Source organism: Pseudotamlana agarivorans, assembly GCF_018860245.1.
GTDB classification, from domain to species: Bacteria; Bacteroidota; Bacteroidia; order Flavobacteriales; family Flavobacteriaceae; genus Pseudotamlana; species Pseudotamlana agarivorans_A.
In genome coordinates this window covers 173,014-230,684 of record NZ_JAHKPD010000013.1, presented here as the reverse complement: position 1 = coordinate 230,684, position 57,671 = coordinate 173,014, and the positions used below count along the sequence as shown (strand labels likewise).

At 35.3% G+C, this 57,671-nt stretch carries 31 protein-coding genes (2 of these 31 only partly in view); 3 read left to right on the top strand and 28 right to left on the bottom strand.

The genetic code is table 11. The annotated features are described in order from the left end of the window. From KO493_RS09585 to KO493_RS09515, 15 genes are all read right to left on the bottom strand, one after another. Positions 1–282, bottom strand: the 5' portion of a protein-coding gene (locus KO493_RS09585) for a glycoside hydrolase family 95 protein (RefSeq protein WP_216067739.1). The gene continues 2,211 nt to the left of window position 1, outside the view; the window shows 282 of its 2,493 coding nt (coding positions 1–282); the start codon lies at positions 280–282; its stop codon lies off the left edge, out of view. 368 nt (positions 283–650) lie between these two features. Further along, on the bottom strand, positions 651–2,153 hold the full coding sequence (locus KO493_RS09580; protein WP_216067738.1) for a sulfatase family protein: 1,503 nt from the start codon (positions 2,151–2,153) through the stop codon (positions 651–653). Positions 2,154–2,419: 266 nt separating this feature from the next. Continuing rightward, positions 2,420–3,229: a T9SS type A sorting domain-containing protein gene (locus KO493_RS09575; protein ID WP_216067737.1), complete on the bottom strand. Its 810-nt coding sequence runs from the start codon at positions 3,227–3,229 to the stop codon at positions 2,420–2,422. Between the two features lie 366 nt (positions 3,230–3,595). Beyond that, positions 3,596–5,095 carry an alkaline phosphatase D family protein gene (locus KO493_RS09570; protein WP_216067736.1) on the bottom strand — a complete coding sequence of 500 codons (1,500 nt, stop codon included), beginning with the start codon at positions 5,093–5,095 and terminating at the stop codon, positions 3,596–3,598. Positions 5,096–5,103: 8 nt separating this feature from the next. Next, on the bottom strand, positions 5,104–6,552 hold the full coding sequence (locus KO493_RS09565; RefSeq protein WP_216067735.1) for a glycoside hydrolase family 28 protein: 1,449 nt from the start codon (positions 6,550–6,552) through the stop codon (positions 5,104–5,106). 242 nt (positions 6,553–6,794) lie between these two features. Then, complete coding sequence (locus KO493_RS09560) at positions 6,795–8,585, bottom strand: alpha-L-fucosidase (RefSeq protein ID WP_216067734.1); 1,791 nt, start codon at positions 8,583–8,585, stop codon at positions 6,795–6,797. A 582-nt stretch (positions 8,586–9,167) separates the two neighbouring features. Next, positions 9,168–10,775, bottom strand: coding sequence for a T9SS type A sorting domain-containing protein (locus tag KO493_RS09555; protein WP_216067733.1), 1,608 nt, complete (start codon positions 10,773–10,775; stop codon positions 9,168–9,170). A gap of 303 nt (positions 10,776–11,078) precedes the next feature. Continuing rightward, on the bottom strand, positions 11,079–13,175 hold the full coding sequence (locus KO493_RS09550) for a heparinase II/III domain-containing protein (RefSeq protein WP_216067732.1): 2,097 nt from the start codon (positions 13,173–13,175) through the stop codon (positions 11,079–11,081). A gap of 321 nt (positions 13,176–13,496) precedes the next feature. Then, a complete protein-coding gene (locus KO493_RS09545; RefSeq protein ID WP_216067731.1) occupies positions 13,497–14,957 on the bottom strand; it encodes a glycoside hydrolase family 28 protein in 1,461 nt (486 codons plus the stop codon). Between the two features lie 26 nt (positions 14,958–14,983). Beyond that, on the bottom strand, positions 14,984–16,324 hold the full coding sequence (locus KO493_RS09540; protein WP_216067730.1) for an alpha-L-fucosidase: 1,341 nt from the start codon (positions 16,322–16,324) through the stop codon (positions 14,984–14,986). Between the two features lie 6 nt (positions 16,325–16,330). After that, positions 16,331–17,788, bottom strand: a complete 1,458-nt coding sequence (locus tag KO493_RS09535) for a glycoside hydrolase family 28 protein (protein WP_216067729.1) — start codon at positions 17,786–17,788, stop codon at positions 16,331–16,333. Positions 17,789–17,832: 44 nt separating this feature from the next. Beyond that, positions 17,833–18,960 (bottom strand): putative glycoside hydrolase, encoded by a 1,128-nt coding sequence (locus tag KO493_RS09530; RefSeq protein WP_216067728.1) that lies wholly within the window; start codon positions 18,958–18,960, stop codon positions 17,833–17,835. A gap of 127 nt (positions 18,961–19,087) precedes the next feature. Continuing rightward, positions 19,088–20,737, bottom strand: coding sequence for a RagB/SusD family nutrient uptake outer membrane protein (locus KO493_RS09525; protein ID WP_216067727.1), 1,650 nt, complete (start codon positions 20,735–20,737; stop codon positions 19,088–19,090). Between the two features lie 24 nt (positions 20,738–20,761). Further along, positions 20,762–23,911: a SusC/RagA family TonB-linked outer membrane protein gene (locus KO493_RS09520; protein WP_216067726.1), complete on the bottom strand. Its 3,150-nt coding sequence runs from the start codon at positions 23,909–23,911 to the stop codon at positions 20,762–20,764. A 659-nt stretch (positions 23,912–24,570) separates the two neighbouring features. Beyond that, positions 24,571–28,722: a hybrid sensor histidine kinase/response regulator transcription factor gene (locus KO493_RS09515; protein ID WP_216067725.1), complete on the bottom strand. Its 4,152-nt coding sequence runs from the start codon at positions 28,720–28,722 to the stop codon at positions 24,571–24,573. Between the two features lie 224 nt (positions 28,723–28,946). Here KO493_RS09515 and KO493_RS09510 point away from each other — a divergent pair, with 224 nt between their 5' ends. The 3 genes from KO493_RS09510 (at position 28,947) to KO493_RS09500 (ending at position 34,118) form a co-directional block, all read left to right on the top strand. Continuing rightward, positions 28,947–31,406 (top strand): TonB-dependent receptor, encoded by a 2,460-nt coding sequence (locus KO493_RS09510; protein WP_216067724.1) that lies wholly within the window; start codon positions 28,947–28,949, stop codon positions 31,404–31,406. 358 nt (positions 31,407–31,764) lie between these two features. Beyond that, positions 31,765–32,514: a M15 family metallopeptidase gene (locus tag KO493_RS09505; protein WP_252723202.1), complete on the top strand. Its 750-nt coding sequence runs from the start codon at positions 31,765–31,767 to the stop codon at positions 32,512–32,514. Between the two features lie 281 nt (positions 32,515–32,795). Beyond that, a complete protein-coding gene (locus KO493_RS09500) occupies positions 32,796–34,118 on the top strand; it encodes a sulfatase-like hydrolase/transferase (RefSeq protein WP_216067722.1) in 1,323 nt (440 codons plus the stop codon). 355 nt (positions 34,119–34,473) lie between these two features. Here KO493_RS09500 and KO493_RS09495 read toward each other — a convergent pair whose 3' ends face one another. The 13 genes from KO493_RS09495 to KO493_RS09435 all read right to left on the bottom strand — a co-directional run. Next, on the bottom strand, positions 34,474–36,966 hold the full coding sequence (locus KO493_RS09495; protein WP_216067721.1) for a TonB-dependent receptor domain-containing protein: 2,493 nt from the start codon (positions 36,964–36,966) through the stop codon (positions 34,474–34,476). Between the two features lie 272 nt (positions 36,967–37,238). After that, a complete protein-coding gene (locus KO493_RS09490) occupies positions 37,239–38,714 on the bottom strand; it encodes an arylsulfatase (RefSeq protein ID WP_216067720.1) in 1,476 nt (491 codons plus the stop codon). Positions 38,715–38,743: 29 nt separating this feature from the next. Beyond that, positions 38,744–40,603: an alpha-L-fucosidase gene (locus tag KO493_RS09485; protein WP_216067719.1), complete on the bottom strand. Its 1,860-nt coding sequence runs from the start codon at positions 40,601–40,603 to the stop codon at positions 38,744–38,746. A gap of 16 nt (positions 40,604–40,619) precedes the next feature. Then, entirely contained in the window at positions 40,620–41,666 is a 1,047-nt protein-coding gene (locus tag KO493_RS09480; protein ID WP_216067718.1) for a glycoside hydrolase family protein, read from the bottom strand. Between the two features lie 284 nt (positions 41,667–41,950). Next, positions 41,951–43,558, bottom strand: coding sequence for a glycoside hydrolase family 172 protein (locus KO493_RS09475; RefSeq protein ID WP_216067717.1), 1,608 nt, complete (start codon positions 43,556–43,558; stop codon positions 41,951–41,953). Positions 43,559–43,608: 50 nt separating this feature from the next. Continuing rightward, positions 43,609–45,396: an arylsulfatase gene (locus KO493_RS09470; RefSeq protein ID WP_216067716.1), complete on the bottom strand. Its 1,788-nt coding sequence runs from the start codon at positions 45,394–45,396 to the stop codon at positions 43,609–43,611. 225 nt (positions 45,397–45,621) lie between these two features. Next, positions 45,622–49,026 carry a T9SS type A sorting domain-containing protein gene (locus KO493_RS09465; RefSeq protein WP_216067715.1) on the bottom strand — a complete coding sequence of 1,135 codons (3,405 nt, stop codon included), beginning with the start codon at positions 49,024–49,026 and terminating at the stop codon, positions 45,622–45,624. A gap of 37 nt (positions 49,027–49,063) precedes the next feature. Beyond that, entirely contained in the window at positions 49,064–52,438 is a 3,375-nt protein-coding gene (locus tag KO493_RS09460) for a T9SS type A sorting domain-containing protein (protein ID WP_216067714.1), read from the bottom strand. A 258-nt stretch (positions 52,439–52,696) separates the two neighbouring features. Beyond that, positions 52,697–52,861: a T9SS type A sorting domain-containing protein gene (locus KO493_RS16040; RefSeq protein WP_354667430.1), complete on the bottom strand. Its 165-nt coding sequence runs from the start codon at positions 52,859–52,861 to the stop codon at positions 52,697–52,699. A 213-nt stretch (positions 52,862–53,074) separates the two neighbouring features. Continuing rightward, complete coding sequence (locus KO493_RS09450; RefSeq protein ID WP_216067712.1) at positions 53,075–53,854, bottom strand: DUF4998 domain-containing protein; 780 nt, start codon at positions 53,852–53,854, stop codon at positions 53,075–53,077. Positions 53,855–53,871: 17 nt separating this feature from the next. Beyond that, complete coding sequence (locus tag KO493_RS09445; protein ID WP_216067711.1) at positions 53,872–55,104, bottom strand: DUF5000 domain-containing lipoprotein; 1,233 nt, start codon at positions 55,102–55,104, stop codon at positions 53,872–53,874. A gap of 30 nt (positions 55,105–55,134) precedes the next feature. After that, positions 55,135–57,066 (bottom strand): RagB/SusD family nutrient uptake outer membrane protein, encoded by a 1,932-nt coding sequence (locus KO493_RS09440; protein WP_216067710.1) that lies wholly within the window; start codon positions 57,064–57,066, stop codon positions 55,135–55,137. A gap of 18 nt (positions 57,067–57,084) precedes the next feature. Continuing rightward, positions 57,085–57,671 carry the final stretch of a SusC/RagA family TonB-linked outer membrane protein gene (locus KO493_RS09435; protein WP_216067709.1) on the bottom strand. The gene runs 2,638 nt beyond the window's last position, so only the last 587 of its 3,225 coding nucleotides appear in the window; its start codon lies beyond the right edge, outside the window; its stop codon occupies positions 57,085–57,087.

Below are 57,671 nucleotides of genomic sequence, written 5' to 3'. Positions count from 1 at the left end.
CACAGGAAGTTCTGCAGATAAATCGGGTAAATCATCAGTTTTACCTCCATACCAAAGTTTGTTGTGATTAAATAGTACACGTTCTTGATAAATTGCCCCATAAACCAAAGCCCCAACTGTTCCATTTCCAGAAGGCAAACCCTCTCTCCATTGGCTAGCAGGTGTGATCATAGTCATACTATGACTAGTCTCTTTAGGCGGTTCTGGATTTGTAACACTTGAACAATTTAAGAGTAATATTAAGGTAAGGAATCCTAATATTCTATAACTTACTATTTTCATTCTGACAATTTTATCCAGACAATAATATAGAATATGGCTATAAACGAACCTCTCAATTCAGTCAATACTTGCTCATTTCAACTATGCGCTATAATATTGCGCTATACGTCATTTATTTGAGGCTTAGACACCCTGTTTTTTGCGTTTTTTTGATGAAAACTGTAACCTTTAGCACGTGCTATTTACCAAAAACAAACCCTTCCAAAAACCGCTGTTAAACCAAATTTCGGGCTAATTTTTTTGTAAATAACACCAAGCGATTTTCTTAATCGTCATGCATAAAAAAATCCTCAAAATAAACTTGAGGATTCTTGTAGCCAAATATCTAAATGTCCAATTTCACTTTTTAATCTTATAACCTAAATATATTAATCCAAAGTCATCCATGTTAACTGCTTCCAGTTTTCTTTAACAAATGGCTGTGGCTCGCCTTTTGTAGACCGACCATTTTTTATAATTTGAGTCATTTTATCAGTGAGTCTCTTCACGACTTCTGGGTGCTCAAAATATAAGTTTTTAGTTTCTCCAGGGTCATTATCTAAATCATACAATTCGTAAAGGGCTTCACCTACTTTTGGTTTAATTATTACTGGTTTCAACGAACCTCCTGAACCTCTTAACATATTCAATTTCCATTTCCCTTCTCGAATAGCAAAATGCCCAGTAAATGAGTGATTTACCAAAGGTTTATCCGTTATCACAGTTTTTGGGTTTTTCATCATTTCGTACAAACTGTAGCTATCTTCGGCAGCATCATCGGGTAATTTAGCGCCAATAATATCTGCAACCGTGGCCAAGTAATCGGTTTGGCAAACCGGCGTATTCACCTTAATTCCTGCCTTTATTTCTTTAGGCCAACGCATTAAAAAAGGAACACGATGACCACCTTCATAAATATCACGTTTTCCTCCTTTAAAATGCAACGAACTATAATGCTGGTAGGTATCTCTTTGGTATTTATAATTACTCTCTGCACCATTATCTGAACTGAAAATAACCAAAGTATTGTCCTCAATGCCATTTGCTTTTAAAGCATCTAAAACTTGCCCCACACGATAGTCTGTTTCTTGCATAAAGTCACCATAATTACCGCAGTCACTTTTACCCTGAAAATCAGGATGTGTACAATGCGGTAAGTGCGGACTCGTTAAAGGCAGGTATAAAAAGAATGGGGTGCCTTTTTTTGCATCCTTAGTCGCATTCCTTATATATTCTACAGCTTTATTGGTAAGAGTTTCTAATACTAACTCATCTATAAATGAAGGAGCAACCTCAATGAGCTTTTCTTTATATGCCTTGTCATAAGGTGGCGCTATTCTATAAGTTCGAGGTGTAACACCTACCTTTCTTTTAGTATATAATGTTGGTGGCTCAAGGACACGATCGTTCTCCAAATAAGTTAAAATGCCATAATTCATAGAGGCAGGAATGCCATAAAAATAATCAAATCCTTTCTCAATAGGACCATCAGTGAATGGTTTCGACCAATCGCGACCACCATTTACTTCGCCTACAAATTCCATTTGCAAGTGCCATTTCCCAATCATGGCCGTGTTATAGCCCGCATCACGTAATAAAGAAGCCATGGTTACACGGCCATCTTCAATCAAACAAGGGCCATCGGCAGCCAGTACATTTTTCTTAAGGGATGTACGCCAACTATAGCGACCGGTTAACAAGCTATACCTTGATGGGGTACATACAGCATCGCTACTATGGCCATCTGTAAAAGTGACACCTTCATCCACCAACCGATCCATGTTTGGTGTTTTAAATTTTGCTTCTGGATTTAATGCTCCAACATCGCCATACCCTTGATCGTCGGTATAAATAATAATGATATTGGGATTGTTTTTTTGTGCGGAACACATGGGTGCGCAAAACATTAGCAATAAAGCACTTAACACTTTAATTTTTACATTTTTTATAAACATAGCATTCTATAATAAGTTCTTTCTTTATTAGGGTTGAAGGCCATTTCCTTGGGAACACTTTAGTCGACAACAATATTACGTTTTAATACAACAGGCTAAAAAATTCTTTCCTATAAATAAAACTATTATTAACTAATTATTATAAACTACAAAACAACCCCCAAGATAACCTGAGGATTGTTTTTATTCAATAAGTTTATATCTTAATTTTTAAGCAGCTTAATTGTATCATAACCATTATCGGTCGATATTTTAATAACATAAGCGCCACTTGCAAGGCTACTTGTGTCGTATTTATAAGAAGGTGCAAAAGATTTTACTAATTGACCAACCATATTGTAAACAGCTACATTTTTTACGTTTTGATTCGCTTTTGCGTTTAACTGAAAACTATCTTTTGTAGGATTAGGGAACAAGGTGAATTTGTTTTCGTTTGCTATAACACCTTCTGTAGCCAGAGTCCCATTGCTCTTATCTACGTTAACACTATATATCCTTACTCCTGGCAAAGTAGTATTGTTAACATCAGGGCTTTTATCTAAATCAATAATGTCAAATTTAACATGAATAGGTGTTGTCGAAAAGGTTATATCGCCATTGTACTCGACAGGAAATAACTCGTAGGTTGTTAGATTAGTTTCTCCCTTATTTCCTGTAAACGTAAAAGTTTGTGTCGCTTGTGTACCTACAGTAACTTCTATTTGCACTTCAGTATCTACAACTTTACCAAAATCAAATGAAAGTTTGCCATCTACAGTACCCGATGCTGTTTGAAGATCAAATTCCAGTGTAGCCGCGAGATCCATATTAGTATTTGAAGTACCTCTCAATTGATGACCCGCTCCTATAACGCTTGCTCTACCGGAAGTTGCCGCCCAGGTATGAACAGGTAACGTTGTATTCGTTCCCATTGCAAAAGCCTGATTATCCATTGTTGTCGTAACGATATTTTGAGCCGTCATTGTTAATGACCCAAATAAAACTGCCATTGATAATAGTAATTGTTTTTTCATAATAAAAAAGTTTTGGTTTAAGGATTCTTGTTTTAACACTTACAATATTATCAAACAACACCTCTCATTAGCCTCGATAACAGCTCATTGCTTGCTCATTTCACTCATAAGAGGTGAATTTTAGTATTATCACAAGTAATCAAACCATACAAAAGTCAATAAGTACAAAATGCCTCGAGGTAAACAACGTTCATTTGTAAAAATCCAACTCACAAAAAAATCCTCAAGACAGTTTTGAGGATTTAAATTGATGCTTTAATTTAATTTTACTCAAAAATTAATGTTCTATTTCATGAATTTTCTACCAACTGATACATTACACATTAAATAAGGTTACCTCAGGAAGATTATTATCCAAACTAAAGCTTATTGTTTGGGTGTCAATTGGTTTAACGACAACTCATTTTCTTCCATAATTTCCCCTAATTCATTGATTAAACGGAAGGTTACTTGGCTTTTGACCCCGTCAAGATTAAAGGTAAATTCACCAAAAGCAAATAACCCTGAACCTTTATAACCAAATAATTGGTGTGAGGCATCTTCTGCTATCGCTGGTGGTCCGGGCACACCTCCTAGCGACCCAGGTTCAAACTCATAAAATTGATATCCAGAAGTTCTAGGAATAGTAAATCCTCGGGCACCATGCCTGTCCCCGCTTATTAATAAAACACCTGGTATTTTATTGGTTTCAATACACTGTAAAATTTCCTCACGGCCTTTGATATCCCAAACTCCCCATGAATCCTTACCATTGGTTACATAATCACTCCACATAGTTCCGCTAGAAATTATTTTAAAAGTAGCAGTTGATTTTTTGAGAACATCACTTAACCATTTTTGTTGTGCTTTTCCCAAGTACGATCCATAATCTCCTTGATTTTCATTGGTTCGATATGATCTCGTATCAAGCATAATCAATTCTATTGAACCAATACGCGTATTAAAATAAAGTCCATTGACAGTATTTGGAGGGTTATTCCAGTTTTGTTTCCATAGCTTTCGAAGGTGTGCCCTATCATCTTTGGTAAAATTTTTAGGTACCCCACCACTATCGTTACCAAAATAATCATGATCATCCCAAATGGCGTATAAAGGTACATTTGCAGAAAGCTTTTGCCAAGGTTCTGAGAGATCTCTTAGCAAATAATCGGATTGAAGTAAGCCCAAATTATTTTTCCGACCATCGGAGGCTATATCCCCTAATAGCATCATTGCCATTGGTTTTCTTTCTAAAATAGCATGAATTAGATTAGGATTATGAAGACCTATTTTGTGAAAACCTGATCCAAAAGCCAATCTAACCTCCTCATTCCCCCTATTTTTTGCTGTCGTTTTAAAAGATCCTTTAGCAATTTGCAGCCCTTGTACACTCATAAAATAATGATATTGCGTTGATGGTTGCAAATCGTCTATAACGATACGATGATCTGCACCTGCGGCAATAGGTTGTAACGAGTAATTGGTTTCTTGATTACCATTTTTTGAACGCACTTTTATTTGAACGGCCAAAATATTTGAAGGTCTAAACCAAATGCTTACCCCATGCTCTTTGAGATCGCCTAACATGGGCCCACCCATTAATTTTATATCATTTTGTTGTGCGGACTTAATTACTTTTCTGTCTGTGAAATTATCTTGATCTCGAGCAAAAACACGCCTAGCATCTAAATAAAACTTGTTAATATTTGATGGCATGACCTGATAACTATTCAGCAACATGGTGTCAATGGATAAACTACCTTGATGTGCTTCTTTTAAAGTAATCTGGTGCCTTATTGGTACCATGCTAACTTGACTAAAAGCAGTATAACGCGTTAAAATTAAAACGAAAAGGCTTAAATAAAAAAGTTGCTTATCGATCTTCATACCCTCAATTAATTATTTACAAATTTGATAACATCATCTGTAATAATTTCATCGCGAGCATCAGCTTCACGGGTTTGCATTTTCACATTTTTAAAGGTGATGTTTTTTGCATGACGAATATAAGCGCCCCATGAAGGTAGAATACCAAAAAAGAACTGTTCTGGATAGCGGGCAATATCCTCAGCCACTTTGTTCTTTTTATGCTTTTTTGTTCCTAACCCTGGAAAAGAAATATCGATATTCTCAAGGGTAACATTCTCAATATAATGATCTGGAATCCCAGTAATCATAATAGGACCGGCCTGCGCCATCATTTGGTCTGGAAATTCTTTAATAAATGTTGGCGGATGGTAAATCCCTGGAGTTCTTTCATTAAGATCCTCAATGGTTACCTCTGCAACAATATCACTTATTCGTACGTTTTTAATCGATCCAATGGGAGCGCCTTCGGGCTTAGCGTCTGCGTTTTGTATTTGCGCCTTAAAATTTTTATACACCCGTCCTCTATTTCCCAGTCGAATAAAAACTGGACTACCTACATTTTTCATGGTAATTCTTGAGATATCAATATTTTCCAATCTTCCGCCATCTACCAACTCTATTTTAAGTGCTCCCATCGGACAATCATAAAAATAGCAATTCGACACATTCACATCCATAAATCCACCTCTTGAAGAAGTCCCTATTTTAAATGGTGCTGTACCACTACTCACCACACAATTACGAACGATTACATTTCGACAAGGGTTTAAAGAACTTTTTAAACAAATGCCATCGTCGCCTGAAATGATATCACAATTTTCAATCAATACATTTTGACAACCATCGATATCAATACCATCATTATTAACGTTGTTATTACGAAATCGAATGGTAATATTATTAATATGAATGTTGGTACAATCTATTAAATGTAACCCCCAAAATGCTGGGCGTTTAAGGGTCACGCCTTGCAAGCTAATTTGGTTGCAATTTTCCATTCTAATTAACCGCGGACGCGCATTTTTGTTAAATTTATCTGCTGGAAATGCTTTATTTGTTCCTCGACCATCGATAACACCTAATCCCTCAATAGTAATGTTAGTAGCATCCTCAGCATAAATTAAACACTGACTATTAGATTCTTCACGAGGCACTCTAAGCGTCGCATCGTAATCATTTATATTTTGACTTCCCAACAAATAAGCACCATAATCTAAAGAGAGGGTGACATTATTCTTTAATATAATAGTACCTACCTGAAATTTACCGGCTGGAACCCTTACTGTACCACCCCCTTTGGCTGTACAGGCATCAATAGCTTTTTGAATCGCTTTTGTATCTAGTGTCACACTATCTCCAATAGCTCCAAAATCCTTTATATTGAAAACAGTTATTTTATGGTTGTTCTGGTTGAATTGTGCATGCCCATAGCCAAAACAAACGAGTAGAAAAAGTGATAAAATTAAATTTTTCATGTGTTTATAATTATTGTTTTTCAACAGTTAGATTAAAATACTGTACAGTCAATGCTTGAATTATTGAAGGCTAGTTATGCCAGTTTTAATAGATTAATTAAACGTTGCATCTACATTTTTGACCTCTTTTTTGAATAAGACTCAGGGCTTTTTTTTTGAATAGACCCAGCACCTAAAAAATATTAATATGCTGCTATTTTAATAAATACTGAGGTTTTCAAATTATTTTATAAGCGAACAGCCTATTTAATTGGCGTAATTTTAGCAGCCTCAAGGCTGGAGGTTTCAGGATCTCCTTCAACTAAAGACACTGAAATCTTATGCATTCCTGCAGTTTTAAACTCTAAAATACCCATGTTATAATACACGAATTTTTCGGTAGCCGCTTGTTGATTTTGTACCAAAACACCTTCATCTGTAATGGTTTTCCAAACTAATCGTCCACTGCCCTTATATTTTAAATCTAAGTAATAATAACCTGGTTTAAGCACATTCACGGTCCATTCTGCTTTACTATCTTTTTTCCATTTACTAATTTGCTTCACATGTATCCATTCTCCAAATTTCTCCATCCATTTAATTTCCTTCTTTTCTGCGTTTGTTACCTCAGCGAATTCAGCCAATAAGTGATTTTCAATATTTGGATAAACCCCATAATTTGAATCTACAGAAACCTCCTCTACCTTAGTATCTAATTTTAATTCAATAACAGAAATCAAATCATTTATAGGTTGATAAGGCACATTTAAAACCGTCCAATCTTTTTGCTGATCGAAAGTAATTTTCTCTGCAGCTGTACCTCCCACCGCATTTACAGATAGAATTTTTGTTTTCAATCCTGGCAAGTACAATTTTTTATCTTGTGGCCAATCGTAAACCGATAGAAATAAAGAATTCCCTTTAGTGGTGACATCACCCCAGGCTAAAGCATGTTTCCAAGGAGAACTTCCTGCACCATAAACAACTTGCGGGTGTTTTTTAATCCATTTACCAGCTTCTCGTAAAAATTTTTGCCCAATTTCGGGAATCGTTCCTGTACCATCTGGCCCTACATTAAATAAATAAGTGCCTCCACGACCGATCGTAGCGATAAGACGTTCTAAAATAAGTTTAGGACTTTTAAAATTATTATCGTACCACGCATAAGACCACGAGTCGTTGTTGGTATCGCAAGTTTCCCATAAGCCTTCAATATTTCGATTTGGTACTTCCATATCGCCTTCACTCGCATAATCTCCTAACCCATATCCAATACGACTTCCTAGCATCGCATTAGGTTGTAATTTACGTACCATCTTTTCCAATTCAAGCACATATTCCTTAGGCATTTTCCCTGGCGTATCGAACCAAACAAAATCGATTTCGCCATAATTAGTACAGATTTCTTTTACTTGAGGTTTACATTTATTATAGAAATAATCTTTAAAAGTTGCTGGTTTTCCGTTTTCATCAACCTTTGGACCTTTATGTCCTCCTGGGGCTGTCCAGTCTTGATTATGAGAATAATAAAACCCAAAACCTAGTCCAATTTCTCGACAAGCCGCCGATAATTCTTTCATAGGATCACGACCATAAGGTGAGGCTTTAACAATATTAAAATCATTTACTTTTGAATCGAACATCGCAAAACCTTCATGATGTTTACTAGTGATGACAATGTATTTCATACCTGCATCTTTAGCCAATTTTGCAATGGCTTTAGGATCGAATTTTGTAGGATTAAATTCTTTGGCCACAGCCATATACTCATCATCTGGAATACTGGCTACATTTTTAGATTTTATCCATTCTCCAATACCATAATAGGTTTTACCATTCCATACACCACCTAAGTGGGAATATAAGCCCCAATGAATAAACATGCCAAAATTACTTTCATCAAAAAGTTTTGCTTTTCCAGATTTAAGTGCATCAGAGGAAACACCTGTTTCACCCCATAACTTATCCATGCTTTCATTACTTTTTCCTTTTTTTTGTGCATGTACTAAACTTATCGTGGCTAGCAAACACAAGGCAATTAATTTTCTCTTCATTCTTTTATTTTTTATTCTATTCTAAATTTTAATTATCACAAAAAATCTAAAAAGCTTAGATTTCATTATCTCCCTTTCACCCGTCGTTGCCGTCTTCTAATCAAAATGTATTCAAATGCCTATTGACATTAAAACGGACTGCGTTTTAAGCAAATCTAGCACACAAAAAAGTACATCCTTAACTCGTTTCTTGCTAACTTTTGCTTATTCTCGACATCTCTCACAACAAGCTAATAAACAACGATCTAGATGAATTATGTAATGGTTTTTATCGTAAAAGCCACTTCTAATCAACATTAACGCTTAATATCGATACATTTTGTAGTATATAATTGGACTTGATGGCTTTATTTTTTAATAAAGAAATGCTTCAAATTAGGACGATCTACATATTGGTTAAATCGAGACTGTAAAAAACCTCTATAGCCATAAACCAAGTGGTCCTTTCAGCTTAGCACAAAAAATAAAACCTCCTTTAATGCTGCTTAAACGAGGTTTATTCCAATTACTTTTTAAATATCACTTTAATAGTGAGTTACTCAAAAATCACTATTGATTACAACGGTAATAAGTTGTCTGAAACTATTTTTTAATTATTTTATGAATAGACGTACCGCTTTCTGTTTTAATTTTCAACACATAGAACCCTTCTTTCAATTCACTAGTATTCAAAACCATAGGAAATGATTTCAATGGCATATTGTTCACTAACTTACCTTGTAAATTAATTATTTCTACTGTACCATCACTGGAACCATTTTGATTCGATCTTATATGAATTTTATCACTTGTTGGATTCGGGTAAATAGTAAATTCCTTTACTTCTTTTTGATTATTTGTTGAAAGTGTGCTACTCGTTAGCTTAATAACTGAATCTACCGTGTCCCAAGAATCACTCCCGTCTAAGGTTACTGTTAATTGGTTTGCTGTTTGTGTTAGGCTACAAGTTTTTCCTGTTCGCAAGTTAACAGCTGTATCGTACTGTCTGCCATCGGCAGGTGCGTCGATACTTAGAGTATTTCCAGACGGGGCTTTCAATACGTGAAGGTATTCAAAGTTACCAGCGGCCGATCTTGTCGCAACTCCCCAAGTTAAATCGTTGATGGTTGTGCCTTCAGGTGTTGGCCAAGAATCACTAGGTATGGTACTTTTAATAGACTCTGCTACGGCATCAATTAAAGTGCCTAATCCTGTCATGCCAGCTACGATACCCGAATTCCAAGATATGGTTGTAGTTGGATATGGGCCTATAGCCCAAGCTACTCCACCACCTTCTTCATTTACACCAGCTTCTAGAACGGTATATTTATACATTTGCTCACTTGAGTAGCGAATACTTCCAGGTTCAGCAGCCCAACTTCTGTCAGACACAAAAGAAATAGATCGCTCGTAGGCCGGCCAAGTATTCTCATCATTATTATTAATACCAGTATACCCATCTCTTTCGAAAGTAACTTTTGGATTCTTTGTTTCAACCGCTCCAAAATCTGCACTCACATTAGAATGACCATTACCAATTAAAACTGCATCAGGCATAATCGCTCTAACTGTATTTCCTATACGTTCTGTATTAGTACAACGGTAGTTTAAACCTTTATCGAACCAGTAGCCTTTAAATTGTGACTTATAACGTTCGGTAAGTTCGGCAATAACTTCATTGATAAAGTCGTTGTATTTAACTTCTGGCTTGTTTTGATTAATATAGCCAACTTTTGCCTGTTCTTCAGGAGAGAAATCATGTGCTTCTGAAGGTTGAATATAAAAATAAACATCAATACCTCTTGCGTCACAGGCATCTAACAATTCTTGAACAACATCACGCTGAGAACTGTGTCCTGGACCTAGCCATTCTTCCATTTTAGCACTCGGGTATAGTGGATTCATCCCACAATGCCACACCGTAAATATTAAGTATTCAGGACTCATAGCAGCGATATCATCTACAAAACCATCCAGGTCAAAATTATTAGCTGTTTCATCCACACTTTTTGGATATGTAGAACCGTCTGGATTGGGTGTGATCTGACAACCATATAGCGCATTTTCATCGCCACCCCAACCATAATGTACAAATATGCCATAGCTTTTCTGGTCATAATTATTAGGACTGTTTGGGTCTGCTTGTGCTTTTACCCCAATAGATAATAAGGTTAAACAGGCTGTAAAAAGTAGTAGGAAAGTTTTTCTCATGGTATGTAATATTAAAATTGATAAGACACCTCTAAAATTTCGGTTTGTAGCAAAAATAATATCCTAACAGAAGTACCCTTAACTCATTTCTTGCTAACTTTTGCTTATTCTCGACACCCTAACCAAACAACTGTAAATCAACACGATAAACAAACAAATCCATCTAAAACCTATTGATTAGGACCATAAATAAATTATAAACACTATAAAAAAGACTGTTTTTAACCAGATTATTTCAAGAAAAATGAGTTACAAGTCGTTATTAGAATATGCGATTTTATAAAAAGAAAATGAACTACATTCTTAATTTGTATTTAATACCAGACCAAGGGAGGTGCTTTTAAAATGATAATTATGATTTTTGTTTTTGACCAAAAAAGAAAAATTTAAAGCGCCATCTTTACCAATTTTTCGCGTCACAGATTGCGAAATGGCTTTAGCTTCTAGTGGAGTTTCAACTGGAACAACGATTGTAAGCATCGTCGTTTTTTCTCCTGAGGTAATTAATTCGGCATCCACATAAGGGATCTTGTTTAACTTTGCCGATTTCTGAAGTGGTAAATAAGCATGGTTGCCCTGTACATAATTAAAAGTGTCGTTTGTAATTATAATTAGTGCCATCATGCCTTTCTCTCCTTTAAGTAATAGGAAGTCATGATCATCGGATATTTCTATAGCTCCAATGGGGTGAATTCGGTTCTCTATCAATGCCCCTTTAGCACATTCAATTTCATCAAGCACAACACTTACCAAAGGTTTATCGAGAATTAAATGCCTGCGCCATAATTTAAGCTCTTTCTTGGGGTAGGCATTGGTACCATCCATCAACACATATTCGCGAGTATCACTGTAATTATATTCTAGCACATCACCACCTATGCCTTCATCCATGGGTTCCCCCCTCCATTTGCCTGGAATTTGTTCCTCTCCGTTAACGAAAATCACATTCTGGCCTTGGCTTCCTGCCTGTGGGTAGGTCCACCTTGCATCATCAAATGACTTTTCATCATACGGGATATTCCCTATGCCTCTAATATAACTTTCTCCTCTCCAATGTACACCCCAATCGCCGCAGTCTAAATGCCCGTGATGCGGATCGGTATGTCGTCCAGCCTTGGTAACTAGAGTCACCGTCTCTAAATCGGTAAAACTGGACCTCATAACTACATAATCAATACTTCGAAAATGTCTTGACTTTATTACAGGTTGAACAGGTTTAACAGTAGTTTCTGGAAAAATAATGTCCCAGAAATTATGTTTAGAAAGATTGTTTATTTTATTAGCGTACCAAGCAGCTTCTGGTGATTTCGTTTGGTCGGCCAATGCATTAAATATGGCACTATTGCGCGTGATCCGGTTACTGGTATCCCCAAAGTTAACTTTTTGATCTGGTGGTAATAAGCTCCAAAGAAAAAAACTTACTCCTTCCTTTTGAATACGGGGGTGATCCAGTAAAGAATATTTATTATTGGTTAGCCGTTTAAGCGGTTCCCCGTACAATATCGCCCATTCAATATTATTAAAAGCATAGCCTGTGCCTTCCTGCCAGCCACCGTCTTGCCCAATATTGTCATAGGCCCTCCAAATGCGGTTGTAGGATTCTGAAATCACATCTGTGAGTTGTGGGTCTTCTGTAAGTAATGCTAATGAAGCCATTCCAACACCACTGGCACAATGTGTAAGCCAGTTACACCGTTCTGCCGATGCCCACCAAAGGAAATCCCAATTACCACGAACGCGAAGAATGGCTTTTTCTAGTAAAGCCCCTCGAATACGATCGCGTTGCCGCACATTCATCCAGTTATAAATCCAATCATAAACCATGGCTAATCCGTGAGCCGTATGTGCAGCATAAAGGTCGAAATTAAAAACAACTTGATCATCTGGTACATTCCAAGGCATCACTCGACTATAAATAGTTGGAAACATATGGGCTCGATCTTCCCAATTTGGAACATCACAAACAACTTCTGCAAATTCGAAAGCCTTTTCAGCATATTTTGCTTCCCCTGTCATTTGATAAAGGAAAGCTAACTTTACAGCGCGCTTGCGGTTGTTATCAATGTATTTATGATAATCCCAGTTGCCGGTATAACGCGGATTCTTATCTGGAATCGGTGCGTTTTTTTCAACTGGCATGTGTAAATAAAAATTAGTTTCGGCTAGAAGTTCATCATAGACTGTGCTATATTTTGGGTTATTTGTAACACGATCTTGCAGTATGGAAACCGATTTCGAGGAGAAATACAAGTAAGGGTGTTTAAGGTTTTCACCTAGTGCTTGTCCAATTTCCGTTGGAGAAATCTGATGATTCATTTGCCCCCAACAGCATCCAGTAAAAAGAAGCCAAATGGTAACTAGCTCGAACGACAAACTCGAAAATTTATTCCTTTTATTCATGACATGATTATAGATTTATATAAGGTTAATAATTCCAACAGGCCATTAATCATTCATGTTATGGCGTGAGGTTGATAAACGTTTCAAAAATCTATAGTATACTTTAATGGTTTTAACAACCTAAAAAAAAACACTGCCAAGGAGGTAAGACCTTGACAGTGTTCCAGACTAAACTAACTAAAAATTTTTATAAAAGATTCATTAAGAAATCTATATTTATTAATTATACTGAACATATTCACCTTCAAAAGCAACCTGTTAATTCTTGTTATTCATCGCATTCGCTCATCTTACTGTGATGGTGTTACTGCCAATTTTATATTATTGATTAATAAAATTGTCTACATCATCTACTATAATCATTTCTCTTTTATCAGCTTCACGCGTGGTCATTTTCACATTTTTGAATGTCACATTTTTTGCATGTCGAATATAAGCGCCCCAAGATGGAAGTATTCCAAAAAAATATTGTTCTGGATAACGTGCTACATCTTCAGCCACAACTCTTTTCGCATCCTCCTTGGTGCCTAAACCTGGATATGAAATCTCGATATTTTCCAGAACCACATTTTCAATGTAATGACCAGGAATCCCGGCTATCATTATAGGTCCTGCCTGTGCCCGCTGTCTATCTGTATATCCATTGGGGTTGCTTGAATGCCCTGCTTGAACCGGAGGAATCACTACCTCTGCTACCAAATCGGTTATTCTAATATTTTTAACAGAACCTATTGGTGCGCCCTCTGGCTTCGCATCGGCATCTTGAATTTGCTCGGTGAAATTTTCATAAATTCTACCTCTATTTCCCAATCGTATGAATAGTGGACTACCCACATTTTTCATGGTGATTCTTGAAATATTAATATTTTCCATTTTACCGCCATCTACTAATTCTAGTTTGATGCCTCCCATTGGGCAATCATAAAAATAATTATTAGAAACATCGATATCTATAAAACCACCAGCTGAAGACGTACCAAACTTAAGTGGAGAAGTATGACTTTTTACAATATTGTTTCGAATAACATAATTACGACAAGGATTTAGAGAGCTTTTTAGGCAAATACCATCATCTCCAGACTCTATGTCGCAGTTTTCAATACGTACGTTTTGACAGCCATCGATGTCTAATCCATCATTATTAACGTTATTTCCCGCAAAACGTATGGTAATACCATCAATATGAATATTTGTACCGTCAACAATATGAACGCCCCAAAATGCTGGACGTTTAAAAGTAACCCCAGACAATTTCACCTGATTACAATTTTCAAACCGTACCAATCTTGGTCTTGGCAAACGCTTTCTACTTTTCCCTTTACCTTCTCCCCATTTGGGGAATGCTTCTGGAGTGCCTCTTCCGTCAATAACACCAAGTCCTTCAATAGTAATATTGGAAGCATCTTCGGCATAAATTAAACACATTGAATTGGCCTCTTCTCTTGCAACTTTAAGGTCATGGCGGTAATCATCGAAATTCTGACTACCTAATAAATGCGCACCAAAGTCTAATGATAAAGTGACATTGTTTTTTAAAATAATGGTGCCGATATGGTATTTCCCAGCAGGAACCCGAACAACACCACCTCCAGAATTCGTACAAGCATCTATGGCCTTTTGAAAGGCTTTAGTATCTAAAGTGATGCTATCACCTACTGCACCCTTGCTTCTAACATCGATCACATTATCATTAAAATTGATATTCGTGGCATAGAAAGGCATTTGCGCGAAACTGATACTACTAAAAAATAGACCAAAAATTGCAACTAATATGTTTTTCATATATGTCAAATTTATTTTAAAACCGTTTACGATTTATTTACAAACTCTACATGGTCCAACTTCACAACGACTGTATTAGGCCATTTTCTGTCGTTGTATAATCGTTGTGCACGCATTACAGAAAGGAACAAGCCTTCTGTTTTTTGCTTAAATGTAGGCTCTGGATTTACGTCTTTTTGGTATTCAAGTACTTTACCATTATGACCTAAAACCGAAATTACTGTTTGCTTCGTTGCTCTCAATTCATTTAAAACAATCTCTTTACGTTCGCCATATTTCCAACGGTTTTTTCCCGAAAATTCTGTAAAAAAAACATATACAGACTTAGCGTCTTTGGATTGTGTGTAGTAAACTCCTTTTTCACCAATAATTGGGCAAGGACGAATATCATGGATGGATTCATCATTAACAAACATCCATAATCCAAGTTCACGAAAAACACGTTCTTGTTCAAAAGGAATCACTCCAGTTGGATCTGGCCCTACATTAATTAATAAGTTACCTCCCTTGGCACGGGTTTCTATTAACATGTTTATTAATGTTGTGCCTGATTTATAATCTTCATTAGTAGGTTTATATTGCCACTGCGTGCCTAAAGTAAAACAAGACTCCCACGGTCCAGGAATTGGTTCTTTTGGCAACCTTTGCTCTGGTGTAGCCATTTCCCCTCGGGTTACTAAGCAATTTGGTTGTAATGTGTGCACATATTGAGTTAGTTTTTCCTTTTCTCCTCCATCAAAAAACACCACATCAATGTCGCCATAATTACTAAAAAGTTCATCTAACTGCTTTTTGTTATAAGCCATCAGACTCGCCTTTTCTTTTCCTGAAGTCCCGACACGACGAACAGTTTCTCCAAAATTATGAAGGAATATAAAATCTTCTGGAGAAAAGTAGAACCCTACCTTAATGTCGTATTTTCTACAAGCCTCCACATACTCCTTTACGATATCTTTTCCGTAAGGCGTGTTCATTATATTGAAGTTGGTAGTCTTCGTATCCCACATGCTAAATCCGCTATGGTGTTTCGTTGTAAATACCATGTATTTTACTCCCGCTAATTTTGCGATTTCCATCCACTTATTTGGATCGTATTGTTCTGGATTAAACGTTTTAGGGACTTCATTAATATAACGTTGTAAATAGGTATCTGAAGCCCCCACCATAGAATGACTAATTACAGAACCAAGCTGTGAATCTAGAGACCAGTGTACAAACATACCCAAGCCCCAGTCCATAAATTCTATATCGCGTTCTGGATTGTTTACCAACTTCCCTTTAGTTGCCTCCTGATGCCCTTGAGAGAAGGACTTAAAACAAAGTACAAATGAAAAACAAAGCAGTATAGCAATTCTTAATTTACTCATATATTTCTATTGATTAACAAAACCTTCCACATCATCAAGAATAATCATCTCACGTTTATCCTCTGATCTGGTAGTCAATTTTACATTTTTAAATTCTATATTTTTCGCATGACGTACATATGCGCCCCATGCTGGTAGGACACCAAAGTAAAACTGCTCTGGGTATCTTTTTTCGTCTTCGGAAACTTGGTTGGCACGATCCTGCTCTGTTCCACCACCAGGGAATGAAATTTCTATATTTTCTAAAGTGACATTCTCAATATGATGTCCAGGAATTCCTGTAATCATTATTGGTCCTGTTCTTGTTTTTTGTTTTTTAGCTAACTCGTCTGGGTTTTGATTTTGTTTGGTTAAATCTCTTTTTTTATAAACGGCTTTTGCCTCATCCTCAGGAGACTCAGCAGTAACTTTAGCAACTACATCACTTATGTGAACATTTTTAAGCGTACCTACCGTAGCGATTTCATTATTACCATCCTTGTTAAAACGATGTGCTCTATTTCCTAAGCGCAAGAAAATGGGGTTTCCAACATCTTCCATAACAATTCTTGAAATCGTGATATTTTCCAATTGTCCCCCATCGACCAACTGAAGTTTAATACCACCCATTGGACAATTGTAGAAATAACAATTACGCATATTGATGTCTATAAAACCACCTTGAGATGACGATCCAAATTTAAGTGCCGCTGTGTTACTTGACACGCGACAATTTTGAATCGTAAAATTTCTACACGGATTTAGGGAGCTTTTCAAACAAATGCCGTCATCTCCAGCATCAATATCACAGTTTTCTATACGTACATTTTGACAACCATCAAGATCAAGGCCATCATTATTATAATTATTATTTCTAAACTGCACCGTTATACCATTGAAATGCACATTCTTACAATCAATAAGATGAATTCCCCAGAATGCAGGCCTTCGAAATGTGACCCCAACGAAATTCAATTGATTGCAATTTTCCATACGAATAAGGCGTGGGCGTGGGTTTCTTTTCCCCCTAGCAGGTCCACGAGGAAACGCTATGTGTGTGCCTCTTCCATCAATAACACCTAAGCCTTCTATAGTTATGTTTGTAGCATTTTCAGCAAATATCAAACACTCTACATTGCCTTCTCTTGGTTTGGTGATATTGGTAGCGTAATCTTTAATATTTTGGCTGCCCAAAAGTGAGGCGCCATAATCAAGAGAAAGGGTTACATTACTTTTTAATTGTATGGTTCCAATAATGAAATTTCCAGCCGGTACCCAAACAGTCCCACCACCACTACTCGAACAAGCATCAATTGCAGCTTGAACTGGTTTAGTATTCATGGCTAAACTGTCTCCAATAGCACCAAAGTCTTTTACATTAAATAGCCTATTGGTAATATCTAGGGGTGTTTTTGGCGTTATTGCATGTAAACAACTGCCTGAAATTACAACACAATAAACAAAAGTAAACAACCATTTTTTCATCAATATATTTTTTTTTCGTAAAATTCAAATGAATTTTAATATCCTTATTTCCAATTAATTTTAGCTTCTTTTGTTTCTAGGTTTACCCAAACCGAAGCATATTCATAATTTCTTGTGAGTTCCCAACCATTAATTTTCATAGCGTTTAATGGCTTCCCTAAAGGTTTTTCAAACTCTGGATACCAATCAAGGCAGCCCATTTCCATTCTATACCCCCAATTATATATGAAATAACAATTGTTTTGGGCGCCTACTAAAAAAGACGCTAAAGGGAACGTGATATTTTCACGTGCTATTTTTTGCTTTACTTTTAAGGGCTTTGCCATGATTTCTTTATCTAACCAATCGAAACCTGGCCAACCTTTAAAAACAACGATACTACCTGCTTTACCTGATTTTACCATTTCCTGGATATCCTTTAACATGCTCTCTTTTGTAGTGCTGTTAAAATGCCCGAAATGCTCAATCATAACTGCATCTGTTTCATTTTGATAGGCATTACCTAATTGGTATTGAGGTGTCGATCGAATACCATTATACACTATTAGCTTATCTGCCCCTAGTTTTTCTCTGGTTTCTATGATAATATCATGAAGCCCTTGTTGAACGGCATTGTATTTATCAATACCCCATATTTTTTTATTCCTTGCTGCTTTAACTTGTGCGAAGGCATCCATAAATACACCGTCACAGCTACCATTAACAACAGCTTTTTTTGCAACTTCGGTCCACCAATCCCTTACTTCAGGATTTGATAAATCGTATCTTTTAATATTTGCGTTTTTTAAATCCAACGCACCTGTCGTGGTTTTCAACCACCATTCTGGATGTTTTTGATACTCATCATGTGCTTTAAACATGGGATAGTCTAAAAAGGTGTTCCAATAAAAAATAACTTTCATATTGGGATTATACTTTTTTAGCTGTTTAGCCTCATGTTCTATGGCATCTTCTGTATGTTGAAATTGAACATTAGCATGCGCTTTTTCAAGGCATATGAAATTTGATTTTGAAGCAACAAATTTCGCCTCCTTTTTGGTAAGTAAACGTCCTCGTTTTCCAAAATGAAAAGCAACTGGGACTTTATCCCAACTAAAATCTGGATAATTATTATGCTGAGAAAAAGCTATCGAACATATAAAAAAACATAAGAAAGCAAATAACATTTTCATTATCTCAAGCTTTTGTTTTAAAAATTTATTGGAATCATACCCGCTAGCGTTTGGTATACGACAAAAAACTAAACAAAAAATAAGTTAAAAGGGCACCCCTTTCGATGCCCTTTATAGTATTCAAGTTCTACTTATAACCAGCGTTTTGGTACCAGTTATTCTCTGAATTTAATTGCATTTCAGATTCTGGAATAGGCCATATCCATTCATGATCAGGATAAGGATAACGGTTAGCATAATATAATGCACCTACTCTTCTATAATCACCTGCGGCTCCTTGGGCTGGACTCCAATCCAGATTTATATTGGCAGTTGCAGAAGCCAATCTATTTGTTCTTCTTAAATCACTTTTACGTTTAAACTCGGCATTAAGCTCTACCCTTCTTTCTTGTAATACAGCATCTCTAAAATCGGACTGTGCTAAACCAGGTGTTAAGTTCGCTAAACCTGCTCTGTTTCTAATCTCATTAATAGCATTATAAGCATCTCCATTTGGACTACCATCTGCTTCATTTTGAGCTTCAGCATATATTAAAAGAGCATCTGCATAACGATAAAGAATAATGTTTGAGTTCGTATACTGAAAGCTTGTTCCTTCCTCACCAACATAGTAAGAAATATCGATATACTTTCTAAAAGTAGGCTGACATAAATAAGTACCGCCATCATTAGTATCGAAACGTGTCAAGATACTATAATCGCGTCTTTCATCTCCAGGCTCGAAAGCATCATAAAAATCTGGAGTTGGAATATATCGCCCCACACCAGGAGGATTTCCTGGGAAATCCATTTGTCTTACAGTTTGAGTAATACCCTCAGAAATTAATGGTGTATCATTAGCACCACCCCAGTATCCTACCCCAAAAGCATGAGGATTACTTTCACGACTCATCCAATTCCCTAATCCCAGTACCGGGTAATAAGAAATTTCTAACATAGACTCTGGCGTAAACGGATTATCAAGATCCCATGACATGCCATATGCAGGCGTAACAATTTTACCATCAACTTTTCCTACTGTATTTAATGCGTGTGGTGAATTATCAATAATATCCTTAGCTTTTTCTTTTGCTAATTCCCAATTAACTGGATCTCCTTGTACCTTATCACCTTTCGAGGTCATTCTCCAACCCGCTCTGGTTAAGTAAACATCTGCTAAAATAATTTTTGCAGACCACTTTGTGATATGCCCATCATGCAATTGGTCTTTACAAAATTCTTCGGCAAATTTTAAATCTGGTATGATAATATCATCGTAAATAATATCTGTATCTACCCTTTGTTTTTTAAAATCGGCTTCAACTTTTACAGCCGAATCCATAAGCGGTTGATCTCCCCAATTCTTCACTAGGTGAAAATAATAAAGGGCTCTTAAAGCTCTTGCCTCCCCTAATATGGCATTTTTCTCATCATTATCCATATCTATAGAAGGGACATTCTCAATGACATTATTGGCTCTACCAATACCTCTCCACCAGTCTCTATAAATATCAAAACGTTCCCACATATCGGTTGTAGAGGACACCGTGTGGCTACCAAAATCGTCATCAGACCGATTTACTTGATCATCAGTATATGCATCTACACAAGCCCACCATCTATTATGTTGTGAGTGTAGTTGCTCATAAGCCCCGTCAACAGCAGTTCTAGCATCTCCTTCAGTTTGCCAATAATTACTCGCAGAAATAAAAATTGGTGGTTCTTCAACAAGATAATCTTCACAGGAAGACATCATTCCTATAATCGCTAATACGCCTATTTTAAATTTTATATTCATTTTAATGTTTTTTTAGTTAGTTGTTTAGAATTTTATATTAGCACCCAAAGTAATTACTCTTCCTACAGGATAAGCCGCATTGTCATGCCCCATAGATGTTGCATTGGACCCCGCTAAAGACACATCTGGACCTAGCCCAGTATATTTAGTCCACACTGCTAAATTAGATCCTGACACATACACTCTGAAACCCTTGAATTTTATCTTTTCAAGCACCGTATTAGGTAAACTATAACCTATTGTTAGGTTTTGAATACGAACAAATGAACCATCTTCAATAACCATATCACTAAAAGGAGCTCTTCTATCATTGGATGCATCCATTCTTGGCCATTCATTATTTTGGTTTTCTGGTGTCCATCTGCCAATAGCATCGGTAATTGACTGACTTCCATTAAACGATAATAGCTCTAGATTAGGAATATTTGCAACATCTTTATTTAATTGAGAATCGATAAAAATACTAATGTCTATGTTTCCAATTGTAAATGAATTATTTATACCAAACATATAATCTGGTTGTGCCTGACCAATAATTTGTCTATCATCTTCTGAAAGTTCCCCATCATCATTTATATCCTCATAAAGTTGTTCTCCTGGACGATTCTGAGTACCATTTTCAGGAACTCCTCCTTTAAATCCATTAACAAAAGTATAGGTTGCAGCAGGATTGGCTTTATATTTATTAACACGTTCTTCTTCAGTAAGTCCTTGAAATTCAACAAAATCATCAAACTGAGCAATATTTTGTGTTTTATACCCCCAAAATGTTCCTACTTCTTCTCCAATTATTAAGCGTTGTGAACCTCCAGAAATATACCCCGGATCCCATCCGCTAAACACATAATTAGATGCCATGTCTTGAATTGTTGTTTTACCCGTACTAAAATTAGCATTTAGTGTCCATGAAAAATCTTCAGTAGCAACAATATTAGCCGTTATACTTGCTTCAAAACCTTTGGTTAATAAGGTTCCGAAGTTTTTAGTGTAATTTTCAAAACCTGATTGAACTGGTATTCTATTTCCAGAAAATAATAAATCATCAGTTAATTTTTCGTAATATTCAAAACTTCCCGAAATTTTATTATGTAACAACCCATAATCTAAACCTACATCAAATTGTGTTGTCGTTTCCCAAGTTAAATCCGGGTTAGGCAATTGCTGTTGGTAGTATACGGCTGTTGGTTGTTCTCCAAAAGGAAGTATCCCGCTACCATATTGATCTAATGATTGATAAGGTTGAATAGCTTGGTTACCAGAAGTACCGTAACTAACACGTAGCTTCATATTAGATATGACATTGGAATCTTTCATGAAATTTTCCTCAGAAAGTTTATACCCAAAAGCAGCTGCTGGGAAAAATGCCCATTTTTTATTTGATGCAAATTTTGAAGCGCCATCGTAACGACCAGTAACAGTAAATAAATACTTTCTATTAAGTGTATAATTAACCCTTCCAAAGAAAGAGGCTAACTTATTATTCGTATACTGTACGATATCTGGATCATAAAATGTTGCAAGCCCTGGTGTATAATAGGTAAGTAAATCATTGGCAAACCCGTAATTAGATACACGTACCGTTTCTGACTCATAAGACTCTAACGATTGACCTAAAACTGCATTAAAGGCATGTAGTTTACCATATTTTTTGTTAAAATTTAATGTATTTGTCATTGACGTTGATAGGTGTCGGCCGTCTCCTGTTCTTGCGGTTCCGCCTTCAAGGCCAAAACCTAAAGTATTTAGCTGATAGTATCGCTGTGTCGTATTTCTATTCTGATAGCCCAATTGCGTTCTAAATTTCAACCCATCTATAATATCATATTCTAAATACACATTTCCCTGTATCTGCGTTAACACATTCTCATAATTATTAGCCTCTAAAGCAGTTAATGGTGTAAATGTATTAGGGTCTAAATCTTCATCATCGGCATCCAATCCATTAGTAGGAGCAGCCCTAAGGGCTCTACGAATAGCGTTTGACGCCCCTTTAAGTTCATTAACACCTGTATTGACAGCTCTTTGATCGGAAGTTATATGTGCATAATTTACATTAACACCAACCTTCAATTTTTCTTTAACTTTAGCATTAAGATTGATCCTAGTTGAAACACGATTAAAATTAGTTTCAGGAATAACACCTTCAGAATCAAATAAATTAGATGAAATAAGGTAATTCATAGCTTCAGTACCACCACTAAAACTTAAATTAGTATTAGACCTTGTTCCTAAACCTAAAACACTTTCCTGCCACTTTGTTGTTGGTAACAATCCTGCCCTTGCTGAATCTAGTTGTGTAATATTTTCAGGCTCAAGAGTACCACCTCCATTTACCTTGGCTTCCATTTGTAACCTAACAAAGTTGTTAGAATCTAAAACATCAATATAGCTAGGCACCTCAGTAAGCCCATAATCGGTTTGGATGGTTATTACACCTTTTCCTATTTTCCCTTGTTTTGTTGTAATTAAAACAACACCATTAGCACCACGAGAACCATAAATGGCTGTTGAGGAAGCATCTTTAAGAATTTCTATAGATTCAATATCTTCAGGATTAATCATTGACAAAGGGCTTAATGATGCACTTGCCTGATCTTGATCACCCAACCCTGATGATGAGTTATTCTCCAATGGTACACCGTCAATTACATATAAAGGATCACTTCCACTTAATGAACTAATCCCTCTAATTCTAACATTCGCGCCACCACCTGGTTGTCCAGAGCTTTGTTGTACAACTACACCTGCAGCTCGCCCAGCCAAGGCTTGATCGAAACTAATAGCGCCAATTTTTGTTAATTCCTCTCCTTTAACTTGAGACACCGACCCTGTTAAATCACTTTTCTTAACAGTCCCATAACCCACAACAACAATTTCTTCTAATTCTTCATTAGAATCATTTAAAGCAACATTTATAACAGAAGCGGCACCCACCGTTACTTCTTTATCTTCCATTCCAATGTAGGAGTACGAAAGCACCTCTCCAGTTTGGGCCGATATGGAATATTCTCCATCAAAATCGGTCATCGCACCTCTTTTACTTCCTTTTACAATTACTGAAGCTCCTGGCATAGGAACCCCGTCTTTATTAGTTACTTTACCCGTAACCTCCTTCTGTTGTGCAAAAAGAGATAGTGATGCCATAACTAAAAAAATGCTTAAAATTTTTTTCATGGTATTATCGTTTAGTTTGTGGTTAGTTATTTTTTTTGTTAAATATTTACAGATAATAAAACTGCTCGCCTACGTTGATAAAACATTAACAGATTCTTAGTAAGAATTTATATCCGAAAACAAACTTATTTATTTATTTCAAAATCCAACCATTTATAATTATCTATCTTTTGCTCAATCCACGCACATGATTAAAGACAGGGTAACATGTTGATTATAAGATATTTAAAAATGTGTATTTATATTTTTTTTATCAAAACGCATAATCTAAAAACCTGTTTATCAACAATAAAGCCCTATTTATTATTCAAACAATCTTAAGAAGGCTATTGAAACCATGATTAATTATTTGAGTCTTATGTATAATTGGATTTAAACTACTTTTTTTTTTAATTTTTTTTCTTCAAAAACCTATAAGCCACACACAATCAATGTCATGCTGTATTTTCACTAAAAAGAAGATTCTAAAAATTATCATTACGTAATTGGTCAACTCAGGTATTAAATCAATTATAACGTGTAAGTAAATCGTGAAATTAAATTGGTATTACCTGTCTTGCCATTTGATAAAGGACAAAAAAAAAGGGCTCGACAAAGTGTCAAACCCTTTTATATTTAAACGTTAAGGCGGTCGTAACAGCCAAACTCAATGAGGTTAATTATTGCTTCATAAACTCTGAAGGCAACATGCCGTGTGTTTTTTTAAATGCTGATGAAAAGTAGGAATTCGACTCGATCCCAACGCTATACATTACCTGACTAACATTCATCCCTTTACCATTTTGTAGCAATTCTGCCGCTCGTTGTAAACGGTAATTTCTTAAATAAGCATTAGGAGCTTGTCCGGTAAGTTGTTTTAGTCTTCTATAAAACTGAGACGTACTTAAACCTATTTGATTTGCTAAATCTTCGACACCAAACTTAGAATCGGAAATATTTTTTTCAATTTTACTAGTAATTTGATCCAAAAACAATCGATCTCTACTTGAAATCTCAATATCATTATTCTTATCAGGAACCGAGCTGTTTTTTTCAAAATATGATTTTAACTTAATGCTATTAGATATAAGTTTTTCTATACGTAACTCTAAATGCTTCAATGTAAATGGCTTACTAATGTAGGCATCTGCTCCAAATTCAAGTCCTTTAATTAGATCTTGATCATTACCCAATGCCGTTAACATAAGTACAGGTATTTGACAAATTTCTGTATCAGATTTTACTCTTTCACAAAACTCAAAGCCATCCATTTCAGGCATCATCACATCACTAATAATTAAATCTGGTTCAGACTTCTTTAATAGCTCTAAACCCTCTACCCCATTATTCGCCAAAATAATATTATAGGTATCTGAAAGCGAAACCGTTAAAAACGTTTGAACATCAGTTTCATTTTCTACTACCAAAATAGTACGTTTGTCTGCATCCTTTATAGCGACATTATTCTTTTTAACATTATTACTTTCAGAAATAACAGGTAAAAAATCTTTTACAAATGATTGGGCGTTATCAATTAATATTTCTGGATCCAAATCTTTTGAATCCGTTAAAGGAATCAATACTGAAAAACAGGTTTCCACATTTGGCGTACTCTTAACATGAATAGTCCCCTCTAACAAATCAACTAAAGTTTTGCAAAAAGCCAATCCAATACCGCCTCCACTAACTTTATTGTTTTCATTTCCTAATTGATAAAACCTTTCAAAAATATTATCCAATTTTTCAGGAGCAATACCTTTTCCATTATCAATAACATTAATACTCATCCATTTTTTCTCATTAACAAGCACTGTTTTTAATTCAACACTTATCGTCCCATCTTCGGGGGTGTTTTTAAACGAATTTGAAAGTAAATTAAAAATGATTCGTTCTTTTTTCTCAATATCGACAATGACTTCCTCACTAGCATTACTTTCTATTTTTGCTACAAAATTTATATCCTTTTCTATGGCATAAGTTTCAAATGCTTCTTTAATAGGATCCATAAATGCTTCTAAAGTCGTCTTAGATAATTTTAATTTTACAACCCCATTTTCGGCCTGACGAAACGTAATTAACTGATCAACCAGACTTAACAAACGGTTGGTGTTTTTCTTCATGATTTCAAAATACTTAGCGCTGGAAGCATCTTTGTTTTGTTCAATAAGGCGCTCCAGGGGAGCTACGATTAAAGTTAGTGGTGTTCTAAATTCATGAGATAAATTAGTAAAGTATTTAAACTTTCCATCGTTAACGGTTTCCATCCTTTCTTTATCTATCTTCTCATAATTTAAACGTTGTTTTAATAATTCTAACTTTACAAAATAAACAATAACACCAATAAGAACAGAAGCTACTAATGCCGTAAAAAGAAGATAACTCCACCATGTTTTATACCAAGGTGGTAAAACAATAAGCTTTAAGGCCTTTGTTTCACTACTCCAAATTCCGTCTCCATTGGCTGCTTTAACTTTAAAGACATAATCTCCCGGCGATAAATTTGTATAGGTTACAAATGCTTTACCCATATTTCTTTCCAGCCATAAATCATTAAATCCTTCTAATTTATATGCCAATTTATTTTTGGAAGGTGTTGCGGTGTGTTCTACAGCCAAATTAAAAGTTAAATTATTATGGTTTTTACTTAACTTGATTTCTTTGGTTTCAGAAATTGATTTCTCCAAAACCACTTCTCCATTTAACTCTTCCTTTATTTTCACCGACTTATTATTAATTAATAAATCTGTAATTAAAACTTTAGGTGGTTTCTTATTTAACTGAATTGTAGATGGTTTAAATACTGTTAAACCATTAAGTCCTCCGTAATAAAAAAAACCGCTTTTGCCTTTAAAATATGCGCCTAGTCTAAAATTATTATGATTCAACCCATCACGAACATCAAACACGTGCACTTTATTACTGCCATGATTTAGCTTCATTAGTCCTGAATCTGTACTAAACCAAAGGTTTTTATCTTGCTCTAGGATACTGTAAATGGCTTCATCAGCTAAGAGTTTGTTGTTTACAGAATAGTCCACATTAATAGGCATTCCTTTTGCATCTAGTGTAATTTTATTTAACCCAGCACCATAAGTTCCTATCCACAATACCCCATTGGCATCTTGGTTAATGGACAATACATTCGTACTATTCAAATGTATTTTATCGTTTTCATCGTCTGTATATTGATTTTGAATTTCCACTTTATCTCCGTCAAACTTACCTTTAAAAAGCCCTTTTGTTGTACCAAACCATAGGGATTTTAAATGATCACGAAACACAGTGAAAATTTGAAACGTATTTAGTTTAACAGTTTGTTTAACGTTAACCTTTACGATCTTGTCGCTAAAATTTTGCCAAGGATTTTCTAAAACAATGACCTCACCGCCAATTAACATCATTGTATTATCATCAAGCTGATAAAAATCACGAATAGTCCTATTGGAAAGCACTTCTCCATTATATTCAAAATTCACTTTAGCAAAACTCTTATCTGAAGGGTTATAAACTATCGTTGAAGAGTAACCTCCTATCCAAATAAACCCCTTTTTATCTTCATAAATACACCTTATGATTTCATTTTCTGGCAAGGGAATTTTATGTGACAAATTTTCAAACTTAAGGTTTGAAACAGTTGTTTCGCTCACTTTTTGAGTACTCTTACTTAATCTCTCATTGTACCCAGTAACCCATAAATAGCCTGATTTATCTTCTAATATTGAAGTGATTAAGTTATCAGGGAGCGAATTTGACTCGTATGGGTTATGTGAATAATTAATGAATTTTTTTTGATTATAATCCATTTTATTAATACCTCCCTGAGCAGTTCCTATCCATAAAACATCATATTCATCTAGATATAATGATTTGACATAATTACTACTTAATCCTTGAATATTTTTCCTATTATAATTGTAGTTTAAAAAAGAGCCATCGTTAGAATTATATTTAAAAACACCATTATTTTGTGTACCAACCCATAAATCTCCAAATTTATCCTTGTATAGTTCTGTAATTGCTCGGTTGGGTAAAACTTTATCTTTATCGTGCGCTCCTAAAACATGCAGCTGAGTCCCTTCAAACGTAGCCTTAACCAAACCTGTTTTTGTGCCCAGCCAATACACGTTGTTCACCTTAAGTATACTTGAAACATATTGATTATCGAACTCTGGATATTGAATTATTGTTTTTAAAAGCGGACAACTATTTTTACTTTCTTCTTCTTTGAAAGTAACCATTTTCAACCCTTTTGTAGTAGACATAAGGATGGATCCATTTTCTTTTACATAAAATTGATTGATAGTTTCATTATAAAAATCTGATTTTAGATAATTTTCCGATACAATAAACGCTTCTCTTTCAACATCTAGCCTGCAACAATATAATTCATGATTTCCAGAAAACCATATGTTATTATTAGGCCCTTCATATATACTCGTTATTTTAGTTTTAATATCTAAAGGAACTTTTAGAAATTTTTCCAACCAGGGTATATACACATTTAGTCCTTTATTAGTGCCTATCCATAATATACCATTCGAGTCATTAAATAGAGAGGAAATTTTATTACTAATTAGACGACCATTTGTGTTAGCATGTACTGTAAAAGGTTTAAAGGCGTAACCGTCATATTTAAATAAGCCATTAGGTGTTCCAAACCAAATAAAACCATAACGGTCACCTTCAATGGCATTAATTGTATTTTGATTAAACCCCTCCTTATTGGAAAAATATTCGATTTTTTGAGCAAAAACAAGCGTACTTAAAAGTAAAAAAGTAGTAAAAAATATTTTCTTGGGGTTTATCATATAATTTAAATGGAATTCTTTCATATTCAAAAACAAATGCTAAATCTTAAAAATAACACGACATAAACAAACATACTATTTTTCAGGTTTAATTGATCCAACTGAAATCAATCATTATTAACTCATTTCATTCAAAAAAACATGATATATATATTCCAAACCTATTTTAATTTAACTTGTCCAAGTTTACGTACATTTTGTTCTAACTCCTATTATAATTCTAATTTTTCCAAATGCCCATTTATGACATGCTTAAAAAAGTTGCCCTTTTCGCTGCCGGAATTTCACTTTTATCATTTTGTATTATAAATAATTTTAGTCAATTAGTAATTGAAAAACTAGAGACCTATTCCAAAGATTACCCTGAAAAAATTTATGTAAAAACAGACAAACCTTATTATATTATTGGTGAGGACATCTGGTATTCGGCATACTTGGTTAATGGGATCAATCATAAAGCTTCTAATAAAAGCAATGTGATTTATGTAGAATTAGTGAACGACCAAGACTCCATTGTATCTCGAAAAAAACTCTATACTAATGATATTAGTGCTGCCGGGGATTTTAAAATAAATAACAAATGGAAAGCTGGCACGTATATATTAAGAGCCTACACAAACTATATGCGTAATAGAAGTTCTGATTTTTTCTTTAAAAAAGAAATTCCTATTTGGGGTTTAAAAGAATTTACTCAGCAAACCGCCATAGATTCTATACCAAAAACAGCACCAATTAAAAAGGAATCTATGGCAAAACGACCAGATCTTAAGTTCTACCCTGAAGGCGGCTATTTAGTTAATGGTCTTCAATCTAAAGTTGGAATAAAAATAAAAGACAAAAAAAATAGAACCAGAAAAATTGAAGGCGTTATAAAAGACCAAGGGAATAATACCATTACCACTTTTAAAAACTTTGAGTTTGGTTTGGGACTATTTATGTTCACTCCCGAACCAAACAACAGCTATTATGCAAGTATTCAAATTAATGGCAAGGAAGAAAAATACGAACTTCCTAAACCGCTACCTCTGGGGTTTAATTTGAATTTATTAAACAATGGATCTGAAGTTATAATAAAGGTAAGCTCTAATAAAAACATTGGTCTGAAGCATTCCTTTCTTGTTGCTCACCAACGTGGAAAAATTATTTATCAAAAATTTGAAACTACTGCAACCAATTCTTATGCTATAAAATTGAATACTTCAGAATTAAATTCGGGTGTTATGAGCGTGTCACTGTTTAATAACGAAGGTAAACCGGAGTGCGAACGCCTAGTTTTTATTGATAACCCAAATAAAAACATCAATATCAACTTAGATACAACAGCTAAAACTCCTAATACAAAAGAAAAAATAACACTTTTATTAGATTTAAAAGATAAAAATGGCAATCCTGTTTCTGGAAATTTATCATTAACGGTCAATGATTTAGACCTAGTTGACAAGCATAGCAGCAATGAAAATATAAAAACATATTTATTATTAAATTCAGATTTAAGGGGTCATATAGAAAACCCTGGTTATTTCTTTGAAAAGGAAAATGACCCAAAGCGGCGGTTTTTACTTGATTTAGTCATGTTTACACATGGTTGGAGCAGGTTTACTTGGAATGAGCTTTTATATCAGCCCAAACCTAAACAAAATTACGCTATCGAAAATGGCATTATTATTTCTGGACAAACTTTTGCCCTAAAACAAAAAGGAAAACGTATTTCGGCTGCAACTAAACTCACCTTAATGGGATCTATACCTCATCAAGAAACAGCGCAATCTAATGCAAATGGGCAATTTAATTTTGGGCCCTTTGTTTTTTATGATTCCATTTCAACACTTGTGGAAGCCCGAGTAAAAGCATTTAAAAGCCCCTACAATAAAAATAGAGATGTTGAAATTTTTTTAAACAATGCCATTTATCCTAGCCCTCAAGTTACAGGCAGTAATATAATAAAGCCAAATAGTTTCAATAATTCTATAGTCACAAATTTTGTAGAACAATCGAAAAAAATATCGAATTATAACCTTCAGTTTTTAAATGAAACACAACGCCTTGAGGAAGTTACCATCATTGCGAAGAAACGATCTGAAGCCGAAAAACGAGAGGAAGCACTTAACGAGCGCGCCGATAATAATTCCCCAACCCACCGTATGGACATGAATGATGTACTTAATAGTGAGGCTTTTACTATTTTTAATCTACTAAATCGGCTACCTGGTGTAAGGGCCTTTAATGATTCAATATCCATAAGAAATGGTGGTCAGCCAAAAATATTATTAGATGGTATGGAAGTAGAAGTTAGTGACATCACTTTCTTAAGAGGATCTGAAGTTGAGTTCATTGATATTTTAACCGGTACATCGGCCGCGATGGTTAGCAATAGTGGCAACGGAGTTGTTGCCATCTACACAAAGCTAGGTAATGGAAATTTATTAAATGTAAAACGTAAACCAGACATTATCGATTTTTACTATCCTGGTTTTTATACTGCTAGAGAATTTTATTCACCAAATCATGCAGATAGTTTTAATGACTTTTCAAAACAAGATACTAGAACCACTTTATTTTGGCAACCAAAAATAGTAATCACTAAAAATTCTAAAGCTGAAGTTTCTTTTTTTACAAGTGAAGTAAAAACTAAGTACGCTATAGAAATTGAAGGCCTTACAACCGAAGGTGTTCCCGTTTACAATTTTTCGACTTTTGAGGTTGATTAAAAAAATTATAAAACGCATATTAATGCAAAATTTCGTGTTTATGTAAAACTTATCCCCGGCTCGCCATTAAACAAATTTTTATAATATTATTAATTATACAGCGCTAAATGAGGTGTTTCTTTCCCTAATTTTATAACTCCTAAAAATAACAGCCATTCTATAAATCATTTTTTACTTTTGAATAAAGGAGCATTATATAAAACCATATATTTAGACTAAAATAGCATTGGATAACAAGCAAGCAACCATCAAAGTATAGAAGGCCATGCACAAGAATAATCCATATTATTTGAAATTAAATCCCAGAAATAATAGCATGATCCAACACATAAAAACCTTAGAAATAATAGCAATTTTTATGCTAATACTATTTTCTAGTTCTTGCAAAAAGGCCCCCCATAAAGAAGTCACCATACTAAAAGCGGAGGTACCCAAGGAGGAGGTTATAGTTGAACCAACTTATAATTATGATAAAGATTTTATTTTAGGCAAGTTTGACTATAAAAAAGATAGCACTTTTATTAAAATCGATGCCCTCCATTCTTCTAAAACAATATATCTAAATAAGGAAGTTTATCTAGCCTTTAAGGAAATGTACCATGCAGCAAAAAAGGAAGACATAAACTTAGTTGTTATTTCGGGTACAAGAAATTTTAACGAGCAAAAAGCTATTTGGGAAAGAAAATGGAAAAAGTATGAAAACCTACCACCTCTAGATAGAGTGAAAAAAATTTTAGAATATAGCTCTATGCCAACTACGTCTAGGCATCATTGGGGAACGGATATGGATTTAATTCAATTAAAAAACTCATATTTTGAAAATGGAAAAGGTAAAAAAGCATACGATTGGCTCACTAAAAATGCTAATAACTATGGGTTTTATCAAGTTTATACTAATAAGGAAAACGGACGAACTGGTTATCATTTAGAAAAATGGCATTGGTCCTATTTACCACTGGCCAGCAAATACTTAAAATGCTACAATGAAAATGTGACCTATGACGATATTAATAACTTTAATGGTTCCGAATGGGCCGAAAAAGCTCAAATGATAAGCGAATATGTGAACGGCATTTCTATTAAAGCGAAAGATTTTTCAATGGATTAAATAATCCGAAAAATATTTTAAATTCACTCAATTTATTTTATAAAAAAGCATCTACATAAAAACACTTCACAAAACACTGATTTCCAGAAACTAAAACCAACACATTCTAATATTAAAAAAAACATTAAACCAATTTGCATTTTTCTAGTCTAAGCATCAAACTAAAGAATAAGGCCAACTTGAAGTAGGCTCGCGTGCTTCTATTAATAAGTCATAATATTTCATTCCGCAAAGATCATAGCGAAACGATTCTAGAAACAAAGCCCATTACAAAATAGATTATGAAAAACATTAAATATTTTTTTATCCTACTTAGTACAGCTATTATGATTACATCCTGTTCTAAAGATGAGCATAATAAGAGTGACGACACTAATGCTAGCACTTCAAAACCCAATATATTACTCATTATTGCTGATGATTTTGGTTTAGATGCCAGCCCTAATTATAATGTTGGTACGACAAAACCTAATATGCCTCATTTACAAGAATTATCAAATAACGGGATAACCTTCGATAATTGCTGGGCATTCCCTATGTGTTCTGCTACTAGAGCATCAATTCTTACGGGAAAATACGGTGTAAAAACGGGCGTGCTAAACGCTACCGATGCTTCGACAATAAACGCAAACGAAAAAACATTGCAGGCTTACTTAGATGATCAATTGGGTAAAACCTACAGCCATTCGATTATAGGTAAATGGCATTTATCTAATGGAGAGCCCAATCGCCCAACAGAAATGGGTATTGACTATTTCGCTGGATTATTAACTGGGGGTACAAAAAGCTATAACAGTTGGAATTTGGTTGAAAATGGAATAAGTAATCCCTCAACAGAATACATCACCACAAAAACAACCAATTTAGCTATCGATTGGATTAAAAATCAAGATAAGAATTGGTTTTGTTGGCTGGCATACACTGTACCACACACGCCTTTTCACTTACCTCCTAACCACATGCATTCACAAGGCAACCTACCTACAGACCAAGGCAGTATAGATGCTAACCCTCTACCTTATTTTATGGCCATGGCAGAAAGCATGGATTATGAAATTGGCCGTTTATTAGATAATATACCTCAAGATGAAAGAGAGAATACAATCATTATTTTTATTGGAGATAATGGCACTGCAGGTCAGGTTATTCAAAACCCTTATGTAAGCAATCGCAGTAAAGGAAGTGTTTATCAAGGCGGTATAGCCGTTCCACTAATTATTTCTGGAAAAGGGGTATCAAGATTTGGTGTACGAGATAATAACCTTATTTCTTCAACCGATTTATTTGCGACCATAGCAAATATAGCTGGAGTAAATGTAACCGATTATGAAAATAGCAAAAGTTTCTATGGTCTGCTTAATGACGATACAACCACTAAGAGAACTTATAATTATTCTGAAGTTTTAAATGATGTTCCTGCTAAATCTGGGTATACCATTAGAAACGATATTTATAAACTCATATGTTTAGACAATGACGCTAAAAGGTTTTATAATTTAATAGCAGATCCTTTTGAAACAAACAACCTTTTAACTAATCTTTCTACGGAAGAAGAAGCGGTTTACAACACGTTACTTCAAGAAGCAAATCGAATTAGAAATTAACACTTTAAACGAGATTGCAAGATGAAAAGCAATCACTTTTAGGATATATATATTTCCACTGTAGAAACACAGGAAACGGTAATGATTACCTTCAATATCCGGAGTAACTATTGCAAAACTATTGCTCCCCGAACGTGTTTATACTTGAATTACGAGCTTTAAAACAGCTGTTTATAAATAAATTCAGTCCCTGTTATATCTTTAATTACATTCTAAGTTATAGAATCAAAAAAAACGGTAACATGGACTGAAGTATTAAATTCATTTTCCGCCTTTACTTATGCTAAAAAAGGGGATGCTTACCAAACAAAAAAAAAACTAAAACACTGTATTTAAAGTGTTTAGTCATAAAACATTAAAACTCACGTTTACCAAATTCACTTTCTATAAATTTCGATTCATTCTTTCTTTTGTTAAAAGAATAAGTCAAATTAAGAAACACCATATCCACTTCATACACGTAGTTCGTTGTGGTATAAAAGGAACCTTCCTGCCAGGTGGTTATCCGTTGTTCATTGGTATCTAAAAGCCCCATATCTATATTTTGCCATTGCAGAGTAGCGACAAGTTGATTATTTAAAAAGGACTTTTTAAATGATAAATTAGGTGAATAAAACTGTGAATCTTCACCCTGTGCGGTTACACGATCGGAAAGATAATTAAAGTTGAATTGTAACGAAGCTGTTTCCGAAAAGCTATATGTAGAATTAATATTTAAAGAATACACAAAACTACTGGTATCTATAGGGTTTCCGTTATATGCGCCATCAATTGCAAAATTATACAAGTTTGCACCCACAAAATTATTCCATGATTCGGTGATTTTAAATTCTGAGCCCAGTTCCAGTCCTAAAGATTTTCCCTTCCCTACATTTGAATAGATTCTATTCAATATGGTGTCGTTATAAACGGTGTTTACACGGTTTACTAAATTTTTAACATCACGGTAATAAGCTGTTCCATACAGCGATGTTCCATTTTCAAAATCTTTAACCACGCCCACTTCTACCAAATCTATAAATTCTGGTTTCAATGTCGGGTCTCCCTGCTCTAAAGTTTCAGAGTGTTCACGCTCTGGAAAAGGATTCATTTTAAAAGAGGTGGTACGCTCAACACGGCGGCTATAAGCTGCCTTTAGCTTAAGATCATCATTTATTTTATATTGAACAGATGCCGATGGATATAATTTTACAAAATCGTAAGTGTATGTCGTATCTACAACACCAACCTTATCCTTTAAATACAAATCTCTATTCATGCCTTCCAAACGAAGTCCCACACTATAGTCAAACTTCTCTGTAGATTTATCCAATTGCACATAGCCAGAATTAATTACACGGGTTAAATCTACAGTACTAGAAAACTCTGGCACCAAAATAAAATCGCCAGTATTCAAATCTTTTCGCTCATAAATAAAATCACCTTTATGATCTAAATTACGGTATTGGTAACCAGCACTAATCTGACCTATATCCAAGGGTTTAAAGGTGTAATCTGCTTGAAAACGCACTCCGTTTAATGGATTATCATTGGTATTGAATTCTTCCTGAAAAATGATAGACCGGTCTGGATAGCCCAAGTTTTCGTTAGTAGTTGGGCCTCCTAAAAAGGTATATTCATATAACAAGGACGTTGATAATTGAGAGTCGTTTAAAAACGTATGGCTATAATCAAAGCTTGCAACTACAAAATCACTTTTACGAATTCGTAAATTATCATTCCAATACTGAAAGGTATATACACGATCTTGTTCTCCACCATCTGCTGGGGTTATCGCATGGTTGTCATAATACAAGATGTTTGCACGTCTGTCTTTAGATCGTTTTCCGGCATAAACCCCTAGTGAAAAACTATCATAATCATTAGGCGTGTAATCTAAATTTAAGCGTCCTGAATAATTTATTTCATCGAAACTACGCTCCCCGTCTGAAGGAAAACGTGTAAGCGTATCGTTAATAATGGTAGAAACATCACCTTCTCTTCGCCCAGATTTATCGTTACGTTGATAGCTCGCCCCTAAGGAAATATTCCATTTATCTTTTCTTAAATTATAAATAAAATCACCACCATAACGACCAGCAGGATCTTCATTATCATAATCTTCTATACTTGGTAATCCTAATTTTAAATTGATTTGTGTAAAAGCTCCATTTGCCGCACCTTTTTTGGTGATGATGTTTAAAATACCAGATTTACCTTCAGGATCGTACTTTGCTGAAGGTGCAGTAATAACCTCTACACGTTCAATCGCATTGGCTGGCAATTGTCCTAAAATTTGTGTGGCACTACTTTGTATGGGTTTTCCGTTTAATAGCAAGGTAAAACTTGTACTTCCGCGTAAAGCGATAGAACCATCGCCATTAATATTCACCGAAGGGACATTTCGTAAAATATCGACCCCATTTCCACCTTCTGCATTTTGAAAGTTTTTAGTTGAAAACACTTGTCGATCCACTTTATTGATAACCGCACTGGTGGTACCCTGAATGACAACTTCATTTAGCAGCTCTAAACTTGGATTTAACAATAGCGTACCTAATTCTACTAACTCACCATTTTTTAAAACTTTAAATACCGGAGTTAGTAATTTTTCATAACCAATAAAAGAAGCCTCGAGATAGTAATTACCTTTTTTAATGTTGTCGATATGAAAACGCCCTTCGGCATCTGTAATAACGCCTGTTACTAGAGTGCTATCCTTAACTTTATATAATGCAGCTGTACCATATTCTATGGCATTTTGCGCTTTGGAGTCTATAATTTTTCCTGTAACTTGAGCCGACACCAGGTTTGTTATTAATAAAAACAGCAGCAAAAAACCTGTTTTTAATTGAAATTTATCTGTCATTTATTATTACTTTTTTTATTCAGAATTCTACTAATTTTTTATTCACATGAATATGAAAAAAGTGTGCAAAATACAAATATTCACCGTCCCCTGAAATGTAAACATGCTGTTTATTTTTGTTTTATTTGCCTCGATTTTCATGTTTAGTTTTAACAGCTACGCAGGCTTTTAAACGTGGAATACTTAAGGATAATTCTAAAAAACCCTATAAGCTTGCGATTATAGGGTTTTGTTTTTATATGGTGTGTAAAAGCACTAAACGTTCGGTTTTCTTATTCCGTTTTTTCTGGTGCCCATTCTGGAATACCCGATGCCTTTAACTGCTTGTAATAACGTTTGGCTAGCGGCTGATCTTTTGGTTCAACTTTTGGTAAACCTTCATTCACCATTAATGGCTTAACACCTTCCCACCAAGCATCATAGGCTGTTCTTAACTGTGCAATAACCTCAGGATGCTGGGCAGATACATCACGCTTTTCCGATGGATCGTTAGGGATATTAAACAATTGATTATTATTATCGAAACGCCATACTTCAGTTCGAATAGCCGCTTTTTGGAATTTTGCTTCTTCGCGTTTCCCTGCTGCCCATCGACCGCAGTGCACAAACAATTCTCTATCCTCCCATTTGGCTTTAGGATTTTCCAAAAGTGGTACTAAAGAACGTCCACTTAAATCTTGCATCTTTTTAGGTAATTTTACGCCTGCCATTTCACAAAAAGTTTGATACATATCAATATGCGATGTTAAAGCATTAATATCAACCCCTGTTCCTAATTTCCCTTTCCAATACCAAAATGCAGGTACATGTGTTCCACCTTCAAAAGGCGAGTTTTTACTTCCTCTTAAATTAGCATTAAAATGTGTTATTTTTTCACCATTTAAAGATCCTTTTAAGTGTGTTGCGCCATTGTCGGTCATAAAAATAACAAGTGTATTATCCAAAGCTCCCCAAGCTTCTAGCTTTTTCATCATCTCACCAAAATTATCGTCAATATTCTCGATCATACCATAGCGCCCTGCGGTACCCTTATCATAACCTAAATCTAAAAAGCGCTTTTTGTATTTTTCTGGAGCTACTAATGGGGCATGTGGTGCATTTAAAGCGACATAGGCGAAATATGGTTGCTCAGAGTCTTCTTGTTTTTTGATCCAAGCTTCTGCAGCATCAAAAAACACATCGGTACAAAAACCTTTTGTTTGTACGATTTTATCATTATGAAGCAAGATATTATCAAAATATAAATTCTCTTCATTAGGAGGGAAATCACCATATCGGGTTTGACCTATTCCCCCAGCACCATGCATAAGTACCTCATCGAAACCACGACTGGTTGGTAAATATTCTTCTTCATCACCTAAGTGCCACTTACCAAAGAGCCCTGTTTTATAACCTGCCGATTGCAAAGCTTGGGGCATCGTAAAAACATCTAAAGCCATACGTTCGCGTTGCAGGATCGTGTGCGTTACACCGACTTCAAAAGGGCGGCGACCACTCATTAAAGCGGCACGAGTTGGCGCACATGTTGGACTTACCTGAAAATCTGTAAAACGCATAGAATCATTATAAAAAGCATCAATATGTGGTGTTTTTAAAACTTTGTTTCCCATACAGGCCAAATCGCCCATCCCTTGGTCGTCTGTCATGACCAATATAATATTAGGACGTGAATTTTTTAATGATTTCGATTGTGCCAAACCATTAAAACAGCAGACACTTAGCAGTACTAAAGTGATTATTTTTTTCATTATTTTCATATTAAGCATTTTTTATTCTTTTAATTTTTAACGGGTATAAGTTCTAAGCCTTTAAATTTATAACTTCCTTTTGTAGCTTTTGAAGCCGGTACTTTTGGGTAAACCGTGAATTTATGAACGCCAGGCTCATCAATCGTAATATGACCTTCCTGTTCCTTCTTAGTTAATTTTCCTATCGTACCTTTTGCATTAAGCATTAAAGTGTCTTTAGAATTACTCAAGTTATAAATAAGGCCATCATTTCCAGAATCCTCACTAATCACTTTAAAGCTTCCTGGTTGTTTCACGTTTACTGTCCATATCAACCCTTGTTTTGTGTTTTCACCCCAACGGTGTGTTACTTTTTTATCATAATCATAGCTTATGCGTCTTATAGAAAATTCACATTTCGAAACTGGTAAATGTATACTTCCATCTGTTTTTTGCTGAATGGTTTCATCGATAACTTTAGCTTGCTCATCTTCAATTTCTAATACCACCACAGTTACTCGCGGTTGTACTAAATCATTAGGCACTGTAACACTAAGATGTGCTTTTTCTTGATTAAAGACCAAAGCTTGTTTTGAGGTATCAGCTAAAATATAGGCCTTAGTTACTTTCGATAAAAGCCCATCTAACGCTACCTGATTCTTATCAAAATCTTGAACATGTAAATATACTTTACCTGGTTTACTTGTAATAGCATACGGTGGGAATTTTAGCGGACTAGGATCGGCGCCATAAATGGCTTCACCATTCACTTTTAGCCAATCTCCAATCGCGGTTAGACTATTTACCTGCGTTTCTGGAATAGTTCCATCAGGTCGCGGACCTACATTTAAAAGGTAAACGCCTCCATTTCCTATAATTCTACAAAGGCTATAAATGAAATCTGAGTAATCTTCAGAGCGGTCTAATTCTGCACCACGTTTGGTGTAGCCCCAACCATTTTTTGTAACCGACTCATGGGTTTGCCATGGCACTTTTAAATCGGATAACCATGTGGCCTTGCTCACACTAGGCGTCGTACCATTATCAATCGATACATCAAAATGCCCGTAACCATTTCCTAGTCGTGCATTCACCAAGGCGCCCGGTTGATTTTCCTTAACGGCATCCATCATCATTTGGCTTTGCTCATCTGTAATTTGGAAGGGTGTATCGAACCAAACCATGAAAATATCGCCATATTCTGAAGTTAACTCTTTAATTTGCATCACAGCTTTTTCTCTGAAATAAGCATCAAATTCGGCTTCAGGCTTGATCACACTGCCAAAATCCCAATCGTTGCCTGCCCCGCCTTTTTCATGCCAATCTTGATCTTGAGAATAGTAAAAACCCAATTTCATGCCTCGTTTTTTACATTCTTCGGCTAATTCCCTTAAAATATCACGATTAAAACCTGAGAAATCAAACAGGTTATAAGGATGCTTAGATTTATACATGGCGAAACCATCATGATGTTTTGCTGTAAGAACAATAAATTTCATACCTGCATTTTCAGCAATATCAACCCACTCTTTAGCATTGAATTTTTCTGGTTTAAATTTTCCAGCGGCTTCTTTTTCATACTCGGCAACGGGTATAAAACTACGTCTCATGATCCACTCGGCAGCCCCTGGTTCTCCCTGCCATTCTCCTCCAAGTTGGGCATAGGGTCCAAAATGAACAAATAATCCAAATTTATCATGGTACAATGCCTTCATATTCTCCCTAATTTCAGGGGTATAATCAGACATTTTAGTTTTTCCGAAATCAACATCTCCTACGGTTTCAGTAACATAGTCAATTGCTGCATTATCGGTTGCTATGCTGGTTTCGTTTTTACAGCCTATACACAACACTCCAAGTGCGCTAGCCACCATTAATCCCCGCTTAAAACCCTTTATATTTTTATTCATATTTTTATTATTTTTATTAGTTATTCCAACCTTCAATCTTTAAAAAATATCCCGCTGTAGGATCTTTATCATGGCAAGCTAAAAAAAGATATTCCGGCTTACCATCTTTCCATAATATACTTGGTCGTTCACTACGCGCTAATGCTCTATTAAAGTAATGTGTATTGGTGTTGTACCCTATTTCTGGTCTCCCCCAATTTATCCCGTCCTTAGACTTATAAATTAAACCAGGTCTGTTGCCTCCCATTTTTAATTTATTAATCGGTGTTGGGTTTCCTTCAAGCAATCCTTTAATATCCATACGATCTTCAACAATCATATAATACATGCCTTTATAATAAAACGCATAAGGGTCTTCAATATCACGGCCTTGATCGGCATAACTTATTAAAGGATTGGCTTCGTAGTTTTGATAAGGACCTTCAATGGCATCACTCATGGCTAGAGACATTTCTCTAAATTGTTTAGGCTTTTGTTTATCTGTAACCGATTTGTAATATATTCTGTATTTACCATCTTCATCAACTAAAAACGTAGGATTTGAAGCGTGAATGATATTAGCGCCATCCATTTTTCCTGAAGCTTTAATAATAGGATTGTACGGACTTTCAACCCACGGTTCATCTAATGATTTTGTTGTAGCAATGCCTATTTGTTGCGCAATTCGAGGTGTTCCCTTTTCTTTTACAAGGTAAACTAGTACATAAGTATCTCCTACTTTTGAAACTTGCGGATTATGATAACTTGCTGTATTTCTAGAAAATGTGGTATCTACAAAAGTATAAGGTCCCTCCGGGCGATCTGCTGTAAAATGCACAATTTTACTATCTGTAACCCAACGTCCTTTATAAGGGATAGTCGACATAAATACATGCAACTTTCCTTTTTTATCGTAAATAGGTGCCATACCCCAATTCCACCAGCCATCTTCAGCTTCAAGAATAAATTTCCCTGGAACCAATGATTTTGAAAAAGACGATTCTTTAATGGTCTTATCGCCCTTTGCCGCTATAAACAGCAGAGTAACTAAGCATATACAAATGAGTTTTACGTATGGTTTCATATGTTTAAATATTTATCGATTAAAGCTTACAATTACTCTGTAAACCTAGATTCACTAATTCAACTTTAAAGTATTGGCTTACTATTCTATCACCGCATCTAGTAGATCATTTTTTCCAGCATTTTCGTTTTCCTTAATATCGGTATGTCTCAACTCACGTGTTGTGTACCAATGATATTTACCTTTAGCTTTAGGATCTTACCTTATGGATTTATCGTATGCTTATCATCATGTTTGCAGGTTATTTTAATAAACACCTAACATACCTTTCACAATTACCTTAACTAAAAATTAGTCATTACTCCCTCTGGATCTGGCGTTCTATTTGACTTGGTTGTCGCATCACCATACCAATACACCCCAACACCATAAGACATCTCACAGTCTGTACCGCTCCAAACTTCCATATCTAACTGAAGTGAACTTTCAAATGGCATACCATCTAAAGCCCGGGTTCGTGTTTCAGTACTATAACCTTTTGTATTTCGTTCTCCAATTTTAGTTTTTCTGTTTAACTTATTGTACTTGTGGCTACGAGGTTGCGCATGAAACGGGTGCTCATAAAAATCGGTGCTCATACCACCCCACGAATACCCATAATAATCCTCTGTTCCTGTTCCAAAAATAGATGGAAAATCTTCTCCATCTACCCAGATTCTTTCATCACCTTCTCCCCACCATTTTTCAACAGGATTCATGATAGTGAGTGCATCTCCAACATAAACTCCACGGCCTTTTATAGTGACATAATTCCAATCTGAAAAAGGACGTGTTGGCACCGGATTTTGGCCCCGCCATGCCGCATTAAAATACATACTATTTTCATCCCACTTCCAATCGCCTACACGCGCTTCTAAATTAAAATGCACGGGTTGATCTCCTAGATTAAGTATCGATATTTTTGCCGATTCTTGGTAGGGCATGACCCAACGACTAGACATGGTGCCATCTTCTGCTACGGTACGATACCAGCCTTGAAAAGGGTGTAAACCAATTCCTGAGCCAAAAAAATCGCCAATTGGGCACCAAACTGTTTGCTGCCCATCAAATTCCATTTTAAGAACTACAGAACGCGTAACTGTCGTGTCTGTATAACTGTCTAGTTTTAACGAAAGGTTTTGAATTGATGAAGTACCTTGAGGTAATACAACAGCCGTTTCCCTTCCTGCTTCCAAGGTTTCATTTAGTTTTACGAGGTCGCCTTCTGTTTTATTTTTTGGGGATTGTAAGGTTTCACAAACCTGTTTAATTTGATCTTCTGCCTTATAAAAATCTTCAATAGTGAATGTTTTTATAGCCGTTCCTTCATCATATTCTCTGTAAGTAAACTGATAAAAAAACGGACGTTCGGTGACAGTTACCTTACAACTTTTCGCATAAGGTATTGGAAAAAATGACACTGCCGAACGCAACGATTTATGTGCTAAAGGAAAAGGAAAAAGCCCTGTTCCATTTAAAAGATTAAGCATATTCCCTTCTAAAGTAGGCGATGTGGCTCCATCCAAATAAATTTTAATGATACTGTTCGTCTCAGGTCTTTTTGTACTTCGAAATGGCATCCAGGTACGAACAATTGCTCCCGCTCCTTCATGATCCATCAAAACCCATTCTTTTACGCCTTCATTTTCTTCAATTCGTATAAAATTATGATGGTCATCTTTGGTGTTAAAATCCTTATTAGTAAACCAACCTATCGTATCTTTCGGACTTGTAGAAGCCCTATTATAGCTACTCTCCTGTTTTAATCGAAAATCGTTTTTTGGAAAACGTGCTATTGCTTCACGATCAATCATTTCATTTAAAAGTGATTCAATGGTTATGGGCTTTTTCGGGGTTTCTTTAGAAGCACATGATGTTAAAACTGTAAATGCCGTTAAAAATAAACTGAGCATTAAAAAAAGTTTTGAACGTTTTGGTATCATTTTATTATTCATAAATATTATTATAATTTCTCTATATAGACATAATAGGCAGGATGCACACGCCCGTCTTTATCGACTAATTGCGCTTCCATATCGTACTTTCCTGCAGGTATGTTGCCTTTAAAAGTCACCTCAGCTTGCCCTGGTTTAATTTTTAACTCCTTCTCAATATTCGCCACATACAAATAGGCATTATCAAAATCGGCTTTCTCACTACCTACAAGAACTTTATGCATTTCTACCCTTTTTTCTTGCCCTGGAAAAGTGGCATTTATAGCCAAACCGCTTTCTCTAGGGAATCGGCGCAATGAAATGGTATATTCACCATCTTCTACGAATTCTATTTTCCAACGCCCACTGGCCTGAACGCCTTTTGAAGCACCATCTTGGTGCCATGCCCCATTATGTTTTCCTGTAAACATATCGTGTGCTGATATTCGACTCGGATTCTCCTTAGGTGAACCTACTTTTATATAACCATACCTTTCGTTTGGCCCTTCAGACCTAATAGATTGCCACCACACTTCATAACCTTCAGATAATCGCTGGGCCACTTCTGGGTTTTTATCAAACACATTATTTGTTTGCCCTAGATCTGTTGTGATATTGTACAATTCATTGCCATTAACCAAGCGCCAGTTATCATCCATAACCGTATAGGTTCTGTATTTTAAAAGATTTTGTTTACGTTGGGTATCCATATACAGTATGCGGTTTTCCCATTGCGGATTGGCTTCATTAAGCAGGGGTTTTAAACTTTTCCCGTCTAATGATTTTTCTGGATTAAAATCTAATCCGAATAAATCTACAAAAGTGGGAAGCAAATCGTAATGTGCCACTAGGGCATCAATATCTTTACCACCCGTAAGTTTTCCGTTGGGCCAACGAATAAAAAGTGGCACACGATGCCCGCCGTCATACACACTTCCTTTTCCACCTTTTAAACCTGCGTTGTAAACTTGACGCCCCCACGCAGAACCATTATCGGTAGTAAAAATTAAAATGGTATTGTCGGTTAGATTTAAATCGTCTAATTTCTTTTGAAGCAATTTAAAATTGTCATCAATATTAGTGATCATCCCATAAAAACGCTGCGCATTTTCATTTATAGCATCGATTCCCTTATAAATATCAAAATATTCTTGAGGCAGATTAAGTGGAGCATGAGGGGCGTTCGTAGATATGTAACAGAAAAAAGGATTATCCTTATTAGCTTCGATAAAATGCATCGCTTCAGAAAAGAAAACATCGGTACAGTAACCTTTGTAGGCTTCTGTTTTTCCGTTATGCCAAAACGTATCATCAAAATAATCATTCCACCAGAAATCTGGCCCTTGCGTAATACCCCCACCTCCATGGCGAACGACTTCATGAAAACCTCGATCTTCAGGACGAAACGGGTAATTATCTCCCAAATGCCATTTTCCAAACATGCCATTTGTGTAACCATTTTGAGCTAATACCTGCGGAAGGATCACTTCATCTTCAAAAAGTAACGAACGCCCCGTTATGGTATGAAACACATTAACACGATTGGAATGTCTTCCAGACATTAAGGCCCCACGACTAGGCGCACATGTTGTTGACACGTGGTAATTAGTGAATCGTACCGCATTTTGGTAAAACTTATCAAGTGTTGGAGTTTTAATATATGGGTTCCCCATACAAGACAAATCGCCCATACCTTGATCGTCGGTGATGACAATAACAACGTTGGGTTTATTTTTTTTAAATGATTCACCTTGTGCCATTATTCCATTATTAAAATGAAACAATAGTAAGATGCAAAACCAAATTTTTCTTTTCATCACTAACGTTTTAATATTTGTTCAGTTTTCAAATTTTCTCTTTTAAATGAGCTTATTACATACAACAAACGCATCTTAAAGTATACACTAGGCAATTAACACTACGTACATCTTCTTATAATCCTTATAAATCCAAAGCCCATTTAATAGGATTAAATAGGCTTATAGTTTCATGAATTTAATGTATAGATTAAAAAAATCAGCTCAGTTAACCCAATAATAAGGCTAACGCTTTATTATTTTGCGAACAGCGATATCATCTCCATTAATCACTTTAACGAGATACATTCCCGAAACTAAGCTTTGCACATTTATTGCATGATTATTAATTAATACATCTTCTTGATGTTGTAAAACACCTAATAAGTTGTAAATCTCTATTTTTGAACCTTGTTGATTTCTAATCTGAAAAGTTGTTGATACAGGATTAGGGTAAATATCTAAGCTTGTTGCTTCAGATAAATCGTCTGTTCCTAAAGTACCATCATCTAAACACGTATTTAAAGAAACACTGTGAATGGTTTTTCCTCCACCATCATCATCTTGTCCATAAACAACAACATGATATTTTTTTGTAAGATCAAAGCCTCCGGAAATGACACCTGAAGCTTCTTCTATACCGGCAATGGAATAACTCCACTCACCGTTTTCCCCTATTTTAAGAATCACTTCTGTAGGGACATTGCCATCAACAAATTGCACATTAGTTCCTGAAACATCTAGGTTAGTTACTGTGCTTTCATTTGTAAAATTAAGTCCTTGAAAAGTAGCGCCTAAACTTAAAGTTAAATTTACTCCAAAACTATACACGCTTGTATCATTACCAAATGGATTTAGAGTCACATTACCTGCTCCCGATTGATAATTCTCCATATCTGTATCTGCGCTTATTAGTCCGAATGACAAGTTATGAGCACCACTTTGAGTTAGAATACCTGTATCATAATTTACTTTTAGCTCAAAACCATCATCTGATTGAAATGATTCGTTAGAATAAAGTATTGCTCTACGCCAAAATTGCCTATTACCACTATTAAAAGTGTACATTGTTGAACCTTGACCATCATCTGAATAATCCCAAACTGATCCAACAATAGAGTTCATACTCATATTAGGAAATTGAGGCTCTACAACATTTATAGCCACTGTGGTATAGGTCGTATTAGTACCATCGCTTAACGCCAATTCTATTTCATATAAACCAAGACATTCTGGAGTCCCGCCTAAATTCCAAACATTTGGAGATAATGCTTCTATTGTTACCCATGTTGCATCACCTACGATCTCAACAGTAAGGTTGTCTCCATCGAAATCTTCAAAAACTAATCCGCGATTTAACCTGTAATCTAATTCTTCAAATTTAAAAATATCGATTGCTATTAAATCTGAGATCCACACTGGCGTACCATCACCTGGGTCTGTCAAGGCGCTATTAACTTTATTAACTTGTAATTCAACAGCACGAACACCGCTAAAATTATTAGCATCAACGGCTTCTAGTTCAAAATTATGCAAAGTCTCTGAAGACTCATCAGGTATACCACTCAAAATCCAATGACCAGGATTTGCAGAATCTTCTGTAATCGTTAACCACGATGGTGCATTTGAAATAGGCAATATGGCACTAATATCATCCCCTTCTGGATCCCAAAAATCTACTTCCTCTATAAGCTTATGGTAGTATGATTGCCCAATATATGCAGGTGGCAATACTGTATATGCTTTTGCCCAGTTTGGATTGTTTGGGTATTGATGCGCCGCTAAATAGTCATCTATGGCTTTTAATTGTTCCCATGCCCAGTCTCTGTACATGATATTATCTCCTTCTACAGCATTAAATGAACCTGACCAAACCATAGAACCTCCGGCGTTAAGTGCTTCTGAAGTCCACTGTATTAAATCATCTGTTTCCCAAGCGGGGTTTGGTCCAGTTCCCCATGCTGTTGTGGATAATTTAGAATGAAAATTACCTACAATTTTATCATCCCAAGTCCAAGCACCACCTTCATGTACATAACCATTGGTATCCATCATACGAAGAATATGGTTGTAATTTCTATCAAATGCACCATTTGCCTTATTACCATGATCTGTATTTCCGCCGTAGGCATGTCCAAAGGTATAATCTTCAAACCTTACGGCTGGAGCAAAAGGAAAACTATTAAAATTCACAGAACCTCGACCAATATTGTAACAAACGGCAAGGTCTGGATTTCCTGCTCGTGCTGCATTCGAAAAAGCTTGATAAATTCTTTGTTCTTCTATCAGTCCACTTGTAGCATTATCACCTCCAATTGAGGCTACTGTTGATGCTGCATCAAACTGATAAGAGCTCATGTGTTTGTTATATCTAATTGAAAAGTCCTTTATAACAAATTCTGCATAACAAAACATATACTTCCTCTCTGGAAATGTAGCTGTTGCATCTTCATACTGCTGGGTCGTTCTATTCCAAATTCCTGTATGATAAGGTTGACTATTAATAAATGCTTGTGCTTCAGGATCGTTATCACACCATGCTTTCCAACGACTTACTATCTCGTCATAGTCTGCCCCACTAACCCCCATCATATTTTTACAATTGGTATACCCTAAAACCTTATAACCTTTAGCTTTAATTGCCATAATATCATCAAGGTAAAAGTTGTTATCTGGTGTATCAGAATTAAAATCCCCCCAAGGCGGTGTAATTAAATCAATTGGGGCGGCATTTCCATCTGCGCCTTCTAGGGCTAATTTTTCAAGTAACTTATGTTGAACATAATGAAGTGGAGATTGTGTAGCTCCAGAATTATATCCAGTTGGGCCCGATAAATCCACAGTTCTAAGCACTTTGTCTGGGTCTGAAACATACGATACATTCGCAGACCAATTACCACGCTTATCAGCAGCACGTTCTCCTGGTGCATATTGTTTCTCTAATTTTATTGATTGAATTGACTTTCCAAGCCCATTATCATCTTGACCATACACAACTACATGATAGCTTTTACTTAAATCAATACCTTCGGCTAAAGCTCCTGATGCTTCATAAACATCATTAATGTAATAAGACCAAAAACCACCTTCACCAATCTCAATAAAAACCTTAGTTGTTTCTCCTGCACCAAATTGTGTTCTAGTTCCTGATTGATCTAATGTAATACGTTGGGTAGCATTAGTAAAATTGAGTCCTCTGGCTGTTGCATCTCCATCTGTGGTCAAATTAACTCCAACACTGTAAACCGACGTATCCGTTTTAAATGGGTTAAAACCTGAATAGTTAGATAAATCTGTTTCATCACTAATTAGTCCGAAGGAAAAATTATGTGATTCATCATCACCTATAGCACCTGAAGTATATTCTATGGTTAATTTAAAACCATCCGCAGATTGATATGCATTTTGCGAGTAAAGTAACGCTCTTTGCGTTGCGGCAGCTCCATTATTATCATATACAAAATCCCCATTCCCACTTTGAGTCCAAGTTGCACTCCCTTCTATAGCATTAATTATATGCGCATCTGTATCGGTGTAAAACACCTGAGCTTGCGTCAAGTTATGGATTAAAGCCATAAATAAAAAGGCGCCTAATTTTGATGTATAAGCCCAATGCCATGTCTTAGTTTTGATCCTGTTAATTATTTTCATTATTATAAAAGTTTAGCTCAGTTTATCAATAATAAGGTTAACGCTTTATTATTTTACGCACGGCGGTATCATCTCCATTAATCACCTTAACGAGATACATTCCTGAAACTAAGCTTTGCGCATTTATAGTATGATTATTACTTAATACAACTTCTTGATGTTGTAAAACACCTAATAAATTGTAGATCTCTATTTTTGAACCTTGTTGATTTCTAATCTGAAAAGTTGTTGATACAGGATTAGGGTAAATATCTAAGCTTGTTGCTTCAGATAAATCGTCTGTTCCTAAAGTACCATCATCTAAACATGTATTTAAAGAAACACTGTGAATGGTTTTTCCTCCGCCATTATCATCTTGTCCGAAAATAACAACGTGATAGCTTTTTGTTAAATCAAAACCTCCGGAAATAACACCTGAAGCCTCCTCTATACCAGCAATGGAATAACTCCACTCACCATTTTTACCAATCTTAATAGCCACTTCTGTAGGGACATTAGCATCTACAAATTGCACATTCGTTCCAGAAACATCTAGATTACCAACTGCAGTTCCATCTGTAAAGTTCAGACCCTGAAAACCAGCACCTAGATTTAAAGTTAAATTCACGCCAAGGCTATAAACACTTGTATCATTAGCAAAAGGATTTAAACCAGTATACCCTACTGGATCTAAACCTTGATAATTCGCTAAATCTGTATCTGCACTAACAAGGCCGAATGAAAAATTATGGGCACCGCTATTAGTTAAAATTCCTGTATCATAATTTACTTTTAACTCAAAACCTTCATCAGATTGAAAAGCATCAGTAGAATACAATACTGCTCTACGGTAATATTGTCTAGGGCTACTAAAATTATAAGTTTCATTACCTAGACCATCATCTTCAAGATTCCAAGATGCTCCTTGAATGGTATTCATTTCCATTCCTAGAAATTGAGGGGCTACCACATTAATGGCCACCGTAGTCTCTATTTTATTTATACCATCGCTTAATTCTAATACTATTTCATTCAATCCAGAACATTCAGTAACCCCATCTAAATTCCAAACATTTGGAGCCGTTTCTTGTAATGTTACCCAAGAGGCACCACTCAATATACTAATAGTAAGTGCATCTCCATCAAAATCTTCAAACTCTACACCACGTGTTAAAGTGTATGCTAATTGCTCGAATTTAGGCAGCTCAACATCTATTACATCTGATACCCAAACTGGCGTACCATCACCTGGGTCTGTCAAAGAAGTATTTGCTTTATTTACTTGTAATTCAACAGATCTCACGCCGCTTTCACTATTAGCATCTGTAGCTTGTAATTCAAATTGATGTAAAGTTTCTGAAGCTTCATCCGGTACACCACTCAATATCCAATGTCCAGGATTTGAAGCGTCTTCTGTAATAGTTAACCATGATGGTGCATTTGTAATTGGTAATACGGCACTAATAGCGTCACCTTCTGGATCCCAAAAATCTTCACCTTCAATTAAGGTATGCTGATAAGCCTGTCCAATATAAGCTGGAGGTAAAAGTGTATAAGCACGAGACCAATTTGGTGGCCCTGGATTTTCATTAGCCATAAGGTAATTATCCAACCCTTCTAGTAGTACATAAACCCAATCATAAATTGAAGTTTCTGCTCGGTTAAAAGACCCACCCCAGGTCATGGATCCACCTGCTTGAACGGCCTCTAAGTTCCATTGGTTAAAATCGTCTTGTTCCCAAGCTTGTGTAGCGCCATATTTCCAGGCTGTTGTTGATAATTTAGAATGAAAATTACCAACAATTTTATCATCCCAAGTCCAATTTCCACCATCATGCACATACCCATTGGTTAGTGTCATGCGCGTTACATGTTTATAGTTACTATTAAATTGGTTTCCTGTTACTTTTTCGGCATGATTGTTATTCCCACCAAAAGCGTGTCCGAAGGTGAAATCTTCAAACCTAACAGCATGAGCAAAAGGGTAAGAATCATAATTTACGGTACTTCTACTATTATTAAAAGCAATTGGAATATCTGGGTTTCCTGCATGTACAGCATTCGCATAAGCTTGATATATTCTTTGTTCTTCTATTACCCCACTTGTTGCATTATCGCCCATTTGCTCCATGGTGCCTCCGTCATCAAAAATCCAAGAATCAAAATGTTCACCATAGCGCAGGGCATAATCTTTTAGAAAGAACTCTGCGTAACAAAACATATACTTTCTCAATGGATAAGTAGCTGTAGCATCTTCGTATTGCTGAGTCGTACTATTCCATATACCCGTATGGTAAGGTTGACTGTTAATAAATGCTTGTACTTCTGGGTCGTTATCGCAATATGCCATCCAACTATCCACGAAAGGCTGAAGGTAATCTGCATTTGGACCAACAAAATTTTCAGAATTTGTATAGGCCTTCACATTAAACCCAGCCTCTTTAATTTTCATAATATCTTCAATCAGATTATCGTGATCTGGAGAATCTGAATTTAAATCTCCCCAAGCAGGTGCTACGGCATCTCCGCCAGCTAGCATATCAAATAATTTATGCGGCACTTTATGTTCCGCCGATAAAACAGCTCCGTTTGTAAAGCTCACACCTAAACGGTCTAAAGTTTTAAGGTTTTTTATCCTGTCATCCAATAAACTCACATGAATTTCTGAATTCCAAGTTCCTCTAATATGAGTAGCTCGTTCTCCAGCAGCATATCTTTTTTCTAATTGAATGGACTGAATAGACTTTTCACCACCATTATCGTCTTGACCATAAACAACGACATGAAAATTCTTACTCAAATCAAAACCTTCTAACAGGACTCCAGAATTTTCATAAACATCATTAATGCGATAAGACCAATAACCACCTATTCCTATTTCAAACGTTACTTTAGTCGTTTTTCCTGCATCAAATTGCGCTCTGGATCCCGATTGATCTAAAGTGATACGGTTTGAAGCGTTAGTAAAATTCATACCTCTTGCTGTGGCATCACCATCGGTTGTCAAATTAACCCCAACACTGTAAACAGACGTTTCTGTTTTAAACGGATTAAATGCTGAATACGTTGATAAATCTGTTTCATCACTAATTAATCCGAAGGAAAAATTATTTGACTCATCATCTTCTATAGACCCTGAAGTATATTCTATAGTTAATTTAAAACCATCCTCTGATTGATAGGCGTTTTGTGAGTACAGCATCGCTCTTTGAGATGCAACAACTCCATTGTTATCATATAGAAAATCTCCGTTTCCACTTTGAGTCCAAGTGGCACTACCTTCTATAGAATTAATCAAGTGCGCATCAGTGTCATTGTAAAACACCTGAGCTTGCGCCAAATTATGAAGTAAAACCATAAACAAAAAAATTCCTGTTTTTGATATAAAAACCCAATCTTTTTTAATGGTAATGAATGTAATTTTTTTTTTCATGAACTTAGTCTTTTAAGATTTAGTGTTAGCTTGGTTATTTACAAATATGCATTTACTAACAAACAATATATTTACTCTTATCCTGCTTTTTCTACAACACCATAACATTCTGTTATTGAACAATATAAACCATAATATTTATACAAAATGAGTATATCATGCTCAAATCAACCTTTTAGAATTTAGAAAAGCAACTTAAAAAACCCATGAATCTAAAAGGCTACATTATTATTGATTAGCGAAGTATTTAAGATTTTATTAACGATTAGAAAATATTATCATCAAATAACCACTCGGACTTAATGTATAATAGAATTGAATTATTTTTTTTGAAAAATTCTGAGTAAGCATGTTACCGTTGTTTTCTTTTACTCTTAAAATGTAAACACCAGAAGATAAAGAAGACACATTTATACTAGATATGTTATTATAAGTAGCTAGCTATTTTCCAGTCATTACTTAATTATATTTTGTTTTACTAAAAAATATTAAGACTAGAAACCCACAACACAACTTACTAATAATCAAACTGTTTTGAATTTATTGTTTTCTTTTTTGACAAAAAAACTGACTACCTCCATAATTTTCAGAAATAGCCAGTTATTTTAATTTCATTATAAAATCTAATAAAGATTATTAAATAGGAAATGTTCCTACTGTTGCATCTGTTATAAAAACATCTGGCGTTAGTGAAAGTTGATATATATCAAGTGGCGGTTGATTCTCATCAAATGCCTTATAGCTTGATGTATAGCTATAATCACTTCCTAATAGAAAATCATCAATAATAATCTCATCTACTGTGCTATCAAAAACAATGGTTTGATCCACGCCACTAGAATCTGTATACGTAAACGTTGTCTCTAAAAGCAAAGGTTCTTTTATTATATATACAACCTCACCATTAACAATAGTTTGTTCTTTATTTGAAATCCAATTAATTGTTAACTCTGTTTGAGAATTTACGGTAATGGCATCTATTTCTCTATTCAATAAAGAAGCTCGATAATTTTCACCTAAAACATCTACATAAACTTCTACATCCAATGATTTAACACCATTTACATCTTCCATATAAACAATTAAATTCTCTATTCCTTCTTCTGCTTCATATTCTACTGGTATCAATTCTGGCTTAAAAACAGTGCGATCTATTTCAAAAACATACTGAACCTCGCCATCAATTGAAGTAACAACTCCTCTTTTTAACTTTGGATCTGCACTAATTTCAACAACCATAACTACCTTTTCATCTCCAGCTAATACTGTTGGTTCTCCAACAGAAACACTAACTACTTTATCCGGCACATATTGATCAAACGTTTCATATAAATCTGTACTACATGAAAAGAAAGAAGTTACTAATACTGCAAATAATGCAGTATTAGTAAATGATTTTATATTTTTTGTTATCATAATTTTTAAATATTTTTTTAATTAATGATTTCCCCAAAGAACTCCATTTCAGCTATTTTTATAAGAGTATTACCATCCCAACTTTGTCTATTAACAAAACGAATATATCTAACAGGTGGTGCGTTGGCATCTATAAGTACGTCGAACCCTCGTTCTGCTGCTTCAATATCTTCTTGAGTAGGGTCTACACCATAGGGTGTTCCCGATGGTTTTATTGTTTCTCTTTTGTCTGCAATTTTTACCCATCCATCTAAACTACCGTCTGCATTTAATTGATTGGCACCCCAAATATCAAAAACTTTAGGGGTATCTTTATCAAATGCAGCTGTATGCATAAGAATTCTACTCAATTTTATTTCAGTTCCTATATCCAACGTAAAATATTGTGCATTTAGGCCTTCATACCCTGGAAGCTCTCCGTCTGGATCAATCCAACTTGATGCAGCTGAAAGAAAAGCTTGTCGAACATTAGGTCTAGTATCTCCATTGTAAATGTTTTCTAATCCCCATCTAGCATTAAAAGCAGGTGTTTCGTGAGGTATCGTTAAACCTAATGCAGCTAGTGTTCTATAGTAAGTTTTATCTGCAGCCTCTTCAAAAAGCGGAGTAACTACAAATCTTTGAGTAGGATATATATTTCCGTATCTGTCCTTAACAACAATAGTAAAGGTCTTCTCAACAGGATCGAAACCTCTAATAGCAACTCCCCCTTCTAATGCTTCAGAATAGACAATATCTACAACATTTGGCTGACCAAATTCATCAAGAACTGAAATTTCTAAAGAAACATTGGTTTCATAAGGATTTTCCCAGCTAACATACATGCCTCCAAAATCAGGAAACACCTCTAAACTTTCTCCAACAAATTGTATTGGGGCTCTTAGGGGCCTAATAATAGTGGTAACTGGGGCTGATTTATTTTCACTTTGATCTACGGCATACAAATTGATTTCGTAATCTTTTTCTTCTCCAAAACCATGTACTTCTAAAGTGTTATTAAATAGAGACGCTCTAACCCTAGAAATCTCTGCATTATCTTGACGTATAAATTCAGCTTCAACATAAAGCAAATCTTCTTCTTGTGGCAAGCTATAAGTTAATTTTGCTCCTCCCGCAAAATTATCTACTATAATATTTTGTATTGATGACGGAGACACTCCATCATCAATAACTAACGGCCTAATTGTATCTTCTTCACAACTAAAAAAAGTTGCTACACATAACAATAAAATACTAAGTTTATTATTCATGATATTTATTTTTTTAAGTTAAAATTATAATTACCAACCAGGAGATTGAGTTAAATTAGGATTAGAGATTATATCTGCCTCTGAAATTGGCCAAAAATGATCTTTAAATGAAAACTTAGTTTGTCTAAGTGTTTGTATTTGATAATACGTTTCATTTGTTTCACCTTCTACATTCCAACCTTTAATATCCGAATTATTCAACATTCTTTGTGCTTTAAGCCAACGCCTTAAATCCCAAAAACGATGTCCCTCAAAGGTTAACTCTATTAAACGTTCTTGATGAATAATTTCTCTTAATCCATCTTTTGAGGTTGGTTTTGCTGGAATTTTAGAATGTGCTGCCCAAGAAGACACAACACCCTCAAGTCCAGCTCTTTCTCTTACAACATCTAAATTATCATAAACTTCTTGACTTGGCCCAAAAGCTTCATTAGAACATTCTGCAAGTAGTAAATACATATCTGCCAATCTTATTATTGGAAATGGATAAACTACCTTAGGAAAAGACCCTACAATTAGCTCATCATAAATCCCCGACATTTTTTTAGGTAAATATCCTGTTATAGAATAATTAAATGGACCATTTTTGCCTCCTAACTCCCCTGCTTTATTTTTAAATGTGTAAAGACTTTTGTCGTCAAACTGACCTTGGCCATATACTTTTCCGCCATCAAAAAATAAATCAGCATGAAATCTAGGTTCTCTATTAAAATGTAATTTGGCCGTAGTATACCCGGGCTCTATGTAATATTTATAATCATCACTCGCTGTGGTAGTAGAGTATCTATCAAAATAATCAAAACTCGTATCCTCTTCTATTGGCACGCCATTATCAGAATAAAACAATTCTGCTATACGTAGTGTAGGTGCCCAATTTGGACGTGCTCTAGCTAGGTCATTACCAGACAAACCAGGTTTTGCTATTCCATAACTATGAGCTTGAAATCCTGCATTACCATCTGCATTATCATAAAAAAGCCCCCAAATTAGCTCTGAGTTCCATGGTTCTGATACTGCTCCTCTTATACTCAATTTAGTTCTTGTAGAATCAGACACCTGTATACCTGTATTAGTAACTCCACTAGATTTGTATAAAGAATGCCCTCCGGCTAGCGATAAATTGACTGCTTCTCTACAAGCCTCAGCGGCTAATTCCCACTTACCATGGTCAAAGGTTTGGTTTATATAAGGTTCACCATCGCTATTAACCCAATTGGCATATGCGGTATTACCATTCATTAACGGACTAGCAGACCATGCTAAAATTTTAGCTTTTATTGAAGCTGCTATAGGTTGTGTAACACGCCCTAATTCACTTGTAGTACTTGTTATAGCAGGAGGTAAATCTAGGATAGCTTCATCCAATAGAGATACAATATATGCTATGGTCTCATCTGCTTTATCACGCTCTACACGTACAACATCTACACCTGAACTAACATCTATATTCTCTTTAATAGTAGGAATTGCTCCATATTGACGTAATAACCAAAAATGGTAGTATGCTTTCAAAAACTTAGCTTCGGCAATCCATCTACTTCGTTCAAACTCAGTCATATCTCTAGGTTGATAAATATTTTCTAAAAAAATATTACAATCTCTTAATGCAATAAACAAATTTTGAATCCCGAAATTTTGATTAGTCCAATAATCAAATTTAGGACTGGCTACACTTTGAAGTCCAAGTGCTAAATCAAGTCCTGAAGTCTCAGTTACAACGCTAGGTATACTCCATAATTCATCTCCACCAAATATTGCTGGATTTGTCTCTATCTGTGCATGTGATGGCATGTAACCATATAACGTGTAAAAAAATTTTTCAGCATTTACACGACTATTAAAAGCGATATCTATAGTTGCTAAATTATCTGGCACTACATCTACATAAGAATCGCATGCAAACATAATCCCTATTAATAGAGATGCTATACCATATTTTATCTTTTTTATATTTTTTCTCATCTTACTATTTTTTTGTTATTATAAATTAACTCGAATCCCAATATTAGCAACTCGTTGCAACGGATAATTCAACCCATTACCTCTTAATTCGGGATCCCATAATTTAAATTGACTCCAAGAAACCAAATTGTTTCCATTCACATACAGCCTTACTGATGCCTGCCCAAATGGACCTCCCTTTTTAGGTTCAAAATTATAACCTATCTCTACAGATTTTAAACGCATAAAAGCGCCATCACGCATCCACCACGTGCTTTGTTGGTTATTATTTTGTATAGCAGTTGTTGATAAACGAGGCCATAAGGCATAAATATCTTGATTATCTTCTGACCAATGGCTATCAGCAAAAGCTTGTAAAATTTGATTTTCTGCTATAGATCCGTTTAAATAATCACCATTACCATCTGTATCTGCAAATGGTGATAGCTTTTGAGAATCAATAAAGAAAGAAAAGCGATCTAGCCCTTGGAAAAAGGCTGAAATATCAAAATTCTTATATCCTAATGAAAAACCAAAACCATAACTAATTTCTGGTTGGGTTGACTCCCCTATTGGAACAATGTCTAAATCGGACACAATGCCATCTCCATTAATATCAGTATACT

What these genes read in the sequence shown, in the direction of transcription:
- KO493_RS09580 (WP_216067738.1), bottom strand. Translation starts at nt 2,153, where the DNA reads ATGTGTTCCGCACAAAAAAACAATCCCAATATCATTATTATTTATACC.
- KO493_RS09575 (WP_216067737.1), bottom strand. Translation starts at nt 3,229, where the DNA reads ATGAAAAAACAATTACTATTATCAATGGCAGTTTTATTTGGGTCATTA.
- KO493_RS09570 (WP_216067736.1), bottom strand. Translation starts at nt 5,095, where the DNA reads ATGAAGATCGATAAGCAACTTTTTTATTTAAGCCTTTTCGTTTTAATT.
- KO493_RS09565 (WP_216067735.1), bottom strand. Translation starts at nt 6,552, where the DNA reads ATGAAAAATTTAATTTTATCACTTTTTCTACTCGTTTGTTTTGGCTAT.
- KO493_RS09560 (WP_216067734.1), bottom strand. Translation starts at nt 8,585, where the DNA reads ATGAAGAGAAAATTAATTGCCTTGTGTTTGCTAGCCACGATAAGTTTA.
- KO493_RS09555 (WP_216067733.1), bottom strand. Translation starts at nt 10,775, where the DNA reads ATGAGAAAAACTTTCCTACTACTTTTTACAGCCTGTTTAACCTTATTA.
- KO493_RS09550 (WP_216067732.1), bottom strand. Translation starts at nt 13,175, where the DNA reads ATGAATAAAAGGAATAAATTTTCGAGTTTGTCGTTCGAGCTAGTTACC.
- KO493_RS09545 (WP_216067731.1), bottom strand. Translation starts at nt 14,957, where the DNA reads ATGAAAAACATATTAGTTGCAATTTTTGGTCTATTTTTTAGTAGTATC.
- KO493_RS09540 (WP_216067730.1), bottom strand. Translation starts at nt 16,324, where the DNA reads ATGAGTAAATTAAGAATTGCTATACTGCTTTGTTTTTCATTTGTACTT.
- KO493_RS09535 (WP_216067729.1), bottom strand. Translation starts at nt 17,788, where the DNA reads ATGAAAAAATGGTTGTTTACTTTTGTTTATTGTGTTGTAATTTCAGGC.
- KO493_RS09530 (WP_216067728.1), bottom strand. Translation starts at nt 18,960, where the DNA reads ATGAAAATGTTATTTGCTTTCTTATGTTTTTTTATATGTTCGATAGCT.
- KO493_RS09525 (WP_216067727.1), bottom strand. Translation starts at nt 20,737, where the DNA reads ATGAATATAAAATTTAAAATAGGCGTATTAGCGATTATAGGAATGATG.
- KO493_RS09520 (WP_216067726.1), bottom strand. Translation starts at nt 23,911, where the DNA reads ATGAAAAAAATTTTAAGCATTTTTTTAGTTATGGCATCACTATCTCTT.
- KO493_RS09515 (WP_216067725.1), bottom strand. Translation starts at nt 28,722, where the DNA reads ATGAAAGAATTCCATTTAAATTATATGATAAACCCCAAGAAAATATTT.
- KO493_RS09510 (WP_216067724.1), top strand. Translation starts at nt 28,947, where the DNA reads ATGCTTAAAAAAGTTGCCCTTTTCGCTGCCGGAATTTCACTTTTATCA.
- KO493_RS09505 (WP_252723202.1), top strand. Translation starts at nt 31,765, where the DNA reads ATGCTAATACTATTTTCTAGTTCTTGCAAAAAGGCCCCCCATAAAGAA.
- KO493_RS09500 (WP_216067722.1), top strand. Translation starts at nt 32,796, where the DNA reads ATGAAAAACATTAAATATTTTTTTATCCTACTTAGTACAGCTATTATG.
- KO493_RS09495 (WP_216067721.1), bottom strand. Translation starts at nt 36,966, where the DNA reads ATGACAGATAAATTTCAATTAAAAACAGGTTTTTTGCTGCTGTTTTTA.
- KO493_RS09490 (WP_216067720.1), bottom strand. Translation starts at nt 38,714, where the DNA reads ATGAAAAAAATAATCACTTTAGTACTGCTAAGTGTCTGCTGTTTTAAT.
- KO493_RS09485 (WP_216067719.1), bottom strand. Translation starts at nt 40,603, where the DNA reads ATGAATAAAAATATAAAGGGTTTTAAGCGGGGATTAATGGTGGCTAGC.
- KO493_RS09480 (WP_216067718.1), bottom strand. Translation starts at nt 41,666, where the DNA reads ATGAAACCATACGTAAAACTCATTTGTATATGCTTAGTTACTCTGCTG.
- KO493_RS09475 (WP_216067717.1), bottom strand. Translation starts at nt 43,558, where the DNA reads ATGCTCAGTTTATTTTTAACGGCATTTACAGTTTTAACATCATGTGCT.
- KO493_RS09470 (WP_216067716.1), bottom strand. Translation starts at nt 45,396, where the DNA reads ATGAAAAGAAAAATTTGGTTTTGCATCTTACTATTGTTTCATTTTAAT.
- KO493_RS09465 (WP_216067715.1), bottom strand. Translation starts at nt 49,026, where the DNA reads ATGAAAATAATTAACAGGATCAAAACTAAGACATGGCATTGGGCTTAT.
- KO493_RS09460 (WP_216067714.1), bottom strand. Translation starts at nt 52,438, where the DNA reads ATGAAAAAAAAAATTACATTCATTACCATTAAAAAAGATTGGGTTTTT.
- KO493_RS09450 (WP_216067712.1), bottom strand. Translation starts at nt 53,854, where the DNA reads ATGATAACAAAAAATATAAAATCATTTACTAATACTGCATTATTTGCA.
- KO493_RS09445 (WP_216067711.1), bottom strand. Translation starts at nt 55,104, where the DNA reads ATGAATAATAAACTTAGTATTTTATTGTTATGTGTAGCAACTTTTTTT.
- KO493_RS09440 (WP_216067710.1), bottom strand. Translation starts at nt 57,066, where the DNA reads ATGAGAAAAAATATAAAAAAGATAAAATATGGTATAGCATCTCTATTA.